We start from the raw sequence: 55681 nt of genomic DNA, 5'->3' as shown, positions 1-55681 counted from the left end.
CGATGATCTTTATCCCCGTGTCCTGCCAGCCCAGCACCTTGCCGGCCTGATGCTCGGAGATGACGCCGGTGATGTGGTCGTCGACCACCACCACCTCGTCGACCAGGCCGCGCCATTGGGTGGCGAACATGCCGATGGTCGCCGACCCGCAGCCGACCCGCATGCGGTGCTCCTGCTTGCCGTCGATGACAGGCGGTTTGCCGGCTTCGACTGTTATCGTGGCTCCGCCGTCGATGCTCAGTTCTACTGGCTTGCGGTTGCACAGATCGAGCAGCGCATCGCAGGTGGCGCGGCCTTCGGCCTTGGAGCCGCCGGTCAGATGATGCACGCCGCCCAGCGACAGCATCTGCGAGCCATATTCGCCTGTCGTGACATGACCGATCGCCTCGCCTTGCGACCGCACGACAGCCGTTTCGGGTCCGATATGACGGTCGGTGTCGATCTTCACCTTGACGCCGCAATAGGAGAAGATGCCCTCCGTGACGACGGTGACGAGATCGACGCCCTCGACCTGCTGGCTGACGATGAAGGGCGCCGGCTTGTAGTCGGGATAGGTGGTTCCTGCCCCGATCGCCGTGACGAAGCGGCGGCCGGTGTTGACCAGTTCGCCGTCCCAGGCCGCGCCCTCGGCGACGAAGGGCACGACAGCGCCGCCGATCTCGGCGGTATGATCGAGAATGGTCAGCGGGTCCATGCGCACGATCCGGCCGCCGGCATTGCCGTAGCGGTCGCAAGCGCCGGTGCGGCCATCTGATATGTAGCACATCACAGGGCAGGCATCGCAGCGGATCTTCTCCGCCATCAGCTTCTCGCCGGGATCATGGGTTTCGAAGCGTTCGGCAAGCTCGCTCATCGGCATGCCTCCTTCTCGCGGATGGCGGCGCGGATGCGCGTCGGCGTTGCCGGAACTTTTGTGACCAGCACACCAGTGGCATGGCGGATGGCGTTGAGGATCGCCGGCGCCGTCGGGATCAGCACATGTTCGCCCAGGCCCTTGGCGCCGAACGGCCCCTCCGGGTCTGGCACCTCGATCAATATCGTCTCGATCGGCGGCACGTCGCCGATGGTCGGAATGAGATAATCGTGCAGATTCTCGGTGCGGCCGGGAATAAACTCTTCCATCAGCGCCATGCCGATGCCTTGCGCGATGCCGCCCTCGATCTGGCCCTCGGCCAGCAGAGGGTTGATCGCCTTGCCGACATCGTGCGCGGCTGTGATCTTGACCAGTTTGACCGTGCCGAGCTTGAGGTCGACCTCGAGCTCGGCGATCTGCGCGCCGTAACCATAGACCGCATAGGGCTTGCCCTGGCCTTTGCCGTCGAGCGGCAAGGTCGGCGGGTCGTAAGTCTCCTCGGCGCGGAAGACGAAGCCGTGGATATCCGCTTCGAGTGTGCCAAGATGGACGCGGCGGATCGCTTCGCCCTCGCATATGATAATCGTCGGCCCGTCGAGTTGAAGCGACGCCTTTTGCGAGACATTGGCAAAACGCAGGATCTCATCACGCAAGGCACGGCCGGCCTTCTCGGCCGCCTTGCCGGTGACGAAGGTCTGGCGCGAGGCCGAGGTCTTGCCGGCATCGGGAGTGATCGCGGTGTCGGCGCCTTTCAGCCGGAACTTTTCCAGGGGCAGGCCGAGCGCGTCGGCGCAGATCTGCGTGACGACGGTGTTGGAGCCCTGGCCGATGTCGACGGCGCCCTGGTGCAGGATGATCTCGCCTGACGCCGCAATGCCGACCCGGATGGTCGATGGATTGGGCAGCGAGGTGTTGCCGCAGCCATACCAGCAGGAGGCGATGCCGACGCCGCGCTTTTTATCCACGTTGGCACCGTTGAAGGCGTCCGCGTCAGCCACTGCACGCGCCCAATGCGGCCGCAGGGCATCGAGGCATTCGGCGATGCCGACTCCGGACTCCAGAAGCTGTCCGGTAACTATTTCGGATCCGTTACGAAGGCAGTTTCTCAAGCGGAAGTCGAGCCGGTCGATGCCGAGCTTGCCGGCCAGCTCGTCGTACAAGGTCTCCTGCATGATCGTCGCCTGCGGCACGCCGAAGCCCCGGAAAGCGCCGGAAATCGGCCCATGCGTATGGACGGCGCGGCCTTCGGCGCGGTAGTTCGGGGTCGCATAGGGACCCGAGGCATGCACCGGCACACGGTTGGCGACGGTCGGTCCCCAGCTCGCGTACGCCCCGGTGTTGAAATCGCCTGAGAAAATCATGCCGGTGACATGGCCCTCGGCGTCGGCGCCAATGGTCGCTTGCATCTGCGCCGGGTGGCGCTTGGTGGTCGACATCATCGATTCATTGCGCGTGTAGGCAAGCGCCGCCGGCCGCCCGGTCCTCATCGCCACCAGGCCGATCAGCGGTTGCAGGGACACGTCGAGTTTGGAACCAAAACCGCCGCCGGTCGCGGTCGGCACGATGCGCACCTTGTCGACGGGCAGGCCCAGCACCTTCGCCGTGTCGTCGCGGTCCATATAGGGCGCCTGCGTGCAGGCGACGACGACCAGCATGTCGCCATCCATATAGGCATGGCCGGCTTCCGGCTCGATATAGGCATGCTCGACATAGGCCGTCTCGATCGCACCGGTCACGGTGACAGCGGCATCGGCAAGCGCCGTCTCGGGATCGCCGCGTTCGACGAAGCCCTTGGTCAGAAGGTTGGCCGGGCGGTTCGCATGGATCAGCGCCGCTCCTTCGGCCTGTGCCTCGCAAGGCTGCAACAGATGTGGCAATTCGGTCCAGCGGATCGGGAAATCCGACAGGTCGAGATCGAGCATCGCCTCGCGCTCGCCGGCAACAAGCGCCACCGCCTCGCCGCGAAACCGCGCCAAGCCTTCGGCGAGAGCCGGCTGGTCGGCGAACGGACCGATGACGCCGAAACAGTTCTTTCCCGGGATATCGGCCGCCGTGAAGATACCGGCGATGCCGGGACGAGCTTTTGCCCAGCCGTCGAGGTCGCCGAAGGCGAAGCTGGCATGGTAGTGCGGCGAGCGGATTACCAGCACCGCCAGCGCATCGGCCGGGAACGAATCGCCGCCGAATTTCTCACCGCCGGTCACCTTCGGCACGCCATCGAGCCGGATCGGGGAGGAGCCAATGGCGTGACCGGACCGAGGCAGACGGAAATCCAGGCTTGCAGCCTGGGCGGAGGCATCCATCACAGCAGCGACGATCTTCCGGTACCCGGTGCAACGGCAGAGGACACCACCAAGCGCGTCCTGCACTTCGATCTCGCTCGGCCTGGCTTTCTTGTCCAGCAGGGCCGTCGCCGCCACCAGCAGGCCCGGCGTGCAAATGCCGCACTGCGCCGCACCATGCGCCAGGAAGGAGGCCTGTAGTGCCGACAGCCGGCCATTGGCGAGCCCTTCGACCGTCGTTACCGACGCTCCGGCGGCCGACGCCGCCGGCATCAGGCAGGCGCAGACCGGATCGCCATCGACCAGCACCGTGCAGGCGCCGCAGTCGCCGGCGTCGCAGCCGACCTTGGTCCCGGTCAGCAGCAATTCGTCGCGCAGCACCGAGGACAGCCGGCGCAGCGGCGGCACGTTGACCGAGACGGCGGCGCCATTGACCGCGAAGGTAATCTCGGCGCGTGCGAGGCCGGGCTGACCTGCGTCACTGTCGGAAAGGGCTCCGCCGGGTCGACCTTGGCTGATGTCAGGCTGTGCTTTGTTCATGCCGCCGCCGTCCTGTCACCATTCACCGGCCCCGCCGCCGCAAGCACGGCGCGGACAACGATTTCGCGCGCCGCGTCCTGCCGGTATTCGGCGCTGCCGCGCACGTCGCCGATCGGCGACAGCTCTTCCATCGGCGCGGCGAGGACCGCTGTAGCCAGCCCATGATCCGCCGCCAGTCCGCGCAGGGCCGCCTCGACCCCGCCGAGCCGCTTTGCAACAGCCGAGCAGGAACCGACGGCGACCGCCGCTTGCTCGACGATGCCGTCCTGCACGACCAGGCGTGCCCCCACCATGGCGATCGAGATAACGAGATAGCGCCGCGCGCCGAGCTTGACGAAAGCCGACATACCCGCGCCGGCCGCTTTCGGCACGCGGATGGCGGTTACCATCTCGCCGGGCCGCAGGTCCGTGCGGCGATTGCCGAGGATGAATTCCCGGAGCGGCAGGTGGCGCACCGCTTGCGCCGAGCGCAGTTCTATCTCGGCGTCGAGCACCAGCAGCGCCGGCACGCCATCCGCGGCCGGCGAAGCGTTGCAGAGATTGCCGGCGATCGAGGCGACATTCTGGATCTGAACGGACCCGACCTCCCGCGCGGCCGCTTTCAGCGCATCGAAGGCCGGCGGCAAGGGATGGCGAACGATATCGGTCCAGCTGGTGCGCGCCCCGATCTGCCAGTGCGTTTCCGTTTCCGCAATGCCGCGCAGCGCGGCCAGCCCGTTGATGTCGAGCACATTGTCGCGGAAAGGCTTGTTGCCTTGCGCCGGGTAGAAGTCGGTGCCGCCGGCAAGGATGCGCCACGAAGCTTCGCCAAGCAGGGCGAGCGCCTCGTCGACCGTGGTGGGTTTCGCGTAACGGATCACGCTTTGCCTTCCCAGAAAAAGGGCCTTTCCGAGGGAACTTGCCGGCGTCCGGGCCCGGCTTAAATTCATTCGTATGCAAATGATATCAAGTCGGCGGAAATTGTCAAAGCCGGAGTTTGCGCAGCACCCGCACGGCTGCCGCCGCCACGCATTTGTTCTCCGCAAAATCTAGGTGCTGGGGCGCCCTTTGCGCGTTCGGGGTTGCGCCCGGCGCTCTAATGGTTGACGCGGCCCGCCATCTGGTCAAGTTTCTCCCTCCGGTCGCGCCAGCGGCTTTCTTTCGCCGGGATCCCTCTGGGAGCCCGCGCCCGATACCGACAGGAAGGAACCCCATGGCCGAAGAAGCGCTTGTCGTCATCGATCTGCAGAACGACTTTTGCCCTGGCGGCGCGCTGGCTGTGACCGGCGGCGACGAGATCGTGCCGCTGGTCAACGACCTGATCCGGCGAACCGATCATGTCGTGCTGACGCAGGACTGGCATCCAGCCGGCCATTCGAGCTTTGCCTCAAGCCATCCAGGCGCCCAGCCTTTTGAAACCATGGAGATGCCCTACGGCCAGCAGACATTGTGGCCGGACCATTGCATCCAGGGCAGCCTCGGCTCGGATTTTCACTCGGGTCTTGCCTGGACCAAGGCCGAGCTGGTCATCCGCAAGGGATTTCGGCCTGATATCGACAGCTATTCGGCCTTCTTCGAGAACGACCACACGACGCCGACCGGCCTTGCCGGCTATCTCAGGGAGCGCGGCATCGACACGCTGACCCTGGTCGGCCTGGCGACCGATTTCTGCGTCGCCTTCTCGGCGCTCGACGCGGTCAAGCAGGGGTTCAGGACCACTGTCAGGCTCGATGCCTGCCGCGGGATCGACCTCAACGGTTCGGTCGAGACGATGTTGGCAAGGATGCGCCAAGCAGGCGTGACGCTCGAAGACCACGCGGCGGACTGACCTCATCGTGGGAGAAGAGAAGGGGTCGATAGGGGCGACGGCTTTGACGGCAAGTGCCGTGGTGGCTGTCGCGATGCTGTTACCGGGAACGGCCTTCGCCGCGGAAGAGCACGGCCTGCCAGGCCGGACGATGTCGCTGTGGTGGGCGCTGCCCTTTGCCGGGCTGTTGCTGTCGATCGCCACGGGACCGCTGCTTTTCAACCATGTCTGGGAGCATCATTACGGCAAGATTGCTGCATTTTGGGCGGCTCTCGTGGTGGTGCCGCTCGCATCGGCCTTCGGCACGACGGTGGCAACGGAAGCGGTGCTGCATGCGCTGCTCACCGAATACATGTCGTTCATCATTCTCCTGTTCGCGCTGTTCACCATTTCGGGCGGCATTCTCGTGGCCGGCAACATCCACGGCACGCCATTGGTCAATGCCGGGCTGCTGCTCATCGGCGCCCTGCTCGCTTCCGTCATCGGCACTACCGGCGCCTCGATGATCCTTATCCGGCCGCTCATCCGCGCCAATGACAACCGGCCGTTCAACGCCCATGTCATCATCTTCTTCATCTTCCTGGTGTCCAACATCGGCGGTTCGCTGACGCCGCTCGGCGACCCGCCGCTGTTCGTCGGCTTCCTGCGCGGCGTCGATTTCTTCTGGACCACCGCCAACCTCTGGCGCGAGACCCTGTTCGTCAGCGTCGTCGTGCTCGCCGTCTTCCTGGCGATCGACACCACGCTGCATCGCCGCGAAATGGGCGCGCCAAAGATCAAGGACCCGACGCCGGACACGAAAGTGCGCATCCGCGGCCTGCCCAACCTGCCGCTGCTGGCCGGCGTGATCGGCGCGATCCTGCTTTCGGCCACATGGAAGCCCGGCATCAGTCTTTCCATTCAGGGGGTGGACCTCGAGTTGCAGAACCTTGTGCGCGATGTCGTCATCCTGGCGCTTGCCTTCGTTTCGCTGGCCGTCTCGCGCAAGGAGTATCGGCAGGCGAACGGTTTCAACTGGGGGCCGATCGCGGAAGTGGCGAAACTGTTCGCCGGCATCTTCGTCTGCATCGTGCCCGTGGTCGCCATCCTGAGGGCCGGCCACGAAGGCGCGCTTGCGCCGCTGGTCGCGCTCGTCACGTCAGCGCAGGGCATGCCCAACGATCTCGCCTATTTCTGGCTGACCGGAGCGCTGTCGTCCTTCCTGGATAACGCTCCGACCTACCTGGTGTTCTTCGAGCTGGCCGGCGGCGCTCCCCGGCATCTGATGACGGAGCTCGCTTCGACCTTGGCGGCGATCTCGGCGGGTGCGGTGTTCATGGGCGCCAACACCTATATCGGCAACGCGCCGAACTTCATGGTCTACGCCATTGCCCGGCACCGCGGCGTGAACATGCCGGGTTTTTTCGGCTACATGGCATGGTCGGGCGCGGTGCTGAGCCCCACGTTCTTGATGGCGGGCTTCCTGTTCTTCGGGTGAGCCGGCGAGGACGCCAGGCCCTTACCTTCCACAAGGGGAGGGCAAATCCTCAGCCTACGCCGACATAGCGCCTGACCGCCGACGGGTCGGCGCGCAACGCCTCTACGTCGACCGTCTCACGGTTGCGGCCATTCTCGATGAAGGCGACGCGGTCGGCGACCGACAGCACGGCATCGACCCGCTGCTCCACCAGGATGGTGGAAACGCCCAGTTCGCGCAGCTTGGCCACCGTCTCGCGGATTTTTGCGATCATCGACGGCATCAGCCCTTCGGTCGGCTCGTCGAGCAGTAGCACCTGCGGTTCCAGGCAGAGCGCGCGTGCCATGGCCAGCATCTGCTGCTCGCCGCCCGACAAGGTGCCCGAGCGCTGCCTGAGCCGCTGGCGCAGCACCGGGAACAGGTTGAGCACGTTTTCGCGCACGGCCTTCCCCTTGCCGCGCGCCATCAGCCCGATCTCGATGTTCTCCGCCACCGTCATTTCGGCGAACAGCCGCCTGCCTTGCGGCACATAGGCAATGCCGGCTTTAGGCACCTCGTGGGCGGCCAGACCGGTCAATTCCTGGCCTGCGAGGCTGATCGAACCGGCACTCGCCCGGACCAGCCCCATGATGGCTTTCAGCGTCGTCGTCTTGCCGGCGCCGTTGCGGCCGAACAGGCACAGCACCTCGCCCTTGTTCAGCGCCAGGTCGAGCCCATAGAGCACCTGAACCTCGCCATAGAAGCAGTCCAGTCCCGCGATCCGCAACGCTTGCGTCTTGCTCGTCTCGGTCATGGGGCGGTCCCGAGATAGGCTTCCTGCACCGCCGCATTTTCGCGGATCGCCTCCGGCGTGCCCTCTGCCAGGATCTTGCCGGCGTTGAAGACGGTGATGCGGTCGGCCAGTTGCATGACGACAGGCATGTTGTGTTCGATCAGCAGCACCGTGGCGCGGTCGGCGATGTCGCGCACGAGTGCGATGAAATTGTCGATCTCGCTGTCGGCCAGCCCCTGCGTCGGCTCGTCGAGGATCAGCAGGCGCGGCTTCAGCGCCAGGCCCATCGCCACCTCCAGCAGCCGCTGGTGGCCATAGGACAACTGCCCGGCCTGCATATGGGCGCGGTCGGCCAGGCCGGTGCGTTCGAGCGCCGACATGACGCCTGCCTTGATCGCGCCCTTCGAAAGGCCGTCGCTCAGCGTGAGCTGCACCGGCAGCGCGACATTGTCGTAGACGCTGAGATTGGCGAAGACGCTGGTGATCTGGAACGTGTAGGCGATGCCCTGGCGGACCCTGACATAGGCCGGCAGGCCGGTGATGTCGGAGCCGTCGAAAACGATCGATCCGGACGAGGGCGGGATACGGCCGCTGATCAGGCTGACGAAAGTGGTCTTCCCGGCACCGTTGGGGCCGATGACGGCGCAGATTTCGCCCGGCACCAAGGTGAAATCGACGCTGTCGACGGCGCGCAGGCCGCCGAAATTGCGCGACAGGCCTTTGGTGGTCAGAAGCGGCGTCATGGCAGCCATCCGAGCCAGCGCTGCCGGATGCTGCCCAGAATGCCTTTCGGGAAGAACAGCACCAGCAGGATCAACGCGACGCCGACGATCAACAGGTAGGCGGAGGTGAAGCCGCTGGTGACGTCGATGACATAGTACATGAACAGCGTGCCGATCAGCGGTCCGAGCGTGGTGGCGGCGCCGCCGAGCAGCACCCACAGCAGCGGCAGGATCGAGTACTGTACCGAGGCGAAGCTCGAGCCGACATAGCCGAACAGCAGCGCATAGGCAGCGCCCGACGCCGCGCAGATGGCGCCGGAGACGACCACGGCGGCGAGCTTGTTGGAGAAGGTGTCGTACCCCAGCATTTTGGTCCGTTCCTCGTTCTCGCGGATGGCGACCAGCACGCGGCCGTATCGGGAGCGGACGACGGCCAGCGTGACCAGAAGCACGAGCGAGAACAGAGCCAGCGCGCTCATGTAGCGCACCGTCGGATTGGTGAGATCGAGCGACGTCGCGCCGAAATTCAGGACGCGTGCCGGCTGCGGCACCACCATGCCCTGGTCGCCGCCGGTCCACGCGGCAAAATAGAGGATGAGGAGGTAAAAGACCTGCGCGAACATCATGGTGACGATCATGAAGGCGACACCCGTGGTGCGCAGCGCCAGCAGCCCGATCACCAGTGCCAGCACCGCGCCGCAGGCGATACCGCTCAACAAAGCCGCCGGCACGCTCCAGCCAAGCTGGATGACGGCAAGGCCGGCGCCGTAGAGGCCGGCGGCAAAGAACATGGCATGCCCGAGACTGAGCAGTCCGACATAGCCGAACAGCATGTTGTAGCCCATGGCGAAGACCGTCAGCACCATGATACGAGCGACGAGGCCGTGATGATAATCCGGCAGCACGAAGCTCAGGACAAAAAGCAGCGCGATGACGCCGAGATGCAAGCCATAGGCTTTTGCCGGCGAGGTCTCGCTCATCGCGTCGTCGTCCCGAACAGGCCCTGCGGCCGGAACACCAGCACCATGGCGACCAGCAGCGTGGCGATGATCTTGGCCAGCGTCGGCGAGAAGAACATCGAGATGATGCCGTCGGACAGGCCGATCAGCACGGCGGCGATGACGGTTCCGCGCAACGAGCCGAGGCCGCCGATGATGACGACGATGAAGGACAGCAGCAGCGGGTCCTGCCCCATCAGGTAATGCGCCTGGCTGATCGGCACGATCAGCACCGCGGCGATGGCCGCGAGCATGGCGCCGAGCGCGAAGACGCCGCCATAGACTCGATCGACAGGGATGCCGAAGGCCTGCGCCGTCTCGCTGTCATACTGCGTGGCACGCATGACGAGGCCGACCCTGGTGCGCGTCAGCACCAGCCATGTCACCACGAGCAGAAGGACGGATGCCGCGATGATCGACAGCTTGTAGCCCGAATAGCCGAACCACGGCAGAAGGATGCGATAGCTGAAGGGCGGCTCTACCGGGCGCGCTTCCGGACCATAGAAGGTCAGCGCCAGCTGCTGGATGATGTAGAGCATGCCGATGGTGGCGACGATGGTGGCTTCCGGATTGTAGTTCAGCCGGCGCAGCACCAGCCGCTCGGCCACCAGTGCAAGGGCGCCGACGACCAGCGGTGCGATGATAAGTGCCGCCAGGAACCCGAGCGCCGGATGGCCTCCGATCGCAGTCGTGATCGTCCAGGCGAGCACGGCTCCCAGCATGAAGAACTCGCCATGCGCGACGTTGACCACGCGCATCACGCCGAACACCAGCGACAGGCCGAGCGCGGTCAGCGCCAGCACGGCGGATGTGACGAGCCCTTCGAGGGCGGCAAGGAGGAGGTGGGGTCCGAAATGCATGGGTTAGGCACTCACCGATAGCGCAATCGCGCCCCTTGAGGGGGGTGAGAAGTGGTCCGCGCAGCGGACGGAAAGCCAATTGCTTGGCTTTCCGAACGACGAACGCCCGGAGCGACAGCGAAGGGCCGGGTCCGGCAGGACAGAGGGGGGCGGCTTGGCGCTCACGCTTGTTAGATGGCTAAGCCTACAACGCCTGCGTCGTATAATCCCCCTCGGCCTCGTAAAGCCCGTCCTCGATCTTGGTCTTGTGCACCACCTTGAGCTTGCCGCCGTCGACCTTGGAGATGTTCTGGATGCCGAAGCACTGGTGGATCTTGCCGTTGAAGGTTTTTGGCCCCTGCGGATGCTCCGGACCTTCGGCGAATTCGGTCAGCGCCTCGGTCGCCTCGACCAGCTTGGCGCGGTCTTCCGGGCCCTTGTAGCCGGCGTCTTCCATCGCTTTCTTGACGACGTAGAGCGTCTCCCAGCAGCCGAACATGTGCGCGGCGGTGGAGACATCCTTGGGGTCGCCGACGGCCGCGCCATTGTCGTCGATGCCGACGGCGGCGCGATAGGTCTTCTGCGCCTCGGAATCGTCTGCCTGGGCATAACGCGGCGAGCCTTCCCAGAAATGACTGCCGTCCAGGAATTCGAGCCCGGGGCTGTTGATGTCGACGGCTTCGAGCGAATCGATGAAGCCGAACAGCTGCGGCCGGTTGGAGCCGTAGAACTCGCCAAGCTCCTTGACGAAGGTGAGCACCGCCGGGCCGACCATGACGTGGTAGATCACCTCGGTCTCGGCAGGGATCTGCGGGAAGTATTTGGTGAAGGAGCTCTCCGTCGGTGGAATGGCGATTTGCGCGATGACCTCTGCGCCCTGCGCCTTCAACGCCGGCGGGAGGTAGTCGCGGTGGTCGTAGCCGAAAGCAAAATCGGGGAAGATCTGTGTCACCTTCTTGCCGGCATTGGCCGCGATCCACGGCGCCATCGACTGGATCTGGCTCTTTACGTCGGTGATGCCGGGCTGGAAGACATAGCGGTTGAGCTTGGTCGAGGCGACATGGTGGCCTTCGCTGACGACGAAATAGGGCATCTTGGCTTCGCCGGCGGCGGGTGCCGAGCCGATGACGACATGCGAGAACAAGGTGCCGAAGACGATGTCGGTCTTGTGCTGGGTGGCGAACTTGCCGACCACCTCGGCACCGCGGCCGGGATCGGTGCCGTCATCCTCGATGATGACCTCGACCGGCCGGCCATTGATGCCGCCGGCCGCGTTGATCGCCTTGACCGCCGCGGCCGTGGTCTTCTCGTACCAGCGGCCATAGGCGGCGCCGATGCCGGTTCGGTGCGACTGGAAGCCAATCTTGATCGGGGCGGAGCTTTGCGCCTGGGAGTAGCGGACGAAACCGGGCGCGACCGCCAGGCCGGCGCCGGCGGCCAGACCCTTCAGCGCGGTGCGGCGGGTGAGACCGGCCTTGGAGAGATCGAAAAACCCATTCTTGTCAGTCACGGCAGTTCCCCTGTTTTTGAGTTTTGACCAATGGCTGGAACGTAGCAGACCGCGTCCTGCGGACGGCCGAAATTGCATGTGTACAAACTAAATCACCAAAGTCCGGACACGGCAATGCCGTTTCCCCAGGGGGATCCCGGTTTATTTCCACCGCGTCTAGCCAACGGTCGGCGTGGCGAGCAGCCAGAGGCCGAAGACGGTGTAGGCGATCATCAGCAAGGTGAGCGGAAACTGGCTGAGCGCGGCGCGGGCGGGAACCGGATGCAGGCGTGCGGCGAAGCCGTGGGCGACGAGCACGGCAAGCAGATGACCGAGAATGATGGCACCGGCCTGGATGTTCCACAGCCACCATGCCGAGCCCGCGCCGGCGATGATGCCGGCTTCGATCTGCATGTCGGCGGTGCCGAAAAGGTTCCAGCCGAGCGCAAACGGATCGGACAGTGCCGCAAGCGCATACTGGCCGTCGACCAGCAGCGCCGTCAGGTAATGCGCGATGTGGTAGGCGAGCGCGATCGGCACGATCGACCAGACCAGCAGCCCCGTCGCCTCGCCAAGCCTGTGGCCGTCGCCGGCGAGCTTCTGGCCGACGACCACGGCAAGCAGGAAGACCGCCGCAAGCAGCATGAATGTCAGGACGAGGCCAAAACTGCCACTGCCGATCACCGCCGTGCGGCCGGGGAATTCAAGCGGATTGATGCCGAACAGGCCCAGCCAGAAGAAGGTCTTCGACAGGCCGTCATAGGAAACCGAGGACAGGGCGAGCAGCAGGAAGGCCACGCCGCTTGCCGGCAAAGGCGCGGCGGTCAGCAGCTTGGCGCCCGGCCAGCATAGCGCAAGCCGGCCGCGCTCGTCGCGCACGAGCGGCGCGAAGCGTGCCACCATCGAGAAAAAGACGGTGAGGAATTCGCCGCTACGGGCCCACGCCCCATAACCGAACGACAGCATCGCCAGCAAGGTGAACAACCAGTAGAGGCCGGCGGCCCGGGCCAGCCGTGTCGGATCGTCGGGCGCCGGATCGATGAGCTCGAACCAGGCAAAAGCGAAGAACAGGAGGACAGCCGGCCAGTATCCGAGCCATGATGGAAGGCGCCTGGCCGCTTCACCGCCCCTGCCGGCCAGGCGCGACAGGAGACGCACCGGCCCGTACCAGGGATTGAGCCAGGACCAGAGGTCGCCGAGGAAACCTTGCAGGAGCGTGAAGCCGGCCCACAGCAGTGTCCAGATCACCAGAGGCAGCGGGTTGGAGAGCGGATCGCGGCTGCCGAGAAAACCCGCGGCAATGAGACATGCAAAGCCGGCAAAGGATATCAGGCTGGCAGCGGTGCGGGCATCATCACCCAGTGTGAACAGTGGCAGGCGCCGCCGCCAGAAACGATCGAGCCGATGCGCCGGCAGCAGCGCCAGCACGAGGAAGCTGGCGGCCACGGCGAAAGCGCCGCCGACAAGGTAATAGCCGGTCGGGAGAAGCAGGACGTGGCCGCGGTCCGAGGCGTGGGCGAAGGCTGGGGTGGGTGAGAGGAGCAATAGAGCGATAGGCAAAGATGCTAATGACCGACGACGGCACTCTACGGCGCCCCCCTCTGTCCTGCCGGACATCTCCCCCTCAAGGGGGGAGATTGGCGGTTTCTCTGTCGGCGCTTCCCTTGCAACGCCGGAGGTTCGCGAAGACGAAGATGACAGCATGATCTCCCCCCTTGAGGGGGAGATGTCCGGCAGGACAGAGGAGGGCGCCAAGGAACTCAGCCTATCCGACTTTGCCGTCTCGTATGGCGATGCCGGAAGCACCGGTGGTGCCCTCACACCTTGATCAACTGCTCCACCCGGTCCTTTTCACCGAAGATGCGCAGATACCGCTCGATCTCCTTGAGGTCGCCCGTCGCCTTGGCCGGATTGTCGGAGAGCTTGACCGCTGGCCGGCCGTTGGCCTCGGTCACCTTGCAGACCAGCGATATGGCGTCGAGGCTGTCGGTTGCCGTAGGCGCGCAGCCCTCGAAATCATTGGTCAGGTTCGTGCCCCAGCCGAAGGACATGCGCACCTTGCCCTTGAAGTGGCGGTAGGTCTCCTCGATGGTCTCGACCTCGAGCCCGTCGGAGAAGATCAGCAGCTTCTGCCTGGGGTCCTTGCCCTTCTCGCGCCACCAGGACAGGATCTTCTCGCCGCCCTCGATCGGCGGCGCGCTGTCGGGGCGAAAGCCCGTCCAGTCGGCCACCCAGTCCGGCGCGTCGCGCAGGAAGGAAGCCGTACCGAAGGCGTCGGGCAGCACGATCAGCAAATTGCCGCCATAGTAGCGCTGCCAATCCTGCAGCACCTTGTAGGGCGCCTGTTTCAATTCCTTTTCCGAATTGGCCAGCGCCCCAAGCACCATCGGCAGTTCATGCGCGTTGGTGCCCAGCGCCTCGAGGTCGTTGTCCATGGCCAGAAGCACGTTGGAGGTGCCGGTGAAAGCCTCGCCGATGCCTTCCTTCAGCGCTTCCACGCACCAGCGCTGCCACAGGAAGGAATGGCGCCGGCGCGTGCCGAAGTCGGAAATACGGATGCCGGGCAGCGCCTTCAGCCGTTCGGTCTTGGCCCACATCTTGGCCTTGGCGCGGGCGTAGAGCACGTCGAGCGTGAAAGGCCCGAACGACCGCAAGGCGGCGCGCGAGCGCAATTCGTTGATGATGGCGAGTGCGGGAATCTCCCACAGCGTGGTGTACATCCACGGGCCGCTGAAGGAGAGTTCATACTGCCCGCCGCGCCTGGAAAGCTCGTACTCGGGCAACCGGAAATTCTCCAGCCAGGCCAGGAATTCCGGCTCGAATATCTGCTTGCGGCCATAGAAATTGTTGCCCCCCAGCCAGATCATCTCCTTCTTGGAGAAGCGCAAGGTGCGGGCGTGGTCAAGCTGTTCGCGCAACTCGCCCTCGTCGATCTCCTCGGCCAGCCGCACCGAAGTGGTGCGGTTGATCAGCGAAAAGGTGGCGTCGACCTTGGGGTACATGCCCCAGATCATCTGCAGCATCAGAAGCTTGTAGAAATCCGTGTCCAGCAGGCTGCGCACGATCGGGTCGAGCTTCCAGGTATGGTTGTAGACGCGCCGCGCAATATCGGTCCTGGCCATGTCTCGTTACCGCCTTCGCTGCCTGCCGCCCATGATCGCGACAGGCCTCATAGCATCGAATTGGCAAAAGCGCTGCCCGGTTTCAGGCTGGCCCGACAAAAAGAAAGACCTGCGGCAGCCAACCCGTCCGAACGCAATTGATTTTTCCAAAGCGCTACCGGACACTCCGGAGAAACAGACAGGAGAAAACCGACATGGGTTATGACAGCGGCAAGCTCGACGCGTTGCGCCGCAAATATGGCGAGAGCCATGGCGGCGAGATGTTCGACCCGAAGTTCCGCAAGGTCGCCGACAAGATATTCTCCAAGTCAGGCACGCGGCTGGCGCCCTATTCCGGTATCCCCACCTTCCTCGCCGCACCCTATCGCGAAATATCGGCCGACAACCCGGATTTCGGCGATTTGCAGGTGGCGATAACAGGCGTGCCGATGGATCTCGGCGTCACCAACCGGCCGGGCTCCCGCTTCGGGCCGCGGGCGCTGCGCGCCATCGAGCGCATCGGCCCCTACAATCACGTGCTGGAATGCGCACCGACGCATGAGCTCAGGGTCGCCGACATCGGCGACGTGCCGTTCCAGAGCCGCTACCGACTCGAGACCTGCCATGAGGACATCGAGCGCCGCACCAACCAGATCGTCGATGCCGGCGTCATTCCATTGTCGGTCGGCGGCGACCATTCGATCAGCCATCCGATCCTGAAGGCCGTCGGCAAGAAGGCCCCGGTCGGCCTCATCCACATCGACGCCCATTGCGATACAAGCGGCTTGTTCGACATGACCAAGTTTCACCATGGTGGCCCGTTCCGCAACGCGGTGCTCGATGGCGTGCTCGACCCGACGCGCACCATCCAGATCGGCATCCGTGGCTCGGCCGAATATCTGTGGGAGTTCACCTACGAATCCGGCATGACCGTGATCCATGCCGAGGAGGTGACCGGCCTCGGTATCCCCGCCATCATCGAGAAGGCGCGCAGAATAGTCGGCGACGGACCGACCTATGTCTCCTTCGACATCGACAGCGTCGATCCGGCCTTCGCGCCGGGCACCGGCACGCCGGAAGTCGGCGGCCTGACGACTCGGGAAGTGCTCGAACTGCTGCGTGGCCTCAAAGGCCTCAACATCGTCGGCGGCGACGTGGTCGAGGTGGCGCCGCAATATGATGCGACCACCAACACCGCGCATGCCGGCGCCCAGGTGCTGTTCGAAATACTGAGCCTGATGGTGTTCAGCCCGGCGCTCAAAAACAGCTGACGCCGACAATGACGGAAAGGCCACCGGACAACCCGGCGGCCCTCTGCATCAGTGTTCGAACACCAGCGGCGGCGCGAGGCGATCCCGCCGTAGCCAGCGCGCCAGAAGCAGCGCCGCCACCACCGCCAGTCCGCTGGACAGCCCGATCCAGATGCCGACGCCATGGAAGCCGAACGGGAAGGCGAGCAGCACGCCCAGCGGCAGGCCGACGCCCCAGTAGCCGATGGCGGCATAGATCATCGGCACCTTGGTGTCGTGCAGGCCGCGCAGCATGCCGGCGGCAACCGCTTGCGCGCCGTCGAAGACCTGGAACAGGGCCGCGAAGACCAGGAACGATACGGCAAGCGTGATCACCCTGGCATTGGCCGGATTGGTCAGATCGATGAAGGCGCTGATCAGGAGATGCGGCCACAGGATCATTACCAGGCCCATCAGGGCCATGAACGAGACGCCGATGACGAAGGCGGTCCAGCCGGCGCGCGAGACGCCTTCCGGATTGCCGGCGCCATGCGCAAGCCCGACGCGCACCGTCACCGCCTGGTTGAGACCGAGCGGCACCATGAAGGAGATCGAGGCGATCTGGATGGCGATGGCGTGCGCGGCAAGCGAATCCGCGTCGATCAGGCCCATCAGCAGCGCCGCGGCGTTGAAGATCGTCACCTCGAAAGCGAGGATGCCCGCGATCGGCAGGCCGAGCCGCAGCAGGCCCTTGAAGCGCGGCCAGTCGGACCGCCAGAAGCGGCCGAACAGATGATAGCGCCTGAACTTCTTCTCCCACTTCACCACGGCGGCCATGCCGACGAACATCAGCGTTGAGGACAGCGAGGTGGCAAGGCCCGAGCCTGATATGCCCATGGCCGGGACGCCGAGATTGCCGAACATGAACACCCAGTTGAAGAGCGCGTTGCAGGCGACGGCGACAAAGACGATTATCAATGCCCAGCCCGGCCGCTCCAGCGCCGAGATGAAGGAACGCAGCACGATATAGCCGTAGAAGGGCAGCACCGCCCATTCCAGCCAGCGCAGATAGATGCCGGCGCTGTGCGCCAGAGCCGGTTCCTGGCCCATGGCGAGCAGCACGTTCTCGCCGTGCCAGAGGAAGATCCAGATCGGGATGCAGATGAGGATCGCCAGCCACAGGCCCTGGCGCACGGTGCGGCGCAGGTCGCGCACCGAATGACGGCGGCGGCCGAGCTCGGTCGCCATCATCGGCGAGGTCGCCAGCATCAGGCCGAGGCCGAAGATCAGCGGCATGAAATAGAGATTGGCGCCAAGCGCGCCGCTGGCCAGCGTGTCCGCCCCCAGCCTGCCCATCATCATGACGTCGGTGGCCGTCATGGCGGTCTGGCCGAGATTGGTCAGCACCATGGGCCAGGCGAGCGCCAAAGTCGCCCTGATTTCCTGACGCCAAAGATTTTCCGGCGCGCGAGCGCCGGCTTCGATCGCAGACATTATTCCGCTCTTTCAAGGTTGCGGCGCATCGGCAAAAAAGCCGGAAGCCGCATTGCAAACGGCGAGACCTTCGGTTTCGCGGCGTTTACGTCAGCTTTTGTACGAAACGCGACATGAAGGCAAGGGAGGAGGGGCGGGAACGGATTGATCCAGTCGGATCGCCGATGACGCTGAAGCCTCGTGACCGACGCTCTCCGACGGCCCATTTCACACATGCCCCCAAGGCTGCTACGCATTGCAAGGACGAGCGAGGTGCCACGGAACCCAAATTTGCAGGAGGCAGGATGCAGTTCAGGCGCAGAAGGAATCCGGTTGCGACGCTTCGCACGGCGCCGGCCTTCGAACATATCGTCACCGAGGCGAGCGACAGTTTCCTGTGGCGGCTGGACGACTATCCCTGGGAGCGCAATGTCTGGAACTCCCATCCTGAGCACGAAATCCACCTCTTGCGAAAATCTTCCGGCGTCGTGCTGGTCGGCGACCACATCGGCGAGTTCGGGCCGGGTTATCTGACCATCGTCGGCGGCGGGCTGCCGCATGATTGGGTGACGGCGGTGCAGCCGGGCGAGCTGATCGAAGGCCGCGACATCGTCCTCCAGTTCGATGCCGAGAGGCTGCGCGGCTCGGCTGGCCTGTTGCCCGAACTGCGCGAACTGGAGCCGTTCCTGGAGCGGTCGCTGCGCGGCATGGTTTTTCATGGCCGCACGGCATTGGAAGGCGCCGAGCTGATGGAACGGATGGGGGAGGTCAGCGGGCTAACCAGGTTCTGCCTGTTCCTGAACCTCGTCGATCTCCTCGCCAGGACCGACGAATACGAGCTGTTGTCTTCGCCGGATTTCTCCCCTGTTCTGGATGCCGCCTCGCTCGACATCATCCAGCGTACGCTGACCTATCTGTTTCAGCATTTCGCCGAGGATCTGAAGCTGCCTGATGTGGCGGCGCTCGCCGGAATGACCGAGAGCACATTCTCGCGCTTCTTCCAGAAGAACACCGGCAATTCCTTCAGTGACCACCTTGCCAAGCTGAGGCTGTGGCAGGCCTGCAAGCTGCTGGCCGATACCGATGTTCCGATCACCGACATCTGTTTCCAGGTCGGCTACATGAACATCTCCAATTTCAATCGCGCCTTCATGCGCAAGCACAAGATGACGCCGTCATCCTATCGCAAGCTGTCGCGGCAGCGGTTGGCGATGCGCGCGTAAGCACGCCCTAAAATCACTGTCCCAGAGTCCGATCGATACTCATGTGAGATTGGCCGCAACCGGATGCCGGTTTTTGCGCCGCACAATGCATAAAAGTACAGGTCTTCTGCAACGGGGCTTCTAGCGCGAGCCGCTGCAACTCCGCATTTTGGTGATGGGTGGCAAGTCGCTCGGGCGATGGTGAGGATCGCGCAACCCGAGGACGTCCGCTTCCTGCGACGTGTTCCTGGAGGAGAAAATAATGAAACCAATTCGGCTCGCTGCCAGCCTTGGTGCAGCTTTCATGCTTTCCGCTACCGTTTCAACCATCGCTTTGGCGCAGGCGCCGGTCTGCTCGGCGCCGGTCAAGGTGCTGGCGCAGCCACGTGACGGCCTGACGCTTCTGGAGGACTCCAAGGCCGAGTTCGAGAAGCTTGCCGGCGCCGGCTTCCAGATCGATTACCTCAACGAGAACGACCGCCGGGCAAAATCGCGCGCCGACGCGTCCACGGTCGGCAACTACAACGTCTACTATGTCGACGAAGCCAATGTCGCGCTGTTCGCTTCCTCGAAATGGATCGTGCCGCTGGCCGACTACTATCCGGCCGACTACGACTATGCCGACTTCGACCCCGGCCGCCAGAAGGTCGCCACCTATGACGGCAAGGTCTGGTTCGCGCCGCTGACCGGCGGCGGCGACCTGATGGTCTATCGCAAGGACGTGCTGGAGGCAGCCGGCATCCAGCCGCCGAAGACGCTCGACGAGCTGATCGCCGACGTGCCGAAGCTGACCAATCCGGACAAGGGCATGTATGGCATCGCGCTGCGCGGCGCGCGCGGTTCGGGCGCCAATGTCTGGCGCTGGATGCCGTTCTTCAAGGCCTATGGCGGCCAGTGGTTCGACGGCGACAAGCCGGTCTTCAATTCCGACGCCGCGGTCAAGGCGACCGAGACCTACCTGAAACTGTTCAAGGATTCGGCGCCCGGCACGCAGACCGGCAGCTGGGATGAATCGACCGGCGCCTTCCTGTCGGGCCAGGTCGCGATCCTGGTCGAATCGACGCCGCTGTCGGGCATGGCGGTCGACCCGAAGACCTCGCAGGTCGTCGGCAACATAGGTTTCCTGCCGCCGCCGTCGCCACTGCCCGGCGGCGGTTACGGCCATGGCCTCGCCATCGCAGCGAAGGCCAATGCCGACGACGCCTCGAAGAAATGCGCCGGCCTGTTCATCGCCTGGGCAACATCGAAGGAAAACGAGAAGCGCCGGCTCGACGCCCACCAGTTCGGCGAGCTGAACCGCACCAGCATTCTGGCCAGCAAGGAATTCGCCGATATTTACGGCGCCGATCTCGGCCAGGCACTGGCCGAAACCGGCAAGGTCACGGCGGTCAATTTCTGGCAGGACCCGCGCTGGCCCGATCTCGGCGACCGCTGGGGTATCATCCTCGAGGAATTGGTCACCGGTACCCGCACCGACATCAAGGGCGGCCTCAACGAACTCGAGGCCTATGCCAACGAGCTGGTGAAGAAATAAGCCATCCTCCCCCTGCGGCGCGCGGTCCACGGCATTCGGTGGAGCGCCGGAACCTGTGCGCCGCAGGTCCTGGTTTCATCATTGCGGTTTGAGCCAGCCTTCGCGCGAAAGGTCAGTCATGCTCAATCATTCGAGACGCAGCAGAGGTTAGACAGATGCCGCGACGCTCATCCCTGCCGGTCACCTTCGTCGTGCCGACACTCGCCATCCTTCTGGTGCTGTCGATGGTGCCGACGCTCTACGCGGTCGTCATCGCCCTGCAGAACCGTGAACTCAGCTCGACAGCCTATTCCTATGTCTGGTTCTCGAACTTCGCCGACCTGTTCGCCGACCGCCGCTTTCTCAACGCCGTCTGGGTGTCGGTGAAATGGGAATTCGTCACGGTTATCGCGACGATGACGGTCGCCATCGGACTGGGCGTCCTGATGTTCGAGGTCGCCTCGCCGCGCCTTCGCAACGTCTATTGCCTGCTGTTCATCATCCCGGTCCTGCTGCCGCGCGTCTCGGCGGCCTTCGTCTGGAAGTTCGCCTACCATCCGCTCTACGGCATCGCCACTTACCCCTACCGGCTGCTGACCGGTGGGCTGATCTTCGATCCGCTGTCCAAGCCGTCGACGGCGCTGTTCGCGGTCGCATCGGTCGATGTCTGGCAATGGGGCCTGTTCTTCGCCGTCATCGTGCTGAAGCTCCTGGAAACGCTGCCGCCGCAGCCGATCGAGGCGGCCCGGCTCGACCATGCCAAACGCTGGCAGATCCACGCCTATGTGACCTTGCCGATGCTGAAGGCGCCGCTGGTCAGCCTGATGTTCGTCAAGATGATCGAATCGCTGCGCTCCTTCGATCTGATCTATGTGATGACCCGCGGCGGTCCGGGCGTGGCAACCGAGACGCTCGACATGTACGCCTTCTCGCAAGGCTTCATCGAGTCCGGCAAGGTCTCCTACGCCTCGGCGATGGCGGTGCTGATGATGATCGCCACGGTCATCACCTTCACCATGCTGTGGAGGCGGGTGCAGGCATGAGGTCATATCGCATGAGACCTGGCCGCCTGATCGGCAAGACCGTGCTGGCGTTTGCCGGTTTCATGGCCGTGTTTCCGTTGCTCTGGACGGCGCTCAATTCGCTGAAGAACAATGTCGACATCATCACCCGCGTCCCGCGCCTGGTGTTCACGCCGACGCTGGCCAACATCAGCTATATCGTCGGCCGCGACAGCGTCATGACCGGCCTCTACAATTCGGTCGTCGCCTGCGGCTGCGCGGTGCTGATCGGCGTGGTGCTCGGCCTGCCGGCGGCCTACGCGGTAGCGCGCTACCCGAACCGCTGGGCCGGCGACATCCAGTTCTTCGTTTTGTCGCTTCGCTTCCTGCCGCCGGTGGCGGTCGCCATTCCGCTGATGGTGATCTGGCTGCAGCTCGGGCTTTACGACACGCTCGCCGCGCTGATCGTCACCTATTGCCTGCTCACCATCTCGGTGATCATGTGGCTCGCCATTCCCGCCTTCCAGGCCGTGCCGAAGGAGGTCGAGGAAGCGGCCTTCGTCGATGGCTACGGCGCCTATTCGGTGTTCTGGAGGATTGCGCTGCCGGTCGCGGCGCGCTCGCTGATCGGTGCGGTGGCTTTCAGTTTCGTGCTGGTCTGGAACGAGTTCCTGATCGCGCTGATGCTGTCGAGCTCCAACGCCAAGACCTTGCCGATCGTCGCCTCGGAACTCTCCCAACAAGGCATGAACGTGCCGTGGGGAATCCTGAACGCCTCGGTCGTGCTTCTGTCGCTGCCGCCGCTGTTGTTTCTCGGCGTGCTCAGCGGCTTCCTGAATTCCGTTTTCCGGCAAAAAAAGACTTGAAGCGAGGACGACACGATGCGGGCACTGGTGCTTGAGAAAAAGGGCGAGCTGGCCCTGCGCGAGATCGCGTTGCCGCTCGACGTCGGCCCGGACGACGTCAGGATCGCCATCCACACGGTCGGCGTCTGCGGCAGCGACGTGCACTACTACACCCATGGCGCCATCGGCAGCTATGTCGTGCGCGCGCCGATGGTGCTCGGCCACGAGGCGTCCGGAACGATCGTCGAGATCGGCGCCAATGTCAGGACGCTGAAGGTCGGCGATCGCGTCTGCATGGAACCGGGCGTGCCGAACCTGTCGTCGCGGGCGACAAAACTCGGCATCTACAATGTCGACCCGGACGTCACCTTCTGGGCGACGCCGCCGGTGCACGGCATTCTGGCGCCGCAAGCCGTGCATCCGGCGGCGTTCACCTACAGGCTGCCCGACAACGTCTCCTTCGCCGAAGGCGCGATGGTCGAACCTTTCGCCATCGGCATGCAAGCGGCGGCGCGCGCGCGCATCGTTCCGGGTGACGTGGCGGCTGTCGTCGGCTGTGGCCCGATCGGCATCATGATAGCGCTGGCCGCCCTGGCCGGTGGTTGCTCGAAAGTGCTGATTTCCGACTTCTCCGCGCCCAAGCTCGAAATTGCCGGGCGCTATCCCGGCGTCGTTCCGGTCAACATCGGCGAGCAGTCATTGGCCGAGGCGGTGGCGGAGGCGACCGACAATTGGGGCGCGGACATCGTCTTCGAGGCCAGCGGCAGCCCCAAGGCGTTCGCCAATCTGTTCGATGTCGTGCGCCCTGGCGGCGCGGTGGTGCTCGTCGGGCTGCCGGTGGAGCCGGTGTCGCTCAACGTGCCGGCGGCCATATCGAAGGAAGTGCGCATCGAAACCGTGTTCCGCTATGCCAACATTTTCGACCGCGCTTTGCAGCTCATCGCCTCCGGCAAGGTCGATCTCAAGCCGCTGATCACTGGCACCTATGATTTCTCCGACAGCATCGAGGCTTTCGAGCGGGCGGCGGCAGCGCACCCGCAGGACGTCAAGCTGCAGATCCTGCTCAGCGGCAAAAAGGGCTGACCATGTCCGCGATCACCTGTTCCCATGTCGACAAGGCCTATGGCGCCACGACAGTCATCCGCGACCTCAACCTCTCGATCGAGGAGCACGAGTTCGTCGTGTTCCTCGGCCCGTCCGGCTGTGGCAAGTCGACCTTGCTGCGCATGTTGGCGGGGCTGGAGGACATCAGCGGCGGCGAGGTCTCGATCGGCGGCAAGGTGGTCAACGATCTCGATCCGGGCGACCGCGGCATCGCCATGGTGTTCCAGAACTATGCCCTTTACCCGCACATGACGATCTTCGACAACATCGCCTTCGGGCTGCGGCGCCAGAAAGTGCCGGCGGCCGAGATCCAGAAGCGGGTCGAAGCGGTGTCAAGGACGCTCGGGCTGGAACCCTATCTCGGCCGCAAGCCGGCCGAGCTTTCCGGCGGCCAGCAGCAGCGCGTGGCGATCGCGCGCGCCATGATCAAGACGCCGAAAGTCTTCCTGTTCGACGAGCCGCTGTCCAATCTCGACGCCAAGCTGCGCAACCACATGCGCGTCGAGATCGCGCGGCTGCACCAGTCGCTGAAGACCACCACCGTCTATGTCACCCATGACCAGCTCGAAGCGATGACGCTCGCCGACCGCATCGTGCTGCTCAAGGACGGCGTCATCGAGCAGGTCGGCTCGCCGGCGGAAATCTACGAGCGGCCGGGCAATCTGTTCGTTGCCGGCTTCATCGGCACGCCGAACATGAATTTCATCGATTTGACGGTGGCCCGGAAAGAAAATGGCTGGATGCTGACCAATGGCGGAACTGTCTTCACCGTCAACGGCTCGCGCTTCAAGCTCCAACATGGCGAGCAGGCGGTGCTTGGCATCAGGCCCCCGGATCTCAAGCCCGCGACCCCCGGCAGCGCCGGAAATTTCCTGGCGGGAACGGCCGATCTCATCGAGTTTCATGGCAACGATGCACTGGTGACATTCGCTCTTGGCGGCAAGGAGATCAGCGCACTCGTTCCCAGCCGCGTCTGCCCAACTATCCGCAGCGATGTCCGCTATACGTTTGACGAATCGGATATGCATCTGTTCGATGCCAAGTCCGGCCTATCCTTGTTGACACGGTAAGGCGCGTTCTACTGGATCGCGTCGAGCGCCTGGCGTTGCCGGTGCATCTCCAGGAAAATCCGGTAGTCGCGATCGAAGCGGGCGCCGGCGGCCGGGTTGGCGGCGCGCGTCCTGCCGCCCTGCTGCATGGCAAGACAGGCCGCGTTGAGGTCGGGGAAAAGCCCGGCGGCGGTCGCCGCCACCATGCCTGTGCCGAGCAGCACCGCCTCGTCGGCCAGCGGCTCGACCACCGTGCAGCCGGTGGCGTCGGCATAGAGTTCCATCAAGAGCGGATTTTTGGTGTGGCCGCCGGTGACATGCAGCGTGTCGATGAGATAGCCGTTCTCGTTCAGCGCTTCCAGCACATGGCGCACGCCGAGCGCGATGCCCACGGCGGTGCGCCAGTAAAGTCGGCACAGGCTGTCGAAGGAGGAATCCAGCGTAAGGCCGCTGACCACGCCGACCGCATGCGGGTCGGCGAGCGGCGAGCGGTTGCCGTGAAAGTCGGGCAGCACATGCAGCCGGCCGGCAAGGGCATCGCCCTCCGCCGCGCGCAGCTCGGCGACGCGGCTTGCAATCCTGGCATGCATGGCTGCGTTCGGCTCGCCGCCGGCGCCGTGCCAGCGGATGATGTGGTCGAGCAGGGCGCCGGTGGCCGACTGGCCGCCCTCCGACAGCCACAGCTTCGGCAGCGCGGCGCCGTAGTATGGCCCCCAGACCCCGGCGAAGGGCTGCGGATCGGGTGACATCGCCATGACGCAGGAGGATGTGCCGGCGATCAGCGCCAAATGACGGCCGATATTCCGCTCGTCGCCGGCAAACCCGCCGAGCACGCCAAGCGCACCGGCATAGGCATCGATCACCCCGGCGCCGACCCGGCATGTCTCCGTCAGGCCGAGCTCCGCCGCTGCTTGCGCGCTCAAAGAGCCGATGTAAGCGCCGACCGGACTGGCTCTTTCGGGCAGATTGCCGTGCTCGAAGAGGTCGCCGAGGCCGACGAGTTCGAAGAAATCGCGCTGCCATGCGGGTTCCCGGTGCGCCAGATAGGTCCATTTGGCGGTCAGCGTGCACTGCGAGCGGGCCAGCGACCCCGTCGCCTGCCAGGTCAGGAAGTCGGTAAGGTCGAATAGATAGCCGGCTTCATTCCAGGTCTTCGGCAGGTTTCGCTTCAGCCACATCAGCTTCGGCGTCGCCATTTCCGGCGACATGACGCCGCCGATATAGTTGAGCACCTCATGGCCGCTCGCCGTGCATTCGTCGGCCTCGGCGATGGCGCGGTGATCGAGCCAGACGATGGTGTCCCAGCGCTCCTCTCCGGTCACCGAAACGCTGAGCTGGCCGCCTTGCCTGTCGCGCACGACCAGCGAGCAGGTGGCATCGAAGGAAATGCCGGCAATGTCCTCGGCGGCAACACCGGATTTTTCGCGGGCCGCACGCACCGCGGCGCACACGGCTGACCAGATATCGCGCGAATCATGCTCGGCGTGATCGGCTTTCGGCTGGTGCATGGCGATCGGGTGCTCGGCGCGGCCGAGCAAGGTGCCACTGGTGTCGAGAATGCCCGCGCGGGCGCTCCCGGTGCCGACATCGACCGCGCAAACGAACTGTTTCGTCAAGATGCTCTGTCTCTCGCTCCCAGGCCTGCAATCAGATCTGGCAATTGCAGCATGTCAGCGAATATAAAGTCCGGCTCACTCGACGCAAGCCGCGCTTTCAGGGCAGGGTTGCCGGCATGCGCGCCGCCGGTGAAGGCGAACACGCGCATATCAGCCGCCCGCGCCGCCGCGACGCCGGCGGGGCTGTCCTCGATCACAAGGCATTTGCGCGGATGCGCCCGCATCGAGGCGGCGGCATGAAGGAACAGGTCGGGCGCCGGCTTGCCCCTGGCCACCATGCCGGCACTGAACAGATGCGGCTCCATCAATCCGAGCAGGCCGGTGACGTCGAGCGTATAGCGGATGCGGTCGAGCGTGCCCGAGGAGGCGACGCAGAACGGCAAGCCGAGCCTCGGCAGCACTTCCTTGACGCCGGCGATTGGCTTCAGCTCCTCGCGGAATTTGCGCATCAATTCGACACGCATCGTGGTCAGGTGCTGATCGGTGATGGGCAGGCCGAAGTCGCGGGCGAGGATCTCGCGCACGCTTTTCATGCTCTTACCGAGGAAATGCTCGTAGGCCGTATCCTCGCCGATACTGCCGCCGGCAAGCGCGATCATGCCGAGCAGTGCCGAGACCGACAGCGCCTCGCTGTCCACCAGCACGCCGTCGCAGTCGAAAATGACCAGTTCCGGCGCCATGGTCCCGTTTCAGAGCTTGCCGGCGAGGTAGCGCGTCAGCGTGGCGCGCGTGCCATCCGTCCACAGCAGGTTCAATGCATGCGCGAAAGCCTCGACGAACGCGGTGGCGCGCCCGACATCGCCATAGATGTCTTCCATCGCAAGCCAGGCGGCGGGCGCGTCCTTTGCCGCCTTTGCCGTCGCCTGCACGCGGTCCCAGTTCGGATCGTTGGGCTCGATGACCGCGCCGCTGTCCGTCGTGCCGAAGCAGTAGCGGCACCACAGCGCCGATTCCAGTGCCAGGCCGGCGACGCTCTTTCCCGCCTTCAAGCGGTCGGCGATGGTCGGGATGATGAATTTCGGCTGGCGATTGGAACCGTCGAGACAGAGCCGGCGCACCGTGTCGCCGATCTTGGGGTTGGAAAAGCGCTTTTCGATGAGCTGGTAATAATCCTCCAGGACCGTGTCTGGCACCGGCGGTACGGTCGGAATGATTTCGTCATGCTCGAGCTTGTCGAGAAAGCCGCGCACCAGCGGCTCCTGCATCGCCTCATGCACGAAATGGATGTCCATCAGCCCGGCCGGATAGGCGATGGTGGCATGGCCGCCATTGAGGATGCGGATCTTCATCAGCTCGTAGGGCGCGACGTCTTTGACGAACTGCACGCCGACCTTTTCAAGCGGCGGCCGGCCGTCGGTGAAATGGTCTTCCAGCACCCATTGCCGGAAGGGTTCGCAAAAGACAGGCCAATTGTCCTCGACGCCGAAATCCTTGGCCAGGATCACGCGTTCGCGGTCCGACGTGGCCGGCGTGATGCGGTCGACCATCGCGTTCGGGAAAGCGACATTGCCGCCGACCCAGGCCGCCAGATCCTCGTCGATCAGGCGGGCCAACCCGATGACGCCATCCGACGTGACATGGCCGTTGTGGGGAATGTTGTCGCAGGACATCACCGTGAACGGTGCGATGCCATCGCCGCGCCGCCGCACCAGGCCGGCGAGGATGATGCCGAACACGGTCTTCGGCGTCGCGCCCGGCTGCGCATCGGCGACGATATCGGGATGCGTCGGGTTGAACACGCCGGAGGCAGGATCGATGAAATAGCCGCCTTCGGTGATGGTCAGCGACACGATCTTGATCGCCGGATCGGCCAGCCGTTCGATGATGGCGGCGGCATCGCCCGGCGTCAGGAAGTCGATCATGGCGCCGGTGACGCGGGCGCTCATATGACCCTCGTCCTGCTCGACCACCGTCGTCAGCCAGTCCTGCTCTTCCAGTTTGCCGCGGCCGATCTTCTCGCCCTCGAACACGCCGGCGCCGACCAGCGCCCAGTCGTGGCCGACGCCCGAATTGAACAGCTCGTCGAGATAGACGGCCTGGTGCGAGCGATGGAAGTTGCCGACGCCGAAATGCACGATGCCGGCCTTCAGCGCTGCGCGGTCGTATTTCGGACCTGCGACCCTGGCGGGCAGGTTGGCGAGATTGGCGGAAGAGAGTTTCACGGTCATCTGTTTACCCTTTGGCCGGGTTGCGGCCTTCGTTACCCTTCTCTCCCCTTCACCGGGAGAGGGTAGGAAGCGGCACATGCCTTCCGAGGCGATGCGGCCGCCACCTTGATGTTGGCCTCTTCTCCCCGCGGAGGCACGGGGAGAAGAGGCCGCCCCCGCCTCAACTCATCCACTGGCCGCCATCGACATTGTAGGTCTGGGCGACGATATATTCGGCTTCGTCGCTGGCCAGGAACACGGCCATGCCGGCGAGGTCCTCCGGTCTGCCCATGCGGCCGTAAGGCACGCCTTCGCCGACCAGTCTTTTCTTTTCGCCCTTGGGCCGGTTTTCGTATTTGGCGAACAGCGCGTCGACCTGGTCCCACATGTCGCTGTCGACGACGCCAGGCGCGATGCCGTTGACGTTGATGCCGTGCTTGATCAGGTCGAGCCCGGCCGACTGGGTCAGTGAAATGACCGCCGCCTTGCTGGCGCAGTAGACCGCGACCAGCGGTTCGCCGCGCCGTCCGGCCTGGCTCGCCATGTTGATGATCCTGCCGCCCTTTCCCTGCGCGATCATCGAGCGCGCGGCCGCCTGCAGCATGAACAGCGTGCCGGCGACATTGACCGAGAACAGTTTTTCATAGCTCGCCCGCGAGATATCGACGATCGGCGCAAGGTCGAAGATCGCGGCGTTGTTGATCAGTATGTCCAGGCCACCGGTCCTGGTTTCCACCGCCTGCACCGCGGCATCGATGGAGGCCTGGTCCGTGACGTCGAGCTTCACCGCATAGGCCTTGCCGCCGATCCCGGCGGCTGTCTCTTGCGCCGCCTCGAGATCGATGTCGGCAATCGCCACGATGGCGCCCTCACGGGCATAGGCTTCGGCGAAGGCCTTGCCGATGCCGCGCGCCGACCCGGTGATCAGCGCCGATTTGCCTTTCAGCCTCACGGCGCCAATGCCTTGCCGTCGGGGCCGAAGCGATGCAGCTTGGCCTTGTCGGGCGTGAGATAAATGCTGTCGCCATGGTGGACGCTGAGTTCGCCGTCGGCGCGCACCGTCAGCGGGCCGACACCGTCGGCCTGGACATGCAGGAAGGTGTCGGATCCCAGGTGTTCGGCAACGCCGACTGTTGCCTTCCAATCGCCCGCCGTGGTCGAGATCGCCATGTGCTCGGGCCGGATGCCGATGGTCTTGGCGCCGTACTTCGCCGCCGGGGCGCCTTCGATCAGGTTCATTTTCGGCGAGCCGATGAAGCCGGCGACGAACAGGTTCTTCGGCGTCTTGTAGAGCTCCATCGGCGAGCCGACCTGCTCGACATTTCCGGCATTCAGCACGACGATCTTGTCGGCCATGGTCATCGCCTCGACCTGGTCGTGGGTGACGTAGATCATCGTCGTCTTGAGCTGGTGGTGCAGTTCGCTGATCTCCAGCCGCATCGTGCCGCGGAGTGCCGCGTCGAGGTTGGACAAGGGTTCATCGAACAGGAAGGCCGAAGGCTGGCGCACGATGGCGCGGCCGATGGCGACGCGCTGGCGCTGGCCGCCGGAAAGCTGGCCGGGGCGGCGCTCCAGATAATTGGTGAGGTTGAGCACGCGCGCGGCGTCCTTCACCTTCCTGTCGATGGTCGCCTGGTCCTCGCCCGCCATTTTCAGCGGAAAGGCGATGTTCTTGGCCACCGTCATGTGCGGGTAGAGCGCATAGGACTGGAACACCATGGCAAGCTTGCGCTTGGCCGGCGCCTCGCCGGTGACGTCGCGACCGTCAATGTTGATGGTGCCGCCGCTGGTGTCCTCCAGGCCGGCGATCAGGCGCAGCAGCGTGGACTTGCCGCAGCCCGACGGGCCGACGAAGACGACGAACTCGCCGTCCTCGATGACGAGATCGATGTTCGGAATGATCGACGTCGAGCCGAAGGATTTCGAGACGTTCTTGAGCGTGATATTTCCCATGCTTTCCTCCCGGTGGATTTCCGTCCGCCGCCTGGCGCACGCTGCTACTTCACGGCGCCGCCCCTACTTCACCGCACCGAAGGTCAGGCCGCGCACCAGTTGCTTCTGGCTGAACCAGCCCATGATCAGGATCGGCGCGATCGCCAGCGTCGAGGCGGCCGAGAGCTTCGCCCAGAACAGGCCTTGCGGGCTGGAGAAGGAGCTGATGAAGGCGGTCAAGGGTGCTGCTTCCGTCGTGGTCAGCCGGATCGTCCAGAACGCTTCGTTCCAGGCCAGGATGATGTTGAGCAGCATGGTCGAGGCGATGCCCGGCACCGCCATGGGTGTGAGCACATAGATGATCTCGTTCCACAGCGAGGCGCCGTCCATGCGCGCCGCTTCCAGGATCTCGCCGGGGATTTCTCGGAAATAGGTGTAGAGCATCCACACCACGATCGGCAGGTTGATCAGCATCAGCATCACCATCAGGCCGATGCGGCTGTCGAGCAGGCCGGTGTCGCGGAAGATCAGGTAGATCGGAAACAGCACGGCCACGGCCGGCATCATCTTGGTGGACAGCATCCACATCAAAATGTCCTTGGTCCGCTTGGTCGGCGAGAACGCCATCGACCAGGCCGCCGGAATGGCGACCAGCAGGGCCAGGATGGTCGAGCCGACCGAGAGCAGCACCGAGTTCAGGAAGAACTTGAAATAGCCGTTCTGCGCCTGGACCTCGGAATAGCTCTCGAAGGTCCCGGACGGGATCAGGTTGAAGCCCTGGATCGCCTCCTGTTCCGACTTGAACGAGGTGATGATCGTGTAGAGGATCGGGAAGAAGATCAGCAAGGCGACGATCCAGGCGGCAGCCGTCGCGATCGTCTTGTGCCGGGTTGTGACTGCGCGTGCCATCTTTTCCTCCCTTATCTGTCCAGGTTCTTGCCGACGGCGCGCATGGCGAAGAAGGCGACGATGTTGGCGAGAATGACCGCGATGATGCCGCCGGCGGAGGCCTGGCCGATTTTGAATTCGAGCAGCGCCTTCTGGTAGACCAGGAAGGGCAGGTTGGTGGAGGCGTATCCCGGGCCGCCATTGGTGGTGACGAGGATCTCGGCATAGACCGAAAGCAGGAAGATCGTCTGGATCAGGATGACGACGGTGATCGCGCGCGACATGTGCGGCAGCGTCAGGTAGATGAAGCGGCTGATGAAGCCGGCGCCGTCCATCTCGGCGGCTTCCTTCTGCTCGCCGTCCAGCGACTGAAGCGAAGTCAAAAGAATGAGCGTCGCGAAAGGCAGCCACTGCCAGGCGACGATGATGATGATGGCGGTCAGCGGATATTGTCCGAACCAGTCTATGGGCTGGAGGCCAAAGAACCGCGCTATGTCGGCGAAGACGCCGTATTGCGGATGCATGATCATGTTCTTCCAGACCAGTGCCGCCACCGGCGGCATGACGAAGAACGGCGAGATGACGAGGATGCGCACGATGCCCTGGCCCCACATCGGCTGGTCGATCAAAAGCGCCAGCAGGATGCCTCCGACCACGGTGATCACAAGCACGCTGACGACGATCAGCAGCGTGTTCAGGATCGATTGCAGGAAGGCCGGGTTGGAATAGAACAACGCGTAATTGGAGAAGCCGACGAAGCCGTCGCGGATCGGATTGAGCGGATTGTACTGCTGGAAGGAGAACCAGAGCGTGAGCGCCAGCGGAACGACCATCCAGACGAGCAGCAGGACGACGGATGGCGCCATCATGAAACGGGCAAGCGAACGGGTCTGCTGAGTAGCCATGACGGTCACCCTTCAAGGATCGGACGGAATTTTCTCGAGCTGTCGGGAAGTGGCCGCCCGAACTGGGTTTCGGGCGGCCGTTGCCGGCCATGGTCGGCGACCGGCCTTAGGCACCGGGAGGAGCCTTACTGGATGTAGCCGCCCTCGGTCATCGCCGCGGTTGCGGCGTCCTGGGCCTGCTTCAGCGCGTCGTCGACGCTCGACTGGCCGGCAAGGGCTGCCGAGAACAGCTGGCCGACGGTCGTGCCGAGGCCCTGGAATTCGGGGATGGCGACGAACTGCACGCCGACATAGGGCACCGGCTTGACGGTCGGATGCGTCGGGTCGGCGGCATTGATGGAGTCCAGCGTCATCTTGGCGAACGGAGCCGCCTTCTGGTACTCTGGATTGGCATAGAGCGAGGAGCGCGTTCCCGGCGGAACGTTGGCCCAGCCTTCCTTCGAGGCGACCAGTTCTGCATAGTGCTTGCTGGTTGCCCATGACACGAACTTCTCGGCGGCATCGGCCTTCTGCGTGCCGGCGGGAATGGCCAGCGACCACGCCCACAGCCAGTTGCCGCGCTTGCCGAGCCCATTGTCAGGCGCCAATGCGTAACCGACCTTGTCGGCGACCTGCGAGGCCTTGGGATCGGAGACGAAGGAGGCGGCGACGGTGGCGTCGATCCACATGCCGCACTTGCCCTGCTGGAACAGCGCCAAATTCTCGTTGAAGCCGTTGGAGGACGCTCCCTCGGGGCCGTCGGCCTTCATCAGGTCGACATAGAACTGCAAGGTGTTCTTCCATTCGGGCTGGTCGAACTGCGGCTTCCAGTTCTCGTCGAACCAGCGCGCGCCGAAGGAGTTCGACATGGCGGTCAGGAAGGCCATGTTCTCGCCCCAGCCGGCCTTGCCGCGCAGGCAAACGCCGTTCACGCCATTGGCGCGGTCGGTCATCTTGTCGGCGGCCTGCTTGATGAAGTCCCAGGTCGGCGCGTCGGGCATCTTCAGCCCTGCCTTCTCCATCAGGTCCTTGCGGTACATGACGAAGGAGCTTTCGCCGTAGAAGGGCGCGGCATAGAGCTTGCCGTCGACCGAGAGGCCGCCGGCGATCGCCGGGATGATGTCCTTGGCGTCGTAGTCGTCGCCGAGCTTGTCGAGCGGCAACAGCCAGCTCTGCTTGGCCCAGATCGGGACCTCGTAGGTGCCGATGGTCATCACGTCATACTGGCCGCCCTTGGTGGCGATGTCGGTGGTCACGCGCTCGCGCAGCACGTTCTCTTCCAGCGTCACCCAGTTGAGCTGGATGTCGGGGTTCGCCTTGGTGAAGTCGTCGGTCAGCTTCTGCATGCGGACCATATCGCCATTGTTGACGGTGGCGATGGTGATGGATTCGGCATGTGCCGCGAACGCGAGCGCGCTGGCCGAGCACAAGCCCAGGATGAGCGTACGAAGTTTCATCAAATTCCTCCCATGGACCAAGATGAGCATTTGCCTTGGCTGTGAGCAATTACTCACTAAGAATGAATTATGTCAAGCCAGATTCGATGGTGCAGCGCACACTCGATGGAGGAGCGCCGACCTGGCGCGTTGCAAATGGCCGTCCCGCAGGTGCGGAGCGGGCGACAACGGTGATCTGGATGGAGCGCGGTTTTGATCCTGGAGTTAGCCGGTCAGCAGGCGATCTCGGCCAGGATCCAGTCGCGGAAAGCGCGGATCTTCGGCACGTTGCGGCGCGCCTCCGGATAGACCAGCCAGTAGGCGTGGCCGTCGTCGCCGACCAGGTCGAAGGGCTGGATCAGGCGGCCGTCGGCGAGTTCCGCCTTGAACAGCGCCCTGGTCAGGACCGCCACGCCATGGCCTGCGATGGCCGCATTGGCCTCATAGGCCTGCGCGCCCATGCTGCTGCCGGGGCGCTTGGCAAGGTCATGGCTTTGCACGCCCGCGGCCTCGAACCATTGCGTCCACCAGATGTCGCCGGGATCGAGGATAGGCAGCTTGAGCAGATCGGCCGGTTCCTTGACGCCGCCGATGCTCGCGGCGAGCTTGGGGCTCAGCATCGGCGTGAAATCGGCGTCGAGCAGCTTGTAGGCCTCCAGTCCCGGCCATTTGCCGCCGCCCGAGCGGATGGCAAGGTCGACATCCTCGCGGGCGAAATCGGTCAGGCGGCTGGATGTGTCGAGCCGCACGGCAAGGGCGGGATGCGCGATCTGGAACGAACCCAGATGATGCGCCAGCCAGTTGGAGGCAAAGGTCAGCACCGTGGTGACGCACAGCAGACCGTCCGCCCCGCCGCGCGCCGCCGCATAGGCCTGGCCGAGTATGGCGAAGGCCTCGCTGACCGCCGGCGCCAGGCGCTGTCCGGCTTCGGTGAGCTCGATCTGTCGCGGCCGGCGCAGGAAAAGCGGCGCGCCGACCCGCTCCTCCAGCACCTTGATCTGATAGCTGACCGCTGCCTGCGTCATCGCCAGTTCCTCGGCCGCTTTGGTGAAGGACAGATGCCGCGCCACCGCTTCGAACACCCGGATCGCCTGCAGCGGCGGAAGCTGCGCAACCTGTCGCGAGCTGAGATCCGGCATAAAGCCTCCTTATGGGTCCTTATCGACGTTCGATTGGCAAAGGCGGCCGGCAAGACCGACATTCATCCTCAGCCCGTCACTCGGGTTGAAGATAGCGAAGGTTGACGATCATGACCATGGCGCAGCAAAAATGCACTCCCGCTCCGGATCATCGCTGGATTTCATGGCTTGCGGACGGATTCGGCTGGTTCGCGACCAGGAAAAAGGCGCATCTCGACATCAGGGACCTGTCACCGCACTTGCGGCGGGACCTTGGCTTCCTCGACGGCAACGACCCCTTCGGACGGCATGGATAGCCCGCCCGGATTTTATCGCAAATCGATGTTGCCTCGAGGCTTTTGGCTCATCCGCTCGCCAGCAGGGCGGCGGCGGTTCGTTCGTCGGTGATAAGGCCGTTGACCAGCCGGCGGTTCACGGCCGCCAGGATGCCCGGCAGCTTGCGTTCACCCATGGCGAGCGCGATGACCAGCGACTTCTCGCGTGACGGCAGGGCCGCCGACGACACCCGGTCGTTGGTGATGCCCTCGATCATGCGGCCGTCGCGATCGAACACCCAGCCGACAATTTCGGCGACGCCGCCGGCCTTCTGTAGCGCCTTCAGCTCGGCGTCGGAAATGAAGCCGTCCTCATAGAGCGGCGCCTTCGGGCCGAGGTCGCCGATGCCGACGAAGGTGACGTCGGCCTCCGCGGCCAGCGCCAGCGTCGGCTGGATCATCGGCTGGCTGAGCAGCATCTCGCGCTCCTGCGGCGAGGAGGCGATGACCGGCAACGGCATCGGGAACGACCGCGCCTTGACCCTGTCGGCCATGGTGAAGATGACGTTGTAGAAAGCGGCCGAACCGTCCGGCGAGATATTGCCGGTCAGGGACACCACCTTGTGCTGCGGGCACTCCATCGGCGGCAGTTGCTCGATCGCCGCCTTCAGCGTACGGCCGGTGCCGATCGCCAGCACGATCGGCGCCGGCGATCTCAGCCGCCTCTCGATTTCCGCTGCCGCCGCCTCGGCGATACCGATCGTCGTCGACGACGAGGTCGGGTCGCTCGGCACCACCTCCACCAGGTCGAGCGCGAAGCGCGACTTCAGGCGGGCGGCGAGGTCGAGGCAGTTGGCGATCGGATGGTCGACGCGCACCTTGATCAGGCCTTCCGACACTGCCAGCGACACCAGCCGCTGTGCAGTCTGCCGCGAGATGCCGAGCGTGGCGGCGATCTGGTCCTGCGTGTTGCCGGCGACGTAATAAAGCCAGCCCGCGCGCGCGGCATCGTCCAACCTGTTGCTGCCGCCCTCCTGCCGGTTGTTCACGTCCTGCCTCCCGAAACCGCCGGTCATGGAACCGGTCGCGCCTACTTTCGCAGGGAACCGCGCGCTGCGCAATTGTCAAATCGCCAGGGCAATTGCTTGCGCATGCGGGCGTGGGATCGGCCGGATCATCGTCGGCCTGGGGATTCCACGGCAGGCAAAAGGAGGATTTCCGTTCCGACAGGTGGCACGTTCTGCCGTCCGGATGGTTTATCTCGCGGGGTAAACCCTTTAAGGGAACGCCAAAAGGAGCGTTGCATGACACCGAAAGCGGTTTTCTGGGACATGGACGGCACGCTGGTCGACAGCGAACCGCTGCACGAAGCAGCCCTGGTGGCGGCGATGCGCAATGTCGGCCTTCAGCCTCCGCCCGACCTGCATGAGCGCGTTCTCGGGGTCGCTGCCTGGCCGGTCTACCTGATGATGCGCGACGAGTTCGGCCTGGATCTGCCCTTCGACGAGTGGATCGTCCATAAATACGAGCATTATCTGCCGCTTGTCACGACATTGAAGCCGCGCCCCGGTGCGATCGAGATCTTCAACGAATTGCGCGCACTTGGCGTGCAGCAGGCCGTGGTCTCGAATTCCGACCGCATGATCGTCGACGCCAATCTGCACATGGTCGGCCTGATCTATCCAGGCATGAAGACCATCAGCCGCAACGACGTGCGCGAAGGCAAGCCGCAAGCCGAGCCGTTCCTGCGCGCCGCCTATCTGGCCGATGTCGATCCCGCGGACGCGGTGGCGGTCGACGACAGCTGGCCGGGCGCCATGGCGGGGCTGGCGGCAGGCATGAAGACGATCTTCTGGCCGGAAAAACCCATGGACGGCCCGCCCGGTGCGGTGGTCATCAACAGCGCCGAGGAATTGCGGGCTGAACTGGGGCTTTAAACCTCAGTTCCGGTAGACCGGCTCCTGCTCGTCGAGGATCGCCTTCAGCTCGCTGAGATGCCGCTCGGCCTGGCCGGGATAGTCGTCCATTTCGCTTGCCGCCTTCTCGGCGATGGCGTCGGAAAGCGTGCGTAGCGGCCGCCCTGTCCACAGCGCCTTGATGTAGGTCTCGGCGGCGCGTTCGAAATAGAACATGCGATTGAAGGCGTCGGCCACCGTGTCGCCGATGACCAGCACGCCGTGATTGCCCATCACCATTACCTTGACCTTGGGGTCGGTCAGGAGCTGCGAGCAGCGCTCGCCCTCTTCCTCGAAGGCCAGACCGCCATAATGGGCGTCGACGACGTGGCGGTTGAAGAACATCGCCGAATTCTGGTCGATCGGCGGCAGCCTAGAATCGGCGAGCGAGGCCAGCACGGTGGCGTGGATGGAATGCACATGCATGACGCAGCGCGCATGGCGGACGTTGCGGTGGATGGCGCCGTGCAGGCCCCACGCCGTCGGGTCGGGCGCATTCGGGCCGGACAGCGTCTCGGGATCGTTGGCGTCGATCATCAAAAGGTCGCTCGCCTTGATGCGCGAGAAGTGCACCTGGTTGGGGTTCATCAGGAATTTTGTGCCGTCCTCGTTGACCGCCAGCGAGAAATGGTTGGCCACCGCCTCGTGCATGTTGAGCCGCGCCGTCCAGCGGAAGGCGCAGGCAAGGTCGACGCGCTCCTCGTAGAAGGGCAGGTTGGTCAGCGGTTCCTTTTGCAGGCGGGCGATGCTCATCGAAAAATCCTCCGGGTTTTAGGAACAATGCCGTGCCCTGCTTGTGCCCGCAACCGGTTTCGGTTGGTGCAGCCGGCTCACGCCGCCGTGCTTGCGGCGGTCCCGAGCCTCAAGCCGCCATGCTCGACGATGAAATCGATCACCTCCCGCAACCCCTTGCCGCGCGACAGGTCGGTGAAGCCGAACGGCCGCTTGCCGCGCATGCGGGTGGCGTCGCTCTCCATCACGTCGAGATTGACGTTCACATAGGGCGCCAGGTCGCTCTTGTTGATGATCAGGAAATCGGAACGGGTGATCGCCGGGCCGCCTTTCCGCGGGATCTCCTCGCCCTGGCAGACGGAGATGACATAGAGCGTGAGGTCGGCGAGATCCGGCGAGAAGGTGGCGGCAAGGTTGTCGCCGCCGGATTCGATGAAGATGATGTCGAGATCGGGGAATTTGCGGTTGAGCTCCGCGATCGCCTGCAGATTGATCGAGGCGTCCTCGCGGATGGCGGTGTGCGGGCAGCCGCCGGTCTCGACGCCGACGATGCGCTCTTCCGGCAGCGCCTGCAGCCGCGCCAGCATCATGGCGTCTTCCCTTGTGTAGATGTCGTTGGTGACGACGGCGATGGAGAATTCCTCACGCAGCGCCTTGCACAGTTTCTCGGTGAGCGTCGTCTTGCCCGAACCGACGGGGCCGCCAATGCCGATGCGAAGGGGACCGTTGGGCTGCGTCATGTCGGGAACTCCGTGATGGCGAGAACTGCGAAGCCGAGCCCGATCAGCAGGCACAGCGGCGAATAAAGGCTCCTATCGAGCCGCGCGAAAGGCTGTTCCGGTGCCAGCCGGCGCCACCGGGGCGTGAAGCCGGCAATGCCGCGTCCGAGAAACACCAGCCCGATCAGCAGCGCGGTGGCGGCGAGGCCTTGCCCAGGAAAGGGCGAGGCAAACACACCCTCCAGAGCCATCGGCCAGAGCGTTGCCAGCGCCAGGCAGGCGGCGACGGCAAAGCAGGCGAACGGCGCCGGCATCTCGTCGACGCCGCGAAAGCCGACGACCGCATGCGCGCAGGACGCCGCATCCTTGCCCGGCCATATCCCGCCAATGCCCCAATAAACGTGCAACGCGGTGATCACCAGCAGGACGAATGAGAGGACGAAGGCAAGGACGATCATGAGCGGAACAATCGCGAATACTGGGTTTCGTGCTGCATCGCCACGATATCAGAGACAAAGGCGCAACCGCCGAGATCGTCCAATGTCGAGCGGGATGCGCGGGCGGCGGTCGCAAGGGCCAGCTGCTCGAAGCCGGCGAGCAAACTGGTCGCGCCGCTTTGTCCGATGACGCCCAGCCGGATCGCGGCCTGGACGAGATTGGAGAAGAAGGCCTGCAGGAAGGCGGACAGCGCGTCCTGAAGCGCGATACCATTGCCGCCGGCAACAGCGCCGACGGCGACGCAGTACGCACAATCGGCGGGCAAGCGCTCCAGCACGGGAGTGGGCCAGGCGGCGGCCGCTTTGAGGAAAGCCGCACCTTGCAGCATGGTCTCGGCATGGCGCTCACGCGACCCGGCCAACGCCTCCGCCAGTGTGGCGACTTCGGCCGGATCGCCGCCGTCGCGGGCGTTGCGCCAGCTCTCCGCGAACAGCACGGCATCGTTCCAGGCGGAGCCCATCTCGACCAGCGTTTCAAGCCAAGCGGCGAGGCTCGCCGCATCGGTCACCAGCCCATCATGCGCGGCGCGCTCGAGGCCATGGCTGTAGGAAAAGCCGCCGACCGGAAAGACCGGCGACAGCCACGCCATCAATCGCAGCAGGGCGACCCCGGATGGCTGGTCAGTCATGGTGATCATGATGATCATCGTGATGATCGTGATGGTCGTGCGAATGCGAATGGCTGTGCGAATGCGCTTCGGCGTGGCTGTGGGCGTGCGCATGGCCGTGGTCATGGCCGCCGGAATAGGCGCCCCGCACCGGTTTGAACGGTTCGGAAACCTCGCTCACCGTGGCCCCGAGCCCCTCCAGCATCGCCTTGATGACATGATCGCGCAGGATGAGGATGCGCTCCGCCTCTATCGCCGCCGCGAGATGGCGGTTGCCGATATGCCAGGCAAGCTCGGCCAGATGCACGGCGTCGCGGGCGCGGATATCATAGACCTCCTCCGGCGCCGCGATGATCTCGACGTGGCGGCCGTCTTCCAGCACCAGCCTGTCGCCGTCGTTGAGGGTGACGGGCTCCGGCAGGTCGACCAGTACCTTGCTGCCATCGGACAATTCGATCGCCCGGCGGCGCAGATGCCGCTCGTCATGGGCAAGAACCGCGCGGCCGGATGGCGCCGTGGTGCCGGCATTGCCGGAGGTCAGCACCGAGATGGCGCGCGGGAACTTCGTGAAGTCGGTGTTGAGGTTGAGCTTCATTTCATGGCTCCGCCATTGGCTTGCGCCCGGGCACGGGCAGGGCGTGAAAGCACGCGGTCGAAATAGGCGTTGACGCGGTCGGATTCTATTGGAAAGCGGCCGGCTCGGGCCCAGCCGCCCATGTCGCCGAGCAGCACGTCGACAGCCGAGAACCGGTCGCCGAGCGCGAAAGGCTTGTCGCCAAGCCGGCGGTCCAGCGCCTTGACCTCGGAGGCGAAATCGTAAGCGGCCGCGGGGCCGACGTCGACCCGGACTTCCCTGGGCAGCAGGAAGCGGTGGCGCAATTTGTTCCACAGCGGCGCCTCGAACTCGCTCTGGGCGAAATGCATCCAGGAATCCATTTCGGCGCGGCCTGCGAGGCCGGGACTGGCGCCCATGCCCTTGTCCGCGTGCTTATCGGCGAGATAGACGCAGATCGCCGCCGAATCCGTCAGCGTCAGCTCGCCGTCGATCAAGATCGGCACCTTGCCCGAGGGATTGAGCGCATAGGCTTCGGGCGAGCGCAGGGGAATTTCGACGAATTCATAGGCCTGCCCGAGTTCTTCGAGCATCCACAGAACACGGCTGACCCGGGATCCACGCGATCCGACGGCCTTGTACATGATTGAACCCTGCCTTTCCCGGTCAGCCTAGAGCATCCGCGGCCGTCATACGATCGTGTCGAACAGCCGCAGGATGAACGATACCTGGTAAATCAGCGCCGCCGCGACGAAGGCGATGTGAAACCGGCGGTCGCGCACCAGGATCGCGGCGATGCACAGCGCGACGAAGACCGGCGTGCGGAACAGATATTCGTTGCCGAAGCGGGCGAAATGCTCCGGCCCCTTCAGCAGCGTGTCGATCACGTCGAGCACGTAGGTCGCGGCCAGCAGGCCGAAGAACCAGGCGCGGCGCGAATAGAAGAAATCCTCATAGCTGGTGTAGTCGAGCATCGAATCCGGAAACAGCAGCGCGCAGAGCAGGAACAGGGTGATGGCGTAGAAGATGATGAACAGGTACTTGCCGAAGGTCCATGTTTCGATGGCGTAGAGGCCGAACTCCCACCACCAGAAATGCACCAGCATCAACAGCACCGAAGCGACCCAGGCCAGATGCACCGTATAGAGCCGGTACTGGCCGGGATGCTGGACGATGCGCGCCACCCCCGACAACAGGCGCGCGACGCCGAGCCCGATCACCATGCCCAGGACGATGCGGATATGCGGGAAGATGTCGTGGGGCGAAGCTATTTCGGTGGCCATGCCGAATGCTCGCCAGGTGATGGAACGTCCGTCAACACACCACTATCAGTCTATTCGCGCATAAGGTTGTCTGAAGACCACGGTGATCCTGGGAAATAATCATCGTCCAAGATTTCCTTGATCCCATAGGGGCAATGGACAGGGAAATCCCGATCTCTCAGGCCTGTTTCGTCCAAGGCCTTTAATCTTGCTATCTTGAACTCTCGATCGAGCACCTGCGCAGGATATTTTTTGAGGCTCGGACTTTCATCAAGCAGGCCCTCAATCCGAAGCCGTTGCTCCCGAATTGTCAGCAACCAGCCCGTTTTGCGCTGCTCAGACTGAAACTCCCATTTTAGCAAGTGAAGGACCAAAGTGCCAAGCCTGCTCGCAATTTCCCTTTTGTCGCTCCGCCCCAAGCTCTCGATCTCCTCGGCAACATTCTCACGATCGAGGTCGGAAAGACGACCTTCGCGCAGCAACGCGCCCTGCTCGGCGCACCACTGAGCATAGTCGGCCTCGTAGGGCGTCAATTGCTGTTTGCGAAATATCTTGTTCATTGAGGAGATATTGCTCCCAAAGTGCACAATTTCCAAGCCTGCGGAGAACGAGTGGGCCCATTCGGGCAGTCGGCACAACCCACTCACCGCCGCATTTAACGAGGGCAATGGCTCGCGGCGATCTTATCAAAACAGAAAATATCGCTGCGCCATCGGCAGCACCGTCGCTGGTTCGCAGGTCAAGAGTTCGCCGTCGGCACGAACCTCGTAAGTCTCGGGATCGACTTCGATATGCGGCGTGGCGTCGTTGAGCACCATGGAGTGCTTGCCGATGCCGCCACGCGTGTTTTCGACCGCGGCGAACTGCTTGTCGACGCCGAGCCGGCCGTGCAGACCGGACTCTAGTGCCGCCTTCGAGACGAAGGTTACCGACGAGTTGGTGCGCGCCTTGCCATAGGCGCCGAACATCGGCCGATAGTGCATCGGCTGCGGCGTCGGGATCGAGGCGTTGGGGTCGCCCATCGGCGCCGCCGCGATCATGCCGCCGATCAGCACCATATCAGGCTTGACGCCGAAGAAGGCCGGGTTCCACAGCACCAGGTCGGCGCGCTTGCCGACAGCGATCGAACCAATCTCCTTCGACAGCCCGTGCGCGATGGCCGGGTTGATCGTGTATTTGGCGATATAGCGGCGGACGCGGAAATTGTCGTTGTTGCCGGTCTCCTGCGGCAGCGAACCGCGCTGGCGCTTCATCTTGTCGGCGGTCTGCCAGGTCCGGATCGCCACCTCGCCGACGCGGCCCATCGCTTGTGAGTCCGAGGAGATGATCGAGAAGGCACCGATGTCGTGCAGAATGTCTTCCGCCGCGATGGTCTCCTTGCGGATGCGGCTTTCGGCGAAGGCGATGTCTTCCGGGATCGACGGCGACAGATGGTGGCAGACCATCAGCATGTCGAGATGCTCGGCCAGCGTGTTGACCGTGTAGGGCCGCGTCGGGTTGGTCGAGGACGGGATGACGTTGGGCAGGCCGCAGACCTTGATGATGTCGGGCGCATGCCCGCCGCCCGCGCCTTCGGTGTGGAAGGCGTGGATGGTGCGGCCCCCGATCGCCGCCACCGTGTTCTCGACGAAGCCGCTCTCGTTGAGCGTATCGGTATGGATCATCACCTGAACGTCATGGTCGTCGGCGACCGACAGGCAGCAGTCGATCGCGGCCGGCGTCGTGCCCCAGTCCTCGTGCAGCTTCAGCGAGCAGGCGCCGCCCAGCACCATCTCCTCGAGCGCCGCGGGCAAGGAAGCGTTGCCCTTGCCCGACAGGCCGATATTCATCGGGAAGGCGTCGAAGGACTGGATCATGCGCGCCATGTGCCATGGCCCGGGCGTGCAGGTGGTGGCGAGCGTGCCGTGCGCCGGGCCGGTGCCGCCGCCCAGCATCGTGGTGATGCCCGACATCAGCGCTTCCTCGATCTGCTGCGGGCAGATGAAATGGATATGCGCGTCGAAGCCGCCCGCGGTAAGGATCTTGCCTTCGCCGGCGATGATCTCGGTGCCGGGGCCGATGATGATGGTGACGCCATCCTGCGTGTCCGGGTTGCCGGCCTTGCCGATTGCCGCGATGCGGCCGTCCCTGAGGCCGATATCGGCCTTGAAGATGCCGGCGCTGGCGTCGATCACCAGCGCATTGGTAATGACGGTGTCGACCGCTCCTTCAGCGCGGGAAACCTGGCTCTGGCCCATGCCGTCGCGGATGACCTTGCCGCCGCCGAATTTCACCTCCTCGCCATGAATGGTGAAATCCTTCTCGACCTCGACGAAGAGTTCGGTATCGGCAAGCCGCACCCTGTCGCCGACCGTCGGGCCGTACATCTGCGCATAGGCGGCGCGGGTTATTCTGGCCATCAGTGATTGCTCCCGAATTGCGGTGCTGGTGAAACCGCGCTGCACATTGCTGCCATCCAATGGTCACGCAATGACCCGCTGGCCGACACCTTCTGATCCCATTTGGCGGTTGAGGTTGGAGGGTCACCCCAAAACGACCGTTTGCCAAATCGATGGAAGGAAAATCCATGCGCAAAACGATAGTTCTCGCCGCTGCCGCCACCCTGATGCTGGCGGGTGCCGCCATTGCCCAGCAGCAGCCCGCTCCGGCAGCGCCGGCCGCGCCCGCCCCCGGCGGGCAGCAGGCCGCGCCGACGATCCAGAGCGTCAACATCGTCGACATCACCGAACTGCCGAAGGACACGCAGACGCAGGTCAATCAGGTGATCGCCCAGCGCGGCGATGCCGGTCTGCAGAAGCTGCGCAGCTCGATCGATGCCACGCCCAAGGTCAAATCCGCTCTCGAGGCCAAGGGAATGACCTCGGCGCAGGTGGTCGCGGCCAGCATGGAGCCCAACGGCGCCCTGACCCTGATCACCAAGAAGGCGAGCTGACGGCGCGCCTGCGCGGCGGGCCGTCGTCCGGTCCGCCCGCGCTATCTGGAAGGGAACCTTGGCCGGGCAGGAGCCGTTTCGTTTTATCGGCGCTGAACGGCGCCGCGAAATGAACCCGTCCAGGAGCGAGCGATGGCGATCAACCCCGGCAAGAGACGGCTCTATGCCTTCGCCTCCATGGCATTGCTGGCGGCGGGCAGCCCCGGAGCCTCCCTTCACGCACAAGGACTCGAAAGTCCCGAGACCGTCAACCGGATCATCGGCTCGGACGTCAAGCAGGAAGAAACCAGGAGCGATGCCGAAGCGGGCAAAGTTGCCAGGGCGATCGACCGGACGCGTGAAAACATCGGCACGGTGCGCAAGACCTCCAAGCTCGACAAGGTCGACATCGTGTTCCTGACCGATGCCGCGCGCACCGAAGGCGGTCCGCCGCCGGCGATCGAAACCAAGGTCAAGCAGCATCAGGACGACATTGCGGAGCTGCGCAAGGAGATCGAGGCCAACGCGCTGCTGTTCAACGCCATCGACTCGCGACGCGTGCTTGCGCAGGACGTTCTCGCCGTGGAATTCGACGACCCCGGAAAAATCGTCATCTATGCGGCGGCCAAGCCGTCCGATTGAGCCGAGGGCACAACTCGCTTTCGTGCTGGCCCGAAAGCCCTTTGCCCTCTTTGCACGCCGCGCATGAGACGCCCTCGGCCTCACAGCCTGCCCATCACCTTCTGCTGAAAGCCATAGACCTCGCGCTTGCCGCCCAGCGGCACCAGCGTAACGTCGCGCTCCTGTCCGGGCTCGAAGCGCATGGCGGTGCCGGCGGCGATGTCGAGGCGCATGCCGCGCGCCTGTTCGCGGTCGAATTTCAAGCCCTCATTGGTCTCGAAGAAATGATAGTGGCTGCCGACCTGGATTGGCCGGTCGCCGCTGTTGGCCACTTTGAGCGTAACCGTCGGCAGGCCTTTGTTCAGGTCGATGTCGCCGTCGGCGGGAATGATTTCACCTGGGATCATCGTTCGTCACACGGCGCCGAAGACGAGGCCGAGCCCTATCGCCGTGCAGGCGGCACCCGCGGCCCGCACGAGCACGCGAAATCGCCTGCCGAGGCCAAGCCCGGCGGCGATGCCGACGGCGTGCAGCAGCGTCGTGGCGACGGCAAAGCCGGCCATATATTCAAGCCCTGCGGCATTTTCCGGCACTTCAGTGCCATGGGCGTGGCCATGAAACAGCGCGAACGCGCCGATGATGGCGACGCCGGCCGTGACAGGAAGATCGACGGCCAGCGCCACGAACAATCCGAGCGCCACCACCGACGCCAATATGCCCGGCTCGACGAAGGGCAGCGGCACATGCAGCATGCCGAGCGCGCCACCGGCCAGCATTACGCCCACAAAGGCCGCCGGCCATGCCCACATGGCCTTGCCGCCTTTCTGTGCCGCCCACAGGCCGACCGCGACCATCACCGTCATGTGGTCGAGGCCGGAGAGCGGATGCATGAAGCCGGCCGCGAAGGAGGAGGTCGTGCCGGCCCCGACATGGGCGTAGGCGGGCATTGCGGCTGCCATGAGCAGAATCGCAGAGAGGCACAGGCGTTTGGCGGGGATCATTCTACTTGCCTTTCGTTGGTGAGCGCAGAGGTCACGCGGCCTCGCGCGGACCGCAGCTCTCGGCTTTGAGGACGCGCTTGGTCGAAGCGGGATACTTCTTCAGCATTGCCGGCGGACGGATCGGCCGTGCCGAAAAATTGCCGCCGCAATTGGGGCAGACGCCGCCGAGCACGTCTTCCACGCAATCGGCGCAGAAGGTGCATTCGAAGGTGCAGATCAGCGCATCCGTCGCTTCCGGCGGCAGGTCCTTGTCGCAGCATTCGCAGTTCGGGCGCAGCTCAAGCATATCTGTCTCCTCACCGTATCGGCTCATGCACGGTCACCAGCTTGGTGCCGTCGGGGAATGTCGCTTCCACCTGCACGTCATGGATCATCTCGGCGATGCCTTCCATCACCTGGGCGCGGCTGACGACGTGGGCGCCGGCTTCCATCAGCTCGGCGACGGGACGGCCGTCGCGGGCGCCTTCGACGACGAAGTCGGTGATCAGCGCAATTGCCTCCGGATGATTGAGCCTGACGCCGCGCTCCAGCCGCTTGCGCGCCACTATCGCCGCCATGGCGATCAGCAACTTGTCCTTTTCCCTCGGCGTCAGGTTCATGCGTTTCCCTGAAATGATGCGGACACGATCACAGTGACCATATTTTGGGCAGCCCCGCCTTTCCGTTGAGCAAGCCGACGAGCGGAACCAGATGCTGGCGGAGCCGGTAGCCGTCGCCGGCATAAAGCCTCGCAAGAAGCTTGCCAGATTCCTGCACGCTCCAGGTGCTGGCGCCGCCCTGGCCGCCGATGATCTCCCGAACCGGATCGAGAAGCGCTTCCGCCCGCGGCGAGATCAATAGCACCGTCGCCATCGCGACGGCGCCGCCGGCAATCGGCGGACGCGCCAGGGTCGCGGCGATGTCGGGCCCGATGCGGAAATCCTCGGCATGGATGAGAGTCCCGCCCCGGCGAATGCGCCAGCGGTCGTGAAAGCCGCCCTGGACCGCGCGTTCGCCCATCGCCGTCCGGCCGAAGACGGTGGCTTCCAGCACCAGCGCCTCGGCGCCGGCGGCAAGATCAAGGTCGAGCGTGCGGGCAAAGGCCGATCGGTCGAAAACGATGGTCTCCTGCGGCAGCCAGGCGACGCGGCCGTTTTCGCCGACCGTTAGCCGGACGCTGACTTCGGCCCGGTCGGAAGCGGCGCGATAGATTTTCTCGCAGGCCTGCGTCGTTATCGTGGCGCTGGCATGCGCGCCGACGTCGATCTCCCAGCCGAGGCGGTCGCCTCCGGTCAGCCCGCCCGCGGTGTTGATCAGCACGGCGTCCAGCGGGCCGCCGGAAACGGCCGGCATCCTTATCTTGGCGGAACCGTCCTGATAGAGGCGGCGAAGCCGTGTGCGGCCGTCTTGACTGGCGCAGGCGAGCTGCGCCAGTCCGGCCGCCCGCTGCGCCGGCGGGGCCGAAAATCGGGTATGTTCGATCGTATCCACGCCGTCAGGTTAAGCACCGCGGCGGTTTTGTCGATATATAGCTTGTTGCTTGATGGCGTTTCCGTTTCTATAGAGGGAGCCACCTTGGTACGCTCATGCGACGCCTGGCGGGGGTCCAAGGCGACGGTCGCGGCCTGATATCGAGGACAAAAAGGGCGCTGTTCAGTTGGCGTCGGGAAACGACAAAGTGGGGAAGAAACCGAATGGCTGACCAACTGGCGACCGAAATCATCGAAAAGATCAAGGCTCATGCCGAGCCGGGCGGCGAGGAGATCACCACCAGCACCGAATTGACGGCGCTCGGCATCCATTCGCTGGAACTGACCGAGATCATCTTCGATCTCGAGGAGCAGTATGGCATCGAGATCGAGATGAACACGGTCGATGCCTGGAGCAACCTGAAGAATGTTGGCGACATGGTCGAGGCCGTTCGCGCGCTGATCGCGAAAAAAGCCTGACCGGATGCACAAGCGCGTCGTCATTACCGGCATCGGCGGTTTGTGCGGGCTTGGCACAGACGTGCCGGCGATCTGGACCGAGATGCGCGCCGGCCGCTCGGCGATCGGACCCATCGACAACCCGTTCCTGCACGATTTGAAGGTCAAGATCGGCTGCGAGATCAAGGCGCTGCCCGACCATGGCATCGAGCGCAAGCAGCTGGTGTCGATGGACCGTTTCAGCCTGTTGGCGGTGATTGCCGCCCGCGAAGCCTTACAGCAGTCCGGTTTGGCCGCCCATGCGGACAATACCTACCGCATGGGTGCCGTTATCGGCATCGGCGTCTGCGGCTTCGAGACGGTCGAGGAGAACTATCGCGCCATCCTGATCGAGGGCAAGAATCGCGCCGGCATCTTCACGGTGCCGAAGGTCATGCCGGGCGCCGCCGCCGGCCAGGTCAGCATGCATCTCGGCCTGCGCGGACCGGTGTTCGGCGTCACTTCGGCCTGCTCGTCGGCCAACCACGCCATCGCATCGGCGGTCGACCAGATCAGGCTCGGCCGCGCCGACGTCATGGTCGCCGGCGGCACCGAGGCGCCGCTGGTCTGGGGCGTGCTGAAGGGGTGGGAGGCTCTGCGCGTGCTGTCGCCCGATACCTGCCGGCCGTTTTCGGCCGATCGTCAGGGCCTGGTGCTGGGCGAAGGCGCCGGCATGGCGGTTCTGGAAAGCTACGATCATGCGGTGGCGCGCGGCGCAAACATCCTCGCCGAAATCGTCGGCGCCGGCCTCTCGGCCGATGCCTCCGACATCGTTGCGCCGACCATAGAAGGGCCGGAAGCGGCGATGCGTTTCTGCCTGGCGGACGCCGGGTTGAATCCCGAGGACATCGACTACCTCAATGCGCACGGCACCGGCACCAAGGCCAATGACCAGATCGAGACCGCCGCGATCAAGCGCGTCTTCGGCGAGCACGCGCGCTCGCTTTCCGTCTCCTCGACCAAGTCGATGCATGCCCATTGCCTTGGCGCCTCGGGCGGGCTGGAGATGATCGCCTGCGTGATGGCGATCCGAGAGGGCGTGGTGCCGCCCACGGCGAATTTCCGCGAGGCCGACCCCGATTGCGATCTCGACGTGACGCCGAACGTCGCGCGCGAGCGCAAGGTGCGCGCCGCCATCAGCAACGGCTTCGCCTTTGGCGGCACCAATGCGGTGCTGGCCTTCAAGGCGATCTGATCCCGGCGATCGTGTTCTGCCCGGCAGGTCAATCTGCCGGCTCCCGATGCCGGCATCATTCGATTTGTTGACTGTGCGTGCACGGCCAAACGCCTGACGCCGCATTGATCGTGCCGGGGCGTACGCCTAATTCTTTGCCGACCCCACCCAGACCGCGCCGCTCGGTGCGAAATCCCGCCCAGGAGTTCTCGATGGCCGACCTGTCCGCCTTTCCAATCACCGCCCGCTGGCCGGCCAGGCATCCGGACCGGATCCAGCTCTATTCGGCGACGACCCCGAACGGGGTGAAGATATCGATCGCCCTGGAAGAGATCGGCCTGGCCTACGAGCCGCATTATGTGGACATCGGCAAAAACGAAAGCTGGACGCCGGAATTCCTGTCGCTCAATCCCAACGGCAAGATACCGGCGATCATCGATCCGAACGGTCCCGACGGCAAGCCGATCGGCCTGTTCGAGTCCGGCGCCATCCTGCTCTACCTCGCCGACAAGACCGGCCTGCTCGTCCCGGCGGACGCGGCGCTGCGCTACGAGACGATCCAGTGGGTGTTCTTCCAGATGGCGGCCGTCGGCCCGATCTTCGGCCAGGTCGGCTTTTTCCACAAATTCGCCGGCCGTGAGATTGCCGACAAGCGGCCGCTGGAGCGCTACCGCGATGAATCGCGCCGCCTGCTCGGCGTTCTCGACGGCAGGCTGAAGGGTCGCAGATGGATCATGGACAATGACTACACCATCGCCGACATCTCGCTCATCGGCTGGGTGCGCAACCTGATCGGCTTTTATGAAGCGCGCGACCTCGTCGGCTTCGATGATTTCGCGCATGTGGCGGCATGGCTGGAGCGCGGCCTGGCTCGGCCGGCGGTGCAGAAGGGCCTGACAATCCCGGCAAAGGGCTGAAGCGGCCCGGCCGCCCTGGGGCGCGGGATATCGTAGCCTTGGCCGACTCGGCTGGGCTATTTCGCCTTGGCTTTCGGGCCGCCCTTGCCCATCACGGAAGCCGCCAGCGAAGCGGCGCCGCGCGCCGTCGCCACCACCGCGCCGGCCGCGACGCTTGCCACGGTGCGGACGGCGCCGGATTTCTCTGGCGCCGGCTTGCGCGCGCTGGCCGGCTTTGCGGCCGCGGCCGCGACCTTCCGAGGCGCGGCCTTGCCGAAGCTGGGCTTTGCGTCCTTCGAACGTTCGGCGATCGCCGGACCAGCGCCGGCTTTCGCCTGCGTCGTCTTTGTCGTCCTGGTCTTGGCGGTCGCGGGTTTTCTTGCCTTGGTTGCCATTGCAAAATCCCCTTACGCAGGACAATCGGTTCCCGGCCATAACGGTGCGAAACCCCTTAAGGTTCCCGTCGAAAAATACCGACAATTAAGCAGGTTAACCAATCACCAGGTCGGCCGCCCGGCGCCGCGCCAGCACGCGTTCGATGTTGGGCATGTCGTTGGAGGCGATCCAGGCGCGCGCATCCTCCTCGGAGCGGCCATGTTCGTGCCAGCGCTCCATCAGCCGGCGCTCGAGCTCGTTGCGCGGCACCTCGACGAAGATCGAGAAATCGAACAGCGGCGCCAGCCGCGACCACGGCTCCTCGTCGAGCAGCAGGTAATTGCCCTCGACCAGGATGAATTTGGTCTCCGCGCCGATGATCGCCGCCGCCGCGCGCGACAGTTCCATGCCGCGGTCGAACACCGGGATGGCGATGTCGGGCTCGCCGGCCCGGATGCGCTTCAGAAGCGTCTCGAAGCCGCCGAAGTCGAACGTATCCGGCGCGCCCTTTCGCGCGCGCAGCCCGCGCTGGTTGAGAACGACGTCGTCATAGTGGAAGCCGTCCATCGGCACGACCTCGACGGCGCCTTCCGGCAGCAGATCGTGCAGGCTGGCCGACAATGTCGACTTGCCGGCCCCCGGCGGACCGGCAATGGCGACGATGAAGCGCTTTGCCTTGCCGGCGCGCTTGAAGATGGTGGCGGCGAGATGGGCGATTTCGGACATGGCGGCCTCGCTTGCCCCTGATGGTTGGCGCGACCGTTATTCTGGCGGCACTCGGCGGAAATTTCAAACCGGCATTTTGGGTAAGGGGCCGTGTCAAATGTCAAAAGCCGACGTTCGAAGCATCCACTCAACCAGCCGCGGCCTGCCCGATGCGCAGGAAATCGCTGTCGAACGGCACCTCCCGCGCCGAGCCTCCGCCCAGGAGCCGCATGCGGCCGTCCGCCGTGGTGACCTCCTGCGGCGGCTCGCCGCCCGACAGCGGCAGGGCGCCGATGACATGGCGGAAGGAGACGCTGGGGCCTTCGCCGAGCGCGAACGCCGTCGCCACGCCTTCGCGCGTCAGCCAGTTGTCGCCGATCGAGGCGGCATGGCCTATCGCCGTGCGCCCGTCCTCGATGCCGAGCACGCCGAGATGCCGGCCGCTCCACGGCGCGTAGTCGCGGCCGCCATTGCTGAACCACAGCATGGTGACCGGCAGCTCGGCCGGGTTCTTCAGCACCAGAACCAGATCGTCCTCGGCCCGGCGCGCCAGGGCCGTCCAGCCCGGCCCGCCATGATCGGCCTCGACCAGCGTGACAAAATCCTCGCGCCGGTCGTCCATGCGGTAATCCGTCAGGTCGAGCGTGCCGCCGCCGGCGGCGGGAAAATGGCCGAGATCGCTGCTGCGCCCGGGATAGGCGAGCAGGAAGCGGCCGCGCGCGGGGTCGGGCTCCAGCGGATCGGCGGGCGAGGCCGCGAAGCGTTTTGGCGAAAAGGCCAGCCGGCCGCCATCCGTCATCGCCGTCATCGGATGATGGGCGACGGAGATCGCGCCGTGGCCGCCGGAAAACACATGTTCCTGGTAGAGGAAGGCATGGCCGTCGCGCAGCGTCAGGATCTTGTCGACGGTCGCGCCCATCACCTTGCGGCGCAGCCGGAAAACGGCTCGCCAGCCGCCGTCCACGGCGCTGCTTTCGGTGACGTCCCAGGCGCTGTTGGCCGGCCAGCCATGCAGCGGCGCTTCCTCGACATCGCTGCGCGAAAACGGCGCGCACAGGAAATCGCCGGACAGTCGCACCGTGCCCTCGGGCAAGTCGGCCGGCAGCGTGTCGCGTGGCGCGCCGACCCAGGGTGCGCGGTGCAGCGGCCGCAATTGGCGCCCGCCGTCCTCGACCACCATGTCGGCGATATGGCCGACCGTGGTGTCCAGCGAAACCGAAATGCCGCGTGCCTTGAGGGTGACCGTATCCATAGCGCTCTCATCGAATCCGAAGGCGCAACAAGAACCGTTCGCCACCGGTTGCGCAAGCGTCGCGACCGGCATTTTGCATCACCTTGGAACGCAAGCTTGCGAAAGCAGACAAAGCTGGGGCTAGCGCCATTAACCAAATGGACGCGGCTGGCGGGTTACGTTAGCTTCGCCGCATCTCAGCAACAGCCCAGCCAGAACAGACCTGTCCTTGTCCCCCTTGCGTCGCCTTCCGCTCGTCCAGAGACTTTTCGTCGCCCTTGGCCTGTTGCTGATGGCTGCGGGCTGCTCGACCACGACACCGCCGGACTCTGTGCTCGCCGTGCCGGCGCCGCCGCAGAAATACGCCGCCATCGTCGTCGATATCAGAAGCGGCAAGCAGCTGTTCGAGGTCAATTCGAGGGCGCAGCGCTATCCGGCCTCGCTGACCAAGATGATGACGCTCTACCTCCTGTTCGAGGCGATGGAGAGCGGCCGCGTCTCCAAGGAAACGCAGATCCCGGTCTCCGACCATGCCGCCTCGCAGCCGCCGACCAAGCTGCGATTCCGGCGCGGGGAAACGATCGACGTCGACTCCGCCATCCGCGCCATCGTCGTCAAGTCGGCCAATGACGTGGCGGTGGCGGTGGGCGAATATCTCGGCGGCTCGGAGGAGCAGTTCGCCGCCGTGATGACGTCGAAGGCGCGCCAGCTCGGAATGACCAGCACCATTTTCCGCAACGCCTCGGGCCTGCCCGACGACGGCCAGGTCACCAGCGCGCGCGACATGGCGGTGCTCGGCATGGCGCTGCACCAGCGCTTCCCCCAGCATTTCCACTATTTTTCCGAAAGCGACTTCATGTTTCGCGGCCGGCTGGTGCGCGGCCACAACGACATGCTCGGCCGCGTGCGCGGCGTGAACGGCATCAAGACCGGCTATATCAGGGCCTCCGGCTTCAACATCGTCACCTCCTACGAAGCCGACGGCCGCCAGCTGATCGTGGTGGTGATGGGCGCCGACAGCGCCCGCCAGCGCAACGACCATGTCGAGGCGCTGATCCAGCGCAACCTATCGCCGGCGGTTGCCGACGCCCCGACCAGGGTGATGTACGCCGAACAGCAGTGAGCGGGCGAACTGCGGGGCTGCCTCGCTTCGGACCAGCTTGCTCAACTATCGAAGTCGGTCCCGCCCCTCATCGCCCTGCCAGGCACTTCTCCCCGTATAGTGACGGGGAGAAGGAGCTGATCGCAACCTCGGCACCCTTTTTGCAGCGTTGGTGATTGGCGAAACCGGCGATAACAGCCCCTCTCTCCCCGTTCTACGGGGAGAGATGTCCGGCAGGACAGTGAGGGGCGGCGCAGTCGCTCGAAAGCGGGCGATGGCGTCGACTTGACCCGATAGGAATTTTTTCTTGACAGGTTGAAGGCAACTATGCTACTATTCTCGCTATGGTGCTGATTTGCGCCAGCCACCCGCCGCAAGGCGGGTTTTTGTTGCCGTCGCCCAGGCGCCGGCCAATCACTTCGTCATCCACGGGCGGAGCAAGGAGCGTAGCGACGCGGCGCGAGGATCCATGCCGCGACTCGGCAGGCGCCGCAACGGTTCGCAATTCTGCTCCACCGAGGCCAATGTCATGGAATGGGTCCAGGCTCCGCGACGGAGCTTCGCCCCCGTTATGGTTCCTCAGGGGTTGATGACGATTTCACAGAGCCGCCGCCAACCTCGAATGTCTCTCTACCAGGCGAGCCCCGAAAGGCGGCCCGCTGCCCCTTCCTGTCACGCAATCGTCCGCAAGGCGTGGCATAGGCATGCAAATCGCCGCGATGCTGGCTAAGCATCGCCGCATCGGTCTATCGTCTTCCACCACAGCAGGAGCCCGCACCATGAGCACCCTTCCCAAGGCGTCAGAGCAGCAGGCGGCGGACAATGACAGCGGCGGCGAATATTTCGAGGCGCCGACCACCGGGGAGGACCTGCACGGGGTTTCGGACGAGCATTTCGACACGCCGGAAGTGCCGGACTCAGAGCCCGCCTTGCCCGGAGCCTCGCGGGCCAAGCCCAAGAAAAGACCGTCGGCGATCTCGGGCCGCAAATTCCGCAAGCGCGACCTGGTGCGCATCGACGACCTGCGCCCGAGCCTGGCCGACCGCATCCGCTCCGACCATCCGGGCCTGCCGCATGGCGCCCGCATCAGCCGCGAGGAGCTCGGCCGCTACCGCATGCGCTACATGGAGGAGCTGCTCCAGCAGGAGCACGGCGAATTCTCCGAGCTCGACCGCCAGGTGGTGGAATCGATCGCCCGGCAGGACACGATTTCGGAAAACTCGGAAGAGGAGTTCGAGGAGCACCGCTCGTTTGCCGATCGCGTCTCCGACAACATGGCGGCCTTCGGCGGCAGCTGGTGGTTCCTGATCTCGTTCGCCGGCGTGCTCCTGGTGTGGATCGCCATCAACCTGTTCGAGGGCTTGAACCGCGCCTTCGATCCCTACCCCTTCATCCTGCTCAACCTGCTGCTCTCCTGCATCGCCGCCATCCAGGCGCCCATCATCATGATGAGCCAGAAGCGCCAGGAGGTGAAAGACCGCCTGCGCTCCTTCAACGACTACCGCGTCAACCTCAAGGCCGAGCTCGAAGTGCGCCATCTGCACGAAAAGCTCGACTACCTCATCTCGCGCCAATGGACGCGCCTGGCCGAGATGCAGCAGATGCAGCTCGACGCCATGCATGAGCTGACCGGCGCGAAGAAGGCGAAGCGCGCGGCAAGAGGCGTGAGGAGGCGGACGGTGAAGAGCGAGGCGGGCGGGTGAGGGGTGGCGAAGACGAGATGAAACCCGACTTGAGTACCTGCTCCATTTCAGTTGTTGGCTTTGACTCGGCCTGGACAGATAGCCCCAAGGCGCCTGGCGCGATTTGCGTTATCCGTATCGATGGACTGCGAGCACGGCTGTACCTCGAGCCTCGGCTCGCGTCATTTGGCGACGCACTTGAAATAATTCGAGGAGAGCGTTCGGACACCGATAAATGCTTGGTGGCGCTCGACCAACCGACCATCGTGCCAAACACCAGCGGCTCGCGTCCGGTCGACAAGGTTGCCGGCGCACTTATCTCCTGGATTGGCGGAGGCGTGCAGCCGGCCAACCGCTCGAAACTGGGAATGTTTGACGACACGGCTCCGATCTGGCGCTTCAAGAGGGATCTTGGAGCTATCGAAGACCCGGATTTAGCCCGAACCGCTTCGACCGGGCTCTTCCTCATCGAAGTCTTTCCTGCGCTGGCGCTGGCAACCATTGACCGTGCATTCTGCCGCCGACTTGGTGCTCCCAAGTACAATCCAACGAGACGAAAACGCTTTAGGGAGGAGGACTGGCAGGCGGTTGGCTCGACAATCCATCAATTCGGAACGCTAAGAGCGCTCGACCAACTGGAACAATGGTGCACGGCACATTCAGCGCTGAGATCGCCGAAAAAGGCCGACCAGGACAAGGTTGACGCGATCATCTGCGGGCTCGTCGGATTGCACTGGTTGGCTGCCCCGCGCGAGCTGTCTGTAATGATTGGAGATCTGGATAGTGGCTACATGATCGCTCCGGCGATCAACGGCGTTCATGAGAGGCTGACGGCGGCAGCAATTTTGCGCGGGGTGCCGATCAGCTAAGCCGCCCAGGTTTCCGGCGTGCCGTTGGATGCGGCCGAACTCCAATTGCCCGTTGAAGCCCGGGCCCGCTTCCGCTAAGAAGCCGTGACTTGCCGGTTCACCCGGTTCGTTTTCCGGCCCGCCGGGAAGCACCCGTAGCTCAGCTGGATAGAGCGCTGCCCTCCGAAGGCAGAGGTCACAGGTTCGAATCCTGTCGGGTGCGCCAGTTTCTCCCGTGTACGGCCCGGAGACATAGGTAACAGAATGTACCTAAGACATGGGTGACAACCTCGTGCCGAACGGGTTGTCGATG

The 55681-nt window shown here is 64.4% G+C and carries 57 protein-coding genes and 1 tRNA gene (1 of these 58 cut by a window edge); 20 read left to right on the top strand and 38 right to left on the bottom strand.

Annotated features, from left to right (window positions below):
- The 3 genes in view from FJ986_RS05840 to FJ986_RS05830 are tightly spaced (each overlapping or abutting the next) and all read right to left on the bottom strand, a layout consistent with a single transcriptional unit that may run on beyond the window.
- Window positions 1–853 carry the 5' portion of a 6-hydroxynicotinate reductase gene (locus FJ986_RS05840; protein WP_140673664.1) on the bottom strand. The gene continues 689 nt to the left of window position 1, outside the view, so the window shows 853 of its 1542 coding nt (coding positions 1–853); it begins with the start codon at window positions 851–853; its stop codon lies off the left edge, out of view.
- Entirely contained in the window at window positions 850–3675 is a 2826-nt protein-coding gene (locus FJ986_RS05835; RefSeq protein WP_140673662.1) for a molybdopterin-dependent oxidoreductase, read from the bottom strand. The genes FJ986_RS05840 and FJ986_RS05835 overlap by 4 nt, the downstream gene beginning before the upstream one ends.
- A complete protein-coding gene (locus FJ986_RS05830) occupies window positions 3672–4535 on the bottom strand; it encodes a xanthine dehydrogenase family protein subunit M (protein ID WP_140554622.1) in 864 nt (287 codons plus the stop codon). Before FJ986_RS05830 ends, FJ986_RS05835 begins: the two co-directional genes overlap by 4 nt.
- Before the next feature lie 332 nt (window positions 4536–4867).
- Here FJ986_RS05830 and pncA point away from each other — a divergent pair, with 332 nt between their 5' ends.
- Both pncA and FJ986_RS05820 read left to right on the top strand, forming a co-directional pair.
- Window positions 4868–5482, top strand: coding sequence for a bifunctional nicotinamidase/pyrazinamidase (gene pncA, locus FJ986_RS05825; RefSeq protein ID WP_140628676.1), 615 nt, complete (start codon window positions 4868–4870; stop codon window positions 5480–5482).
- A gap of 73 nt (window positions 5483–5555) precedes the next feature.
- Window positions 5556–6938, top strand: a complete 1383-nt coding sequence (locus tag FJ986_RS05820) for a sodium:proton antiporter (protein ID WP_140673932.1) — start codon at window positions 5556–5558, stop codon at window positions 6936–6938.
- A 49-nt stretch (window positions 6939–6987) separates the two neighbouring features.
- Here the strand turns inward: FJ986_RS05820 and FJ986_RS05815 are convergent, their stop codons facing one another.
- From FJ986_RS05815 to pncB, 7 genes are all read right to left on the bottom strand, one after another.
- Window positions 6988–7710 (bottom strand): ABC transporter ATP-binding protein, encoded by a 723-nt coding sequence (locus tag FJ986_RS05815; RefSeq protein ID WP_140582849.1) that lies wholly within the window; start codon window positions 7708–7710, stop codon window positions 6988–6990.
- Window positions 7707–8432 (bottom strand): ABC transporter ATP-binding protein, encoded by a 726-nt coding sequence (locus FJ986_RS05810; RefSeq protein ID WP_140582852.1) that lies wholly within the window; start codon window positions 8430–8432, stop codon window positions 7707–7709. Before FJ986_RS05810 ends, FJ986_RS05815 begins: the two co-directional genes overlap by 4 nt.
- On the bottom strand, window positions 8429–9391 hold the full coding sequence (locus FJ986_RS05805; protein ID WP_140582854.1) for a branched-chain amino acid ABC transporter permease: 963 nt from the start codon (window positions 9389–9391) through the stop codon (window positions 8429–8431). The genes FJ986_RS05810 and FJ986_RS05805 overlap by 4 nt, the downstream gene beginning before the upstream one ends.
- Entirely contained in the window at window positions 9388–10269 is an 882-nt protein-coding gene (locus FJ986_RS05800) for a branched-chain amino acid ABC transporter permease (protein ID WP_140662403.1), read from the bottom strand. The genes FJ986_RS05805 and FJ986_RS05800 overlap by 4 nt, the downstream gene beginning before the upstream one ends.
- 184 nt (window positions 10270–10453) lie before the next feature.
- Window positions 10454–11758 carry an ABC transporter substrate-binding protein gene (locus FJ986_RS05795; RefSeq protein ID WP_140514345.1) on the bottom strand — a complete coding sequence of 435 codons (1305 nt, stop codon included), beginning with the start codon at window positions 11756–11758 and terminating at the stop codon, window positions 10454–10456.
- Window positions 11759–11914: 156 nt separating this feature from the next.
- Complete coding sequence (locus tag FJ986_RS05790) at window positions 11915–13354, bottom strand: hypothetical protein (protein WP_140514347.1); 1440 nt, start codon at window positions 13352–13354, stop codon at window positions 11915–11917.
- Between the two features lie 200 nt (window positions 13355–13554).
- Window positions 13555–14859, bottom strand: a complete 1305-nt coding sequence (pncB, locus tag FJ986_RS05780; RefSeq protein ID WP_140514349.1) for a nicotinate phosphoribosyltransferase — start codon at window positions 14857–14859, stop codon at window positions 13555–13557.
- Window positions 14860–15053: 194 nt separating this feature from the next.
- Here pncB and speB point away from each other — a divergent pair, with 194 nt between their 5' ends.
- Window positions 15054–16109 carry an agmatinase gene (gene speB, locus FJ986_RS05775; protein ID WP_140491375.1) on the top strand — a complete coding sequence of 352 codons (1056 nt, stop codon included), beginning with the start codon at window positions 15054–15056 and terminating at the stop codon, window positions 16107–16109.
- Between the two features lie 48 nt (window positions 16110–16157).
- Here speB and FJ986_RS05770 read toward each other — a convergent pair whose 3' ends face one another.
- Window positions 16158–17561 (bottom strand): MATE family efflux transporter, encoded by a 1404-nt coding sequence (locus FJ986_RS05770; protein WP_140673660.1) that lies wholly within the window; start codon window positions 17559–17561, stop codon window positions 16158–16160.
- Between the two features lie 284 nt (window positions 17562–17845).
- Between FJ986_RS05770 and FJ986_RS05765 the strand changes: the two genes are divergently transcribed.
- The 6 genes from FJ986_RS05765 (at window position 17846) to ugpC (ending at window position 24275) form a co-directional block, all read left to right on the top strand.
- Window positions 17846–18763 carry an AraC family transcriptional regulator gene (locus FJ986_RS05765; RefSeq protein WP_140673658.1) on the top strand — a complete coding sequence of 306 codons (918 nt, stop codon included), beginning with the start codon at window positions 17846–17848 and terminating at the stop codon, window positions 18761–18763.
- Between the two features lie 241 nt (window positions 18764–19004).
- The gene (locus FJ986_RS05760; RefSeq protein WP_140655321.1) at window positions 19005–20276 is read left to right on the top strand and encodes an extracellular solute-binding protein; all 1272 of its coding nucleotides are present in this window, start codon (window positions 19005–19007) and stop codon (window positions 20274–20276) included.
- Window positions 20277–20431: 155 nt separating this feature from the next.
- Complete coding sequence (locus FJ986_RS05755; RefSeq protein ID WP_140524193.1) at window positions 20432–21298, top strand: sugar ABC transporter permease; 867 nt, start codon at window positions 20432–20434, stop codon at window positions 21296–21298.
- Window positions 21299–21309: 11 nt separating this feature from the next.
- Window positions 21310–22122 carry a carbohydrate ABC transporter permease gene (locus FJ986_RS05750; protein WP_140491365.1) on the top strand — a complete coding sequence of 271 codons (813 nt, stop codon included), beginning with the start codon at window positions 21310–21312 and terminating at the stop codon, window positions 22120–22122.
- Window positions 22123–22137: 15 nt separating this feature from the next.
- Window positions 22138–23184: an NAD(P)-dependent alcohol dehydrogenase gene (locus FJ986_RS05745; protein WP_140673656.1), complete on the top strand. Its 1047-nt coding sequence runs from the start codon at window positions 22138–22140 to the stop codon at window positions 23182–23184.
- 2 nt (window positions 23185–23186) lie between these two features.
- Complete coding sequence (gene ugpC / locus FJ986_RS05740; protein WP_140673654.1) at window positions 23187–24275, top strand: sn-glycerol-3-phosphate ABC transporter ATP-binding protein UgpC; 1089 nt, start codon at window positions 23187–23189, stop codon at window positions 24273–24275.
- Window positions 24276–24283: 8 nt separating this feature from the next.
- Here ugpC and FJ986_RS05735 read toward each other — a convergent pair whose 3' ends face one another.
- The 9 genes from FJ986_RS05735 to gcvA form a co-directional block, all read right to left on the bottom strand.
- The gene (locus FJ986_RS05735) at window positions 24284–25870 is read right to left on the bottom strand and encodes an FGGY-family carbohydrate kinase (protein WP_140554608.1); all 1587 of its coding nucleotides are present in this window, start codon (window positions 25868–25870) and stop codon (window positions 24284–24286) included.
- Window positions 25867–26550, bottom strand: coding sequence for an HAD family hydrolase (locus tag FJ986_RS05730; protein WP_140514364.1), 684 nt, complete (start codon window positions 26548–26550; stop codon window positions 25867–25869). The genes FJ986_RS05735 and FJ986_RS05730 overlap by 4 nt, the downstream gene beginning before the upstream one ends.
- Window positions 26551–26559: 9 nt before the next feature.
- The gene (locus FJ986_RS05725) at window positions 26560–28038 is read right to left on the bottom strand and encodes a mannitol dehydrogenase family protein (protein WP_140673652.1); all 1479 of its coding nucleotides are present in this window, start codon (window positions 28036–28038) and stop codon (window positions 26560–26562) included.
- Between the two features lie 160 nt (window positions 28039–28198).
- A complete protein-coding gene (locus FJ986_RS05720; protein WP_140673650.1) occupies window positions 28199–28969 on the bottom strand; it encodes an L-iditol 2-dehydrogenase in 771 nt (256 codons plus the stop codon).
- On the bottom strand, window positions 28966–29970 hold the full coding sequence (locus FJ986_RS05715) for an ABC transporter ATP-binding protein (RefSeq protein WP_140551584.1): 1005 nt from the start codon (window positions 29968–29970) through the stop codon (window positions 28966–28968). The genes FJ986_RS05720 and FJ986_RS05715 overlap by 4 nt, the downstream gene beginning before the upstream one ends.
- A 63-nt stretch (window positions 29971–30033) precedes the next feature.
- Window positions 30034–30858: a carbohydrate ABC transporter permease gene (locus FJ986_RS05710; protein WP_140491348.1), complete on the bottom strand. Its 825-nt coding sequence runs from the start codon at window positions 30856–30858 to the stop codon at window positions 30034–30036.
- A gap of 11 nt (window positions 30859–30869) precedes the next feature.
- Window positions 30870–31742 carry a sugar ABC transporter permease gene (locus tag FJ986_RS05705; protein WP_140491346.1) on the bottom strand — a complete coding sequence of 291 codons (873 nt, stop codon included), beginning with the start codon at window positions 31740–31742 and terminating at the stop codon, window positions 30870–30872.
- A 125-nt stretch (window positions 31743–31867) separates the two neighbouring features.
- The gene (locus FJ986_RS05700; RefSeq protein WP_140491344.1) at window positions 31868–33178 is read right to left on the bottom strand and encodes a sugar ABC transporter substrate-binding protein; all 1311 of its coding nucleotides are present in this window, start codon (window positions 33176–33178) and stop codon (window positions 31868–31870) included.
- A gap of 212 nt (window positions 33179–33390) precedes the next feature.
- On the bottom strand, window positions 33391–34296 hold the full coding sequence (gene gcvA / locus FJ986_RS05695) for a transcriptional regulator GcvA (protein WP_140524183.1): 906 nt from the start codon (window positions 34294–34296) through the stop codon (window positions 33391–33393).
- A gap of 110 nt (window positions 34297–34406) precedes the next feature.
- On the opposite strand from gcvA, the gene FJ986_RS05690 reads away from it, so the two are divergent.
- On the top strand, window positions 34407–34592 hold the full coding sequence (locus tag FJ986_RS05690) for a hypothetical protein (protein WP_140514372.1): 186 nt from the start codon (window positions 34407–34409) through the stop codon (window positions 34590–34592).
- A 47-nt stretch (window positions 34593–34639) separates the two neighbouring features.
- Here the strand turns inward: FJ986_RS05690 and FJ986_RS05685 are convergent, their stop codons facing one another.
- Window positions 34640–35599, bottom strand: coding sequence for a sugar-binding transcriptional regulator (locus FJ986_RS05685; protein WP_140491340.1), 960 nt, complete (start codon window positions 35597–35599; stop codon window positions 34640–34642).
- Window positions 35600–35854: 255 nt separating this feature from the next.
- On the opposite strand from FJ986_RS05685, the gene FJ986_RS05680 reads away from it, so the two are divergent.
- Complete coding sequence (locus FJ986_RS05680; RefSeq protein ID WP_140628709.1) at window positions 35855–36487, top strand: HAD family phosphatase; 633 nt, start codon at window positions 35855–35857, stop codon at window positions 36485–36487.
- Between the two features lie 3 nt (window positions 36488–36490).
- Here the strand turns inward: FJ986_RS05680 and FJ986_RS05675 are convergent, their stop codons facing one another.
- The 9 genes from FJ986_RS05675 to ureC form a co-directional block, all read right to left on the bottom strand.
- Window positions 36491–37258: a class II aldolase and adducin N-terminal domain-containing protein gene (locus tag FJ986_RS05675; RefSeq protein ID WP_140524180.1), complete on the bottom strand. Its 768-nt coding sequence runs from the start codon at window positions 37256–37258 to the stop codon at window positions 36491–36493.
- Between the two features lie 77 nt (window positions 37259–37335).
- The gene (gene ureG, locus FJ986_RS05670) at window positions 37336–37977 is read right to left on the bottom strand and encodes an urease accessory protein UreG (RefSeq protein ID WP_140491334.1); all 642 of its coding nucleotides are present in this window, start codon (window positions 37975–37977) and stop codon (window positions 37336–37338) included.
- Complete coding sequence (locus tag FJ986_RS05665; protein ID WP_140491332.1) at window positions 37974–38414, bottom strand: DUF3995 domain-containing protein; 441 nt, start codon at window positions 38412–38414, stop codon at window positions 37974–37976. Before FJ986_RS05665 ends, ureG begins: the two co-directional genes overlap by 4 nt.
- Window positions 38411–39082, bottom strand: coding sequence for an urease accessory protein UreF (locus FJ986_RS05660; protein ID WP_140514382.1), 672 nt, complete (start codon window positions 39080–39082; stop codon window positions 38411–38413). The genes FJ986_RS05665 and FJ986_RS05660 overlap by 4 nt, the downstream gene beginning before the upstream one ends.
- Window positions 39075–39656, bottom strand: a complete 582-nt coding sequence (gene ureE, locus FJ986_RS05655; RefSeq protein WP_140625193.1) for an urease accessory protein UreE — start codon at window positions 39654–39656, stop codon at window positions 39075–39077. The genes FJ986_RS05660 and ureE overlap by 8 nt, the downstream gene beginning before the upstream one ends.
- Window positions 39653–40258, bottom strand: coding sequence for a glutathione S-transferase family protein (locus FJ986_RS05650; protein ID WP_140628712.1), 606 nt, complete (start codon window positions 40256–40258; stop codon window positions 39653–39655). Before FJ986_RS05650 ends, ureE begins: the two co-directional genes overlap by 4 nt.
- Window positions 40259–40303: 45 nt before the next feature.
- Window positions 40304–40897 carry a hypothetical protein gene (locus FJ986_RS05645; protein WP_140554597.1) on the bottom strand — a complete coding sequence of 198 codons (594 nt, stop codon included), beginning with the start codon at window positions 40895–40897 and terminating at the stop codon, window positions 40304–40306.
- Window positions 40898–40947: 50 nt separating this feature from the next.
- Window positions 40948–41436 (bottom strand): DUF29 domain-containing protein, encoded by a 489-nt coding sequence (locus FJ986_RS05640; protein WP_140491324.1) that lies wholly within the window; start codon window positions 41434–41436, stop codon window positions 40948–40950.
- Window positions 41437–41562: 126 nt separating this feature from the next.
- Window positions 41563–43278 (bottom strand): urease subunit alpha, encoded by a 1716-nt coding sequence (gene ureC / locus FJ986_RS05635; RefSeq protein WP_181172003.1) that lies wholly within the window; start codon window positions 43276–43278, stop codon window positions 41563–41565.
- Between the two features lie 164 nt (window positions 43279–43442).
- On the opposite strand from ureC, the gene FJ986_RS05630 reads away from it, so the two are divergent.
- Window positions 43443–43808: a hypothetical protein gene (locus FJ986_RS05630; protein ID WP_140491321.1), complete on the top strand. Its 366-nt coding sequence runs from the start codon at window positions 43443–43445 to the stop codon at window positions 43806–43808.
- Window positions 43809–43940: 132 nt separating this feature from the next.
- Window positions 43941–44429 (top strand): hypothetical protein, encoded by a 489-nt coding sequence (locus FJ986_RS05625; RefSeq protein WP_140673648.1) that lies wholly within the window; start codon window positions 43941–43943, stop codon window positions 44427–44429.
- Window positions 44430–44509: 80 nt separating this feature from the next.
- On the opposite strand, the gene FJ986_RS05620 is transcribed toward FJ986_RS05625, so the two are convergent.
- Genes FJ986_RS05620 through FJ986_RS05600 form a run of 5 tightly spaced genes read right to left on the bottom strand, consistent with a single transcriptional unit; the run spans window position 44510 to window position 46879 of the window.
- Window positions 44510–44815 carry an urease subunit beta gene (locus FJ986_RS05620; protein WP_140491317.1) on the bottom strand — a complete coding sequence of 102 codons (306 nt, stop codon included), beginning with the start codon at window positions 44813–44815 and terminating at the stop codon, window positions 44510–44512.
- A 6-nt stretch (window positions 44816–44821) separates the two neighbouring features.
- The gene (locus FJ986_RS05615) at window positions 44822–45409 is read right to left on the bottom strand and encodes a HupE/UreJ family protein (protein ID WP_140524173.1); all 588 of its coding nucleotides are present in this window, start codon (window positions 45407–45409) and stop codon (window positions 44822–44824) included.
- A gap of 31 nt (window positions 45410–45440) precedes the next feature.
- The gene (locus FJ986_RS05610; protein WP_140524172.1) at window positions 45441–45695 is read right to left on the bottom strand and encodes a DUF1272 domain-containing protein; all 255 of its coding nucleotides are present in this window, start codon (window positions 45693–45695) and stop codon (window positions 45441–45443) included.
- Window positions 45696–45705: 10 nt separating this feature from the next.
- Window positions 45706–46008, bottom strand: coding sequence for an urease subunit gamma (locus FJ986_RS05605; RefSeq protein WP_013891781.1), 303 nt, complete (start codon window positions 46006–46008; stop codon window positions 45706–45708).
- Window positions 46009–46036: 28 nt separating this feature from the next.
- A complete protein-coding gene (locus tag FJ986_RS05600; RefSeq protein ID WP_140673646.1) occupies window positions 46037–46879 on the bottom strand; it encodes an urease accessory protein UreD in 843 nt (280 codons plus the stop codon).
- Window positions 46880–47082: 203 nt separating this feature from the next.
- On the opposite strand from FJ986_RS05600, the gene FJ986_RS05595 reads away from it, so the two are divergent.
- The 3 genes from FJ986_RS05595 (at window position 47083) to FJ986_RS05585 (ending at window position 49446) form a co-directional block, all read left to right on the top strand.
- Complete coding sequence (locus FJ986_RS05595) at window positions 47083–47337, top strand: acyl carrier protein (RefSeq protein ID WP_140491308.1); 255 nt, start codon at window positions 47083–47085, stop codon at window positions 47335–47337.
- A 4-nt stretch (window positions 47338–47341) separates the two neighbouring features.
- The gene (locus FJ986_RS05590; RefSeq protein ID WP_140491304.1) at window positions 47342–48550 is read left to right on the top strand and encodes a beta-ketoacyl-[acyl-carrier-protein] synthase family protein; all 1209 of its coding nucleotides are present in this window, start codon (window positions 47342–47344) and stop codon (window positions 48548–48550) included.
- A gap of 191 nt (window positions 48551–48741) precedes the next feature.
- Window positions 48742–49446: a glutathione binding-like protein gene (locus FJ986_RS05585; protein WP_140673644.1), complete on the top strand. Its 705-nt coding sequence runs from the start codon at window positions 48742–48744 to the stop codon at window positions 49444–49446.
- Window positions 49447–49502: 56 nt separating this feature from the next.
- Here FJ986_RS05585 and FJ986_RS05580 read toward each other — a convergent pair whose 3' ends face one another.
- The 3 genes from FJ986_RS05580 to FJ986_RS05570 all read right to left on the bottom strand — a co-directional run bounded on the left by FJ986_RS05580 (window position 49503) and on the right by FJ986_RS05570 (window position 51757).
- Window positions 49503–49820, bottom strand: coding sequence for a hypothetical protein (locus FJ986_RS05580; protein ID WP_140559001.1), 318 nt, complete (start codon window positions 49818–49820; stop codon window positions 49503–49505).
- 94 nt (window positions 49821–49914) lie between these two features.
- A complete protein-coding gene (locus tag FJ986_RS05575) occupies window positions 49915–50526 on the bottom strand; it encodes a nucleoside triphosphate hydrolase (protein ID WP_140491298.1) in 612 nt (203 codons plus the stop codon).
- Window positions 50527–50653: 127 nt separating this feature from the next.
- A complete protein-coding gene (locus tag FJ986_RS05570) occupies window positions 50654–51757 on the bottom strand; it encodes a hypothetical protein (RefSeq protein ID WP_140673642.1) in 1104 nt (367 codons plus the stop codon).
- A gap of 271 nt (window positions 51758–52028) precedes the next feature.
- On the opposite strand from FJ986_RS05570, the gene FJ986_RS05565 reads away from it, so the two are divergent.
- The 4 genes from FJ986_RS05565 (at window position 52029) to FJ986_RS05545 (ending at window position 55594) form a co-directional block, all read left to right on the top strand.
- Window positions 52029–52859, top strand: a complete 831-nt coding sequence (locus FJ986_RS05565; protein ID WP_246681776.1) for a D-alanyl-D-alanine carboxypeptidase family protein — start codon at window positions 52029–52031, stop codon at window positions 52857–52859.
- 758 nt (window positions 52860–53617) lie between these two features.
- On the top strand, window positions 53618–54541 hold the full coding sequence (locus FJ986_RS05555) for a DUF1003 domain-containing protein (protein ID WP_140673638.1): 924 nt from the start codon (window positions 53618–53620) through the stop codon (window positions 54539–54541).
- Window positions 54542–54558: 17 nt separating this feature from the next.
- Window positions 54559–55389 carry a DUF429 domain-containing protein gene (locus tag FJ986_RS05550; protein WP_140673636.1) on the top strand — a complete coding sequence of 277 codons (831 nt, stop codon included), beginning with the start codon at window positions 54559–54561 and terminating at the stop codon, window positions 55387–55389.
- Between the two features lie 128 nt (window positions 55390–55517).
- Window positions 55518–55594: transfer RNA gene (locus tag FJ986_RS05545), tRNA-Arg, on the top strand.
- The last annotated feature ends 87 nt before the right edge of the window (window positions 55595–55681 follow it).

Origin of the sequence: Mesorhizobium sp. B1-1-1 (assembly GCF_006442955.1) — a bacterium.
Taxonomy (GTDB): domain Bacteria; phylum Pseudomonadota; class Alphaproteobacteria; order Rhizobiales; family Rhizobiaceae; genus Mesorhizobium.
This window is presented reverse-complemented; position numbering and strand designations above follow the sequence as displayed.

Coding starts and splice junctions, on each gene's coding strand:
- FJ986_RS05835 (WP_140673662.1), bottom strand. CDS start 3,675: ATGAACAAAGCACAGCCTGACATCAGCCAAGGTCGACCCGGCGGAGCC.
- pncA (WP_140628676.1), top strand. CDS start 4,868: ATGGCCGAAGAAGCGCTTGTCGTCATCGATCTGCAGAACGACTTTTGC.
- FJ986_RS05820 (WP_140673932.1), top strand. CDS start 5,556: ATGCTGTTACCGGGAACGGCCTTCGCCGCGGAAGAGCACGGCCTGCCA.
- FJ986_RS05815 (WP_140582849.1), bottom strand. CDS start 7,710: ATGACCGAGACGAGCAAGACGCAAGCGTTGCGGATCGCGGGACTGGAC.
- FJ986_RS05810 (WP_140582852.1), bottom strand. CDS start 8,432: ATGACGCCGCTTCTGACCACCAAAGGCCTGTCGCGCAATTTCGGCGGC.
- FJ986_RS05805 (WP_140582854.1), bottom strand. CDS start 9,391: ATGAGCGAGACCTCGCCGGCAAAAGCCTATGGCTTGCATCTCGGCGTC.
- FJ986_RS05800 (WP_140662403.1), bottom strand. CDS start 10,269: ATGCATTTCGGACCCCACCTCCTCCTTGCCGCCCTCGAAGGGCTCGTC.
- FJ986_RS05790 (WP_140514347.1), bottom strand. CDS start 13,354: ATGTCCGGCAGGACAGAGGGGGGCGCCGTAGAGTGCCGTCGTCGGTCA.
- pncB (WP_140514349.1), bottom strand. CDS start 14,859: ATGGCCAGGACCGATATTGCGCGGCGCGTCTACAACCATACCTGGAAG.
- speB (WP_140491375.1), top strand. CDS start 15,054: ATGGGTTATGACAGCGGCAAGCTCGACGCGTTGCGCCGCAAATATGGC.
- FJ986_RS05770 (WP_140673660.1), bottom strand. CDS start 17,561: ATGTCTGCGATCGAAGCCGGCGCTCGCGCGCCGGAAAATCTTTGGCGT.
- FJ986_RS05765 (WP_140673658.1), top strand. CDS start 17,846: ATGCAGTTCAGGCGCAGAAGGAATCCGGTTGCGACGCTTCGCACGGCG.
- FJ986_RS05760 (WP_140655321.1), top strand. CDS start 19,005: ATGAAACCAATTCGGCTCGCTGCCAGCCTTGGTGCAGCTTTCATGCTT.
- FJ986_RS05755 (WP_140524193.1), top strand. CDS start 20,432: ATGCCGCGACGCTCATCCCTGCCGGTCACCTTCGTCGTGCCGACACTC.
- FJ986_RS05750 (WP_140491365.1), top strand. CDS start 21,310: ATGAGACCTGGCCGCCTGATCGGCAAGACCGTGCTGGCGTTTGCCGGT.
- FJ986_RS05745 (WP_140673656.1), top strand. CDS start 22,138: ATGCGGGCACTGGTGCTTGAGAAAAAGGGCGAGCTGGCCCTGCGCGAG.
- ugpC (WP_140673654.1), top strand. CDS start 23,187: ATGTCCGCGATCACCTGTTCCCATGTCGACAAGGCCTATGGCGCCACG.
- FJ986_RS05730 (WP_140514364.1), bottom strand. CDS start 26,550: ATGGCGCCGGAACTGGTCATTTTCGACTGCGACGGCGTGCTGGTGGAC.
- FJ986_RS05725 (WP_140673652.1), bottom strand. CDS start 28,038: ATGACCGTGAAACTCTCTTCCGCCAATCTCGCCAACCTGCCCGCCAGG.
- FJ986_RS05715 (WP_140551584.1), bottom strand. CDS start 29,970: ATGGGAAATATCACGCTCAAGAACGTCTCGAAATCCTTCGGCTCGACG.
- FJ986_RS05710 (WP_140491348.1), bottom strand. CDS start 30,858: ATGGCACGCGCAGTCACAACCCGGCACAAGACGATCGCGACGGCTGCC.
- FJ986_RS05705 (WP_140491346.1), bottom strand. CDS start 31,742: ATGGCTACTCAGCAGACCCGTTCGCTTGCCCGTTTCATGATGGCGCCA.
- FJ986_RS05700 (WP_140491344.1), bottom strand. CDS start 33,178: ATGAAACTTCGTACGCTCATCCTGGGCTTGTGCTCGGCCAGCGCGCTC.
- gcvA (WP_140524183.1), bottom strand. CDS start 34,296: ATGCCGGATCTCAGCTCGCGACAGGTTGCGCAGCTTCCGCCGCTGCAG.
- FJ986_RS05690 (WP_140514372.1), top strand. CDS start 34,407: ATGACCATGGCGCAGCAAAAATGCACTCCCGCTCCGGATCATCGCTGG.
- FJ986_RS05680 (WP_140628709.1), top strand. CDS start 35,855: ATGACACCGAAAGCGGTTTTCTGGGACATGGACGGCACGCTGGTCGAC.
- FJ986_RS05675 (WP_140524180.1), bottom strand. CDS start 37,258: ATGAGCATCGCCCGCCTGCAAAAGGAACCGCTGACCAACCTGCCCTTC.
- ureG (WP_140491334.1), bottom strand. CDS start 37,977: ATGACGCAGCCCAACGGTCCCCTTCGCATCGGCATTGGCGGCCCCGTC.
- FJ986_RS05665 (WP_140491332.1), bottom strand. CDS start 38,414: ATGATCGTCCTTGCCTTCGTCCTCTCATTCGTCCTGCTGGTGATCACC.
- FJ986_RS05660 (WP_140514382.1), bottom strand. CDS start 39,082: ATGACTGACCAGCCATCCGGGGTCGCCCTGCTGCGATTGATGGCGTGG.
- ureE (WP_140625193.1), bottom strand. CDS start 39,656: ATGAAGCTCAACCTCAACACCGACTTCACGAAGTTCCCGCGCGCCATC.
- FJ986_RS05650 (WP_140628712.1), bottom strand. CDS start 40,258: ATGTACAAGGCCGTCGGATCGCGTGGATCCCGGGTCAGCCGTGTTCTG.
- FJ986_RS05645 (WP_140554597.1), bottom strand. CDS start 40,897: ATGGCCACCGAAATAGCTTCGCCCCACGACATCTTCCCGCATATCCGC.
- FJ986_RS05640 (WP_140491324.1), bottom strand. CDS start 41,436: ATGAACAAGATATTTCGCAAACAGCAATTGACGCCCTACGAGGCCGAC.
- FJ986_RS05630 (WP_140491321.1), top strand. CDS start 43,443: ATGCGCAAAACGATAGTTCTCGCCGCTGCCGCCACCCTGATGCTGGCG.
- FJ986_RS05625 (WP_140673648.1), top strand. CDS start 43,941: ATGGCGATCAACCCCGGCAAGAGACGGCTCTATGCCTTCGCCTCCATG.
- FJ986_RS05620 (WP_140491317.1), bottom strand. CDS start 44,815: ATGATCCCAGGTGAAATCATTCCCGCCGACGGCGACATCGACCTGAAC.
- FJ986_RS05615 (WP_140524173.1), bottom strand. CDS start 45,409: ATGATCCCCGCCAAACGCCTGTGCCTCTCTGCGATTCTGCTCATGGCA.
- FJ986_RS05610 (WP_140524172.1), bottom strand. CDS start 45,695: ATGCTTGAGCTGCGCCCGAACTGCGAATGCTGCGACAAGGACCTGCCG.
- FJ986_RS05605 (WP_013891781.1), bottom strand. CDS start 46,008: ATGAACCTGACGCCGAGGGAAAAGGACAAGTTGCTGATCGCCATGGCG.
- FJ986_RS05595 (WP_140491308.1), top strand. CDS start 47,083: ATGGCTGACCAACTGGCGACCGAAATCATCGAAAAGATCAAGGCTCAT.
- FJ986_RS05590 (WP_140491304.1), top strand. CDS start 47,342: ATGCACAAGCGCGTCGTCATTACCGGCATCGGCGGTTTGTGCGGGCTT.
- FJ986_RS05585 (WP_140673644.1), top strand. CDS start 48,742: ATGGCCGACCTGTCCGCCTTTCCAATCACCGCCCGCTGGCCGGCCAGG.
- FJ986_RS05580 (WP_140559001.1), bottom strand. CDS start 49,820: ATGGCAACCAAGGCAAGAAAACCCGCGACCGCCAAGACCAGGACGACA.
- FJ986_RS05575 (WP_140491298.1), bottom strand. CDS start 50,526: ATGTCCGAAATCGCCCATCTCGCCGCCACCATCTTCAAGCGCGCCGGC.
- FJ986_RS05570 (WP_140673642.1), bottom strand. CDS start 51,757: ATGGATACGGTCACCCTCAAGGCACGCGGCATTTCGGTTTCGCTGGAC.
- FJ986_RS05565 (WP_246681776.1), top strand. CDS start 52,029: ATGGCTGCGGGCTGCTCGACCACGACACCGCCGGACTCTGTGCTCGCC.
- FJ986_RS05555 (WP_140673638.1), top strand. CDS start 53,618: ATGAGCACCCTTCCCAAGGCGTCAGAGCAGCAGGCGGCGGACAATGAC.
- FJ986_RS05550 (WP_140673636.1), top strand. CDS start 54,559: ATGAAACCCGACTTGAGTACCTGCTCCATTTCAGTTGTTGGCTTTGAC.